General features: G+C 71.3%; 54 protein-coding genes (2 of these 54 only partly in view). 24 read left to right on the plus strand and 30 right to left on the minus strand.

The features are described 5' to 3' along the window. From Adu01nite_RS28130 to Adu01nite_RS28145, 4 genes are all read right to left on the minus strand, one after another. Positions 1 to 568 carry the 5' portion of a hypothetical protein gene (locus Adu01nite_RS28130; RefSeq protein ID WP_203730947.1) on the minus strand. The gene continues 158 nt to the left of window position 1, outside the view, so the window shows 568 of its 726 coding nt (coding positions 1–568); it begins with the start codon at positions 566 to 568; its stop codon lies off the left edge, out of view. Between the two features lie 854 nt (positions 569 to 1,422). Beyond that, the gene (locus tag Adu01nite_RS28135) at positions 1,423 to 2,613 is read right to left on the minus strand and encodes a serine hydrolase domain-containing protein (RefSeq protein WP_203730949.1); all 1,191 of its coding nucleotides are present in this window, start codon (positions 2,611 to 2,613) and stop codon (positions 1,423 to 1,425) included. Between the two features lie 4 nt (positions 2,614 to 2,617). Continuing rightward, on the minus strand, positions 2,618 to 3,505 hold the full coding sequence (locus tag Adu01nite_RS28140; RefSeq protein ID WP_203730951.1) for a hypothetical protein: 888 nt from the start codon (positions 3,503 to 3,505) through the stop codon (positions 2,618 to 2,620). A 119-nt stretch (positions 3,506 to 3,624) separates the two neighbouring features. Beyond that, entirely contained in the window at positions 3,625 to 3,852 is a 228-nt protein-coding gene (locus Adu01nite_RS28145; protein ID WP_203730953.1) for a hypothetical protein, read from the minus strand. A gap of 81 nt (positions 3,853 to 3,933) precedes the next feature. Between Adu01nite_RS28145 and Adu01nite_RS28150 the strand changes: the two genes are divergently transcribed. The 3 genes from Adu01nite_RS28150 (at position 3,934) to Adu01nite_RS28160 (ending at position 5,830) form a co-directional block, all read left to right on the plus strand. After that, a complete protein-coding gene (locus tag Adu01nite_RS28150; RefSeq protein ID WP_203730955.1) occupies positions 3,934 to 4,365 on the plus strand; it encodes a MarR family winged helix-turn-helix transcriptional regulator in 432 nt (143 codons plus the stop codon). 11 nt (positions 4,366 to 4,376) lie between these two features. Next, positions 4,377 to 5,489 carry an endonuclease/exonuclease/phosphatase family protein gene (locus Adu01nite_RS28155; RefSeq protein WP_203730956.1) on the plus strand — a complete coding sequence of 371 codons (1,113 nt, stop codon included), beginning with the start codon at positions 4,377 to 4,379 and terminating at the stop codon, positions 5,487 to 5,489. A gap of 83 nt (positions 5,490 to 5,572) precedes the next feature. Then, entirely contained in the window at positions 5,573 to 5,830 is a 258-nt protein-coding gene (locus Adu01nite_RS28160; protein WP_203730958.1) for a hypothetical protein, read from the plus strand. Here Adu01nite_RS28160 and Adu01nite_RS28165 read toward each other — a convergent pair. Next, entirely contained in the window at positions 5,815 to 6,954 is a 1,140-nt protein-coding gene (locus Adu01nite_RS28165) for a glycoside hydrolase family 53 protein (RefSeq protein WP_203730960.1), read from the minus strand. The genes Adu01nite_RS28160 and Adu01nite_RS28165 overlap by 16 nt on opposite strands. 108 nt (positions 6,955 to 7,062) lie before the next feature. Here Adu01nite_RS28165 and Adu01nite_RS28170 point away from each other — a divergent pair, with 108 nt between their 5' ends. Both Adu01nite_RS28170 and Adu01nite_RS28175 read left to right on the plus strand, forming a co-directional pair. Further along, complete coding sequence (locus Adu01nite_RS28170; RefSeq protein ID WP_203730962.1) at positions 7,063 to 8,118, plus strand: LacI family DNA-binding transcriptional regulator; 1,056 nt, start codon at positions 7,063 to 7,065, stop codon at positions 8,116 to 8,118. 151 nt (positions 8,119 to 8,269) lie between these two features. Next, a complete protein-coding gene (locus Adu01nite_RS28175) occupies positions 8,270 to 9,007 on the plus strand; it encodes a GNAT family N-acetyltransferase (protein ID WP_239132753.1) in 738 nt (245 codons plus the stop codon). A 102-nt stretch (positions 9,008 to 9,109) separates the two neighbouring features. Here Adu01nite_RS28175 and Adu01nite_RS28180 read toward each other — a convergent pair whose 3' ends face one another. The 4 genes from Adu01nite_RS28180 to Adu01nite_RS28195 form a co-directional block, all read right to left on the minus strand. Next, a complete protein-coding gene (locus tag Adu01nite_RS28180) occupies positions 9,110 to 9,670 on the minus strand; it encodes a DoxX family membrane protein (protein WP_203730965.1) in 561 nt (186 codons plus the stop codon). Positions 9,671 to 9,736: 66 nt separating this feature from the next. Beyond that, entirely contained in the window at positions 9,737 to 10,708 is a 972-nt protein-coding gene (locus tag Adu01nite_RS28185) for an Acg family FMN-binding oxidoreductase (RefSeq protein ID WP_203730967.1), read from the minus strand. Between the two features lie 2 nt (positions 10,709 to 10,710). Next, a complete protein-coding gene (locus tag Adu01nite_RS28190; RefSeq protein WP_203730968.1) occupies positions 10,711 to 11,661 on the minus strand; it encodes an Acg family FMN-binding oxidoreductase in 951 nt (316 codons plus the stop codon). Positions 11,662 to 11,713: 52 nt separating this feature from the next. Beyond that, the gene (locus tag Adu01nite_RS28195) at positions 11,714 to 13,402 is read right to left on the minus strand and encodes a GAF domain-containing sensor histidine kinase (protein ID WP_203730970.1); all 1,689 of its coding nucleotides are present in this window, start codon (positions 13,400 to 13,402) and stop codon (positions 11,714 to 11,716) included. A gap of 103 nt (positions 13,403 to 13,505) precedes the next feature. Between Adu01nite_RS28195 and Adu01nite_RS28200 the strand changes: the two genes are divergently transcribed. The 8 genes from Adu01nite_RS28200 (at position 13,506) to Adu01nite_RS28235 (ending at position 21,700) form a co-directional block, all read left to right on the plus strand. Further along, on the plus strand, positions 13,506 to 14,150 hold the full coding sequence (locus tag Adu01nite_RS28200; protein WP_203730972.1) for a response regulator: 645 nt from the start codon (positions 13,506 to 13,508) through the stop codon (positions 14,148 to 14,150). A gap of 75 nt (positions 14,151 to 14,225) precedes the next feature. Next, positions 14,226 to 15,620 (plus strand): cytochrome ubiquinol oxidase subunit I, encoded by a 1,395-nt coding sequence (locus tag Adu01nite_RS28205; protein WP_203730974.1) that lies wholly within the window; start codon positions 14,226 to 14,228, stop codon positions 15,618 to 15,620. 18 nt (positions 15,621 to 15,638) lie between these two features. After that, entirely contained in the window at positions 15,639 to 16,634 is a 996-nt protein-coding gene (gene cydB / locus Adu01nite_RS28210) for a cytochrome d ubiquinol oxidase subunit II (protein ID WP_203730976.1), read from the plus strand. Then, complete coding sequence (cydD, locus tag Adu01nite_RS28215; RefSeq protein WP_203730978.1) at positions 16,631 to 18,235, plus strand: thiol reductant ABC exporter subunit CydD; 1,605 nt, start codon at positions 16,631 to 16,633, stop codon at positions 18,233 to 18,235. The genes cydB and cydD overlap by 4 nt, the downstream gene beginning before the upstream one ends. After that, positions 18,232 to 19,896 (plus strand): thiol reductant ABC exporter subunit CydC, encoded by a 1,665-nt coding sequence (gene cydC / locus Adu01nite_RS28220; RefSeq protein WP_203730980.1) that lies wholly within the window; start codon positions 18,232 to 18,234, stop codon positions 19,894 to 19,896. The genes cydD and cydC overlap by 4 nt, the downstream gene beginning before the upstream one ends. Positions 19,897 to 19,946: 50 nt before the next feature. After that, positions 19,947 to 20,345 carry a hypothetical protein gene (locus Adu01nite_RS28225; protein WP_203730981.1) on the plus strand — a complete coding sequence of 133 codons (399 nt, stop codon included), beginning with the start codon at positions 19,947 to 19,949 and terminating at the stop codon, positions 20,343 to 20,345. Further along, entirely contained in the window at positions 20,338 to 20,703 is a 366-nt protein-coding gene (locus Adu01nite_RS28230; RefSeq protein ID WP_203730982.1) for a helix-turn-helix domain-containing protein, read from the plus strand. The genes Adu01nite_RS28225 and Adu01nite_RS28230 overlap by 8 nt, the downstream gene beginning before the upstream one ends. A gap of 43 nt (positions 20,704 to 20,746) precedes the next feature. After that, entirely contained in the window at positions 20,747 to 21,700 is a 954-nt protein-coding gene (locus tag Adu01nite_RS28235; RefSeq protein WP_239132754.1) for a nucleoside hydrolase, read from the plus strand. A 390-nt stretch (positions 21,701 to 22,090) separates the two neighbouring features. Here Adu01nite_RS28235 and Adu01nite_RS28240 read toward each other — a convergent pair whose 3' ends face one another. Further along, on the minus strand, positions 22,091 to 23,341 hold the full coding sequence (locus tag Adu01nite_RS28240) for a sensor domain-containing phosphodiesterase (RefSeq protein WP_203730983.1): 1,251 nt from the start codon (positions 23,339 to 23,341) through the stop codon (positions 22,091 to 22,093). Between the two features lie 39 nt (positions 23,342 to 23,380). On the opposite strand from Adu01nite_RS28240, the gene Adu01nite_RS28245 reads away from it, so the two are divergent. After that, positions 23,381 to 23,740 carry a hypothetical protein gene (locus Adu01nite_RS28245; protein WP_203730984.1) on the plus strand — a complete coding sequence of 120 codons (360 nt, stop codon included), beginning with the start codon at positions 23,381 to 23,383 and terminating at the stop codon, positions 23,738 to 23,740. A gap of 3 nt (positions 23,741 to 23,743) precedes the next feature. Here Adu01nite_RS28245 and Adu01nite_RS28250 read toward each other — a convergent pair whose 3' ends face one another. From Adu01nite_RS28250 to Adu01nite_RS28260, 3 genes are read right to left on the minus strand one after another with little or no spacing between them, the layout of a single operon-like run. Continuing rightward, the gene (locus Adu01nite_RS28250; RefSeq protein WP_203730985.1) at positions 23,744 to 24,478 is read right to left on the minus strand and encodes a dienelactone hydrolase family protein; all 735 of its coding nucleotides are present in this window, start codon (positions 24,476 to 24,478) and stop codon (positions 23,744 to 23,746) included. 10 nt (positions 24,479 to 24,488) lie between these two features. Then, entirely contained in the window at positions 24,489 to 25,058 is a 570-nt protein-coding gene (locus Adu01nite_RS28255; protein WP_203730987.1) for a hypothetical protein, read from the minus strand. 26 nt (positions 25,059 to 25,084) lie between these two features. Then, positions 25,085 to 26,719, minus strand: a complete 1,635-nt coding sequence (locus tag Adu01nite_RS28260) for a pyruvate formate lyase family protein (protein WP_203730989.1) — start codon at positions 26,717 to 26,719, stop codon at positions 25,085 to 25,087. A gap of 125 nt (positions 26,720 to 26,844) precedes the next feature. Between Adu01nite_RS28260 and Adu01nite_RS28265 the strand changes: the two genes are divergently transcribed. Both Adu01nite_RS28265 and Adu01nite_RS28270 read left to right on the plus strand, forming a co-directional pair. Then, positions 26,845 to 27,246, plus strand: coding sequence for a diguanylate cyclase domain-containing protein (locus tag Adu01nite_RS28265; RefSeq protein WP_203730991.1), 402 nt, complete (start codon positions 26,845 to 26,847; stop codon positions 27,244 to 27,246). Between the two features lie 99 nt (positions 27,247 to 27,345). Then, positions 27,346 to 28,293, plus strand: coding sequence for an NmrA/HSCARG family protein (locus tag Adu01nite_RS28270; protein WP_203730992.1), 948 nt, complete (start codon positions 27,346 to 27,348; stop codon positions 28,291 to 28,293). A 52-nt stretch (positions 28,294 to 28,345) separates the two neighbouring features. Here Adu01nite_RS28270 and Adu01nite_RS48735 read toward each other — a convergent pair whose 3' ends face one another. The 3 genes from Adu01nite_RS48735 to Adu01nite_RS28285 all read right to left on the minus strand — a co-directional run bounded on the left by Adu01nite_RS48735 (position 28,346) and on the right by Adu01nite_RS28285 (position 30,892). Further along, positions 28,346 to 29,503 carry a proprotein convertase P-domain-containing protein gene (locus Adu01nite_RS48735; protein ID WP_307836654.1) on the minus strand — a complete coding sequence of 386 codons (1,158 nt, stop codon included), beginning with the start codon at positions 29,501 to 29,503 and terminating at the stop codon, positions 28,346 to 28,348. Between the two features lie 97 nt (positions 29,504 to 29,600). After that, positions 29,601 to 30,251 (minus strand): hypothetical protein, encoded by a 651-nt coding sequence (locus Adu01nite_RS28280; protein ID WP_203730994.1) that lies wholly within the window; start codon positions 30,249 to 30,251, stop codon positions 29,601 to 29,603. Between the two features lie 92 nt (positions 30,252 to 30,343). Then, positions 30,344 to 30,892: a DUF4190 domain-containing protein gene (locus Adu01nite_RS28285; protein ID WP_203730996.1), complete on the minus strand. Its 549-nt coding sequence runs from the start codon at positions 30,890 to 30,892 to the stop codon at positions 30,344 to 30,346. Between the two features lie 157 nt (positions 30,893 to 31,049). On the opposite strand from Adu01nite_RS28285, the gene Adu01nite_RS28290 reads away from it, so the two are divergent. The 4 genes from Adu01nite_RS28290 (at position 31,050) to Adu01nite_RS28305 (ending at position 34,161) form a co-directional block, all read left to right on the plus strand. Then, a complete protein-coding gene (locus tag Adu01nite_RS28290; protein WP_203730998.1) occupies positions 31,050 to 31,505 on the plus strand; it encodes a YdeI/OmpD-associated family protein in 456 nt (151 codons plus the stop codon). 90 nt (positions 31,506 to 31,595) lie between these two features. Beyond that, positions 31,596 to 32,033, plus strand: coding sequence for a nitroreductase family deazaflavin-dependent oxidoreductase (locus Adu01nite_RS28295; RefSeq protein WP_203731000.1), 438 nt, complete (start codon positions 31,596 to 31,598; stop codon positions 32,031 to 32,033). 54 nt (positions 32,034 to 32,087) lie between these two features. After that, positions 32,088 to 33,827 carry an AbeC-like domain-containing protein gene (locus Adu01nite_RS28300; protein WP_203731002.1) on the plus strand — a complete coding sequence of 580 codons (1,740 nt, stop codon included), beginning with the start codon at positions 32,088 to 32,090 and terminating at the stop codon, positions 33,825 to 33,827. 1 nt (position 33,828) lies between these two features. After that, positions 33,829 to 34,161, plus strand: coding sequence for a hypothetical protein (locus Adu01nite_RS28305; RefSeq protein WP_203731004.1), 333 nt, complete (start codon positions 33,829 to 33,831; stop codon positions 34,159 to 34,161). Here the strand turns inward: Adu01nite_RS28305 and Adu01nite_RS28310 are convergent. From Adu01nite_RS28310 to Adu01nite_RS28330, 5 genes are all read right to left on the minus strand, one after another. Beyond that, the gene (locus tag Adu01nite_RS28310) at positions 34,158 to 34,964 is read right to left on the minus strand and encodes a hypothetical protein (protein ID WP_203731006.1); all 807 of its coding nucleotides are present in this window, start codon (positions 34,962 to 34,964) and stop codon (positions 34,158 to 34,160) included. The genes Adu01nite_RS28305 and Adu01nite_RS28310 overlap by 4 nt on opposite strands. 70 nt (positions 34,965 to 35,034) lie before the next feature. Beyond that, positions 35,035 to 35,607 (minus strand): GTP-binding protein, encoded by a 573-nt coding sequence (locus Adu01nite_RS28315; protein WP_203731008.1) that lies wholly within the window; start codon positions 35,605 to 35,607, stop codon positions 35,035 to 35,037. Then, entirely contained in the window at positions 35,591 to 35,956 is a 366-nt protein-coding gene (locus Adu01nite_RS28320; RefSeq protein ID WP_203731010.1) for a DUF742 domain-containing protein, read from the minus strand. Before Adu01nite_RS28320 ends, Adu01nite_RS28315 begins: the two co-directional genes overlap by 17 nt. After that, a complete protein-coding gene (locus tag Adu01nite_RS28325; protein ID WP_203731012.1) occupies positions 35,953 to 36,378 on the minus strand; it encodes a roadblock/LC7 domain-containing protein in 426 nt (141 codons plus the stop codon). Before Adu01nite_RS28325 ends, Adu01nite_RS28320 begins: the two co-directional genes overlap by 4 nt. Next, positions 36,375 to 38,606, minus strand: coding sequence for a sensor histidine kinase (locus Adu01nite_RS28330; protein WP_203731014.1), 2,232 nt, complete (start codon positions 38,604 to 38,606; stop codon positions 36,375 to 36,377). The genes Adu01nite_RS28325 and Adu01nite_RS28330 overlap by 4 nt, the downstream gene beginning before the upstream one ends. 426 nt (positions 38,607 to 39,032) lie before the next feature. Here Adu01nite_RS28330 and Adu01nite_RS28335 point away from each other — a divergent pair, with 426 nt between their 5' ends. Together Adu01nite_RS28335 and Adu01nite_RS28340 are read left to right on the plus strand one after the other, a co-directional pair. Then, positions 39,033 to 39,986, plus strand: a complete 954-nt coding sequence (locus Adu01nite_RS28335; RefSeq protein ID WP_203731016.1) for an NAD(P)/FAD-dependent oxidoreductase — start codon at positions 39,033 to 39,035, stop codon at positions 39,984 to 39,986. Positions 39,987 to 40,104: 118 nt separating this feature from the next. Then, the gene (locus Adu01nite_RS28340; protein WP_239132755.1) at positions 40,105 to 41,277 is read left to right on the plus strand and encodes a right-handed parallel beta-helix repeat-containing protein; all 1,173 of its coding nucleotides are present in this window, start codon (positions 40,105 to 40,107) and stop codon (positions 41,275 to 41,277) included. On the opposite strand, the gene Adu01nite_RS28345 is transcribed toward Adu01nite_RS28340, so the two are convergent. After that, positions 41,274 to 43,802, minus strand: coding sequence for an HAD-IC family P-type ATPase (locus Adu01nite_RS28345; RefSeq protein ID WP_203731018.1), 2,529 nt, complete (start codon positions 43,800 to 43,802; stop codon positions 41,274 to 41,276). The two genes, Adu01nite_RS28340 and Adu01nite_RS28345, sit on opposite strands and share 4 nt — an antisense overlap. Before the next feature lie 116 nt (positions 43,803 to 43,918). Between Adu01nite_RS28345 and Adu01nite_RS28350 the strand changes: the two genes are divergently transcribed. Further along, entirely contained in the window at positions 43,919 to 44,698 is a 780-nt protein-coding gene (locus Adu01nite_RS28350) for a phosphodiester glycosidase family protein (protein ID WP_203731020.1), read from the plus strand. A gap of 193 nt (positions 44,699 to 44,891) precedes the next feature. Next, a complete protein-coding gene (locus Adu01nite_RS28355; RefSeq protein ID WP_203731022.1) occupies positions 44,892 to 45,383 on the plus strand; it encodes a hypothetical protein in 492 nt (163 codons plus the stop codon). Between the two features lie 23 nt (positions 45,384 to 45,406). Here the strand turns inward: Adu01nite_RS28355 and Adu01nite_RS28360 are convergent, their stop codons facing one another. The 8 genes from Adu01nite_RS28360 to Adu01nite_RS28395 all read right to left on the minus strand — a co-directional run. Continuing rightward, positions 45,407 to 45,592 (minus strand): hypothetical protein, encoded by a 186-nt coding sequence (locus tag Adu01nite_RS28360; RefSeq protein ID WP_203731024.1) that lies wholly within the window; start codon positions 45,590 to 45,592, stop codon positions 45,407 to 45,409. Positions 45,593 to 45,789: 197 nt separating this feature from the next. Next, on the minus strand, positions 45,790 to 48,372 hold the full coding sequence (locus Adu01nite_RS28365; protein WP_203731026.1) for a toll/interleukin-1 receptor domain-containing protein: 2,583 nt from the start codon (positions 48,370 to 48,372) through the stop codon (positions 45,790 to 45,792). A gap of 56 nt (positions 48,373 to 48,428) precedes the next feature. Further along, on the minus strand, positions 48,429 to 49,415 hold the full coding sequence (locus Adu01nite_RS28370; RefSeq protein WP_203731028.1) for an alpha/beta fold hydrolase: 987 nt from the start codon (positions 49,413 to 49,415) through the stop codon (positions 48,429 to 48,431). 72 nt (positions 49,416 to 49,487) lie between these two features. Beyond that, positions 49,488 to 52,079, minus strand: a complete 2,592-nt coding sequence (locus Adu01nite_RS28375) for a family 78 glycoside hydrolase catalytic domain (protein WP_203731030.1) — start codon at positions 52,077 to 52,079, stop codon at positions 49,488 to 49,490. Then, positions 52,076 to 52,948, minus strand: a complete 873-nt coding sequence (locus Adu01nite_RS28380) for a flavodoxin family protein (RefSeq protein WP_203731031.1) — start codon at positions 52,946 to 52,948, stop codon at positions 52,076 to 52,078. The genes Adu01nite_RS28375 and Adu01nite_RS28380 overlap by 4 nt, the downstream gene beginning before the upstream one ends. Then, positions 52,945 to 53,364 (minus strand): VOC family protein, encoded by a 420-nt coding sequence (locus Adu01nite_RS28385; RefSeq protein WP_203731033.1) that lies wholly within the window; start codon positions 53,362 to 53,364, stop codon positions 52,945 to 52,947. Before Adu01nite_RS28385 ends, Adu01nite_RS28380 begins: the two co-directional genes overlap by 4 nt. Continuing rightward, positions 53,357 to 54,715 (minus strand): FAD-binding oxidoreductase, encoded by a 1,359-nt coding sequence (locus Adu01nite_RS28390; RefSeq protein ID WP_203731034.1) that lies wholly within the window; start codon positions 54,713 to 54,715, stop codon positions 53,357 to 53,359. The genes Adu01nite_RS28385 and Adu01nite_RS28390 overlap by 8 nt, the downstream gene beginning before the upstream one ends. Continuing rightward, positions 54,712 to 55,406: the 3' portion of an ATP-binding cassette domain-containing protein gene (locus Adu01nite_RS28395; RefSeq protein ID WP_203731036.1), read on the minus strand. 97 nt of this gene lie beyond the right edge of the window; the window shows 695 of its 792 coding nt (coding positions 98–792); the start codon falls outside the window, past its right edge; it ends in the stop codon at positions 54,712 to 54,714. The genes Adu01nite_RS28390 and Adu01nite_RS28395 overlap by 4 nt, the downstream gene beginning before the upstream one ends.

Consider the following 55,406-nt stretch of genomic DNA (forward strand, 5'->3'; position numbering starts at 1 on the left):
GCTTGGCCGTGAAGGTCAGGCCGGCGGCCGCGTCGCCGAGGCGGGGGACGCGCAGCGGGGCGATGTTCAGGCGGATCTGCTGGCCTGCGGTCGGCATGTTCACCAGGACCGTGGGGCAGCGGCGGGCGGCGGAGGCCACTCCGGTGACGATCTCGTGGGCGGCGCGCGGGCCGGTCCGGGCCAGGGACTCGAAGAGCATCGGGCCGCCGCCGGCCTTGGTGAACGCTACGCCTGCGGCCTCGGAGCTCTGGGCGCCGGCGCTGTGGGCGATCTTCTGGTCGCAGATGTCGGCGTCGGTGTTGATGTCGGCCATCATCGACAATCCGCCGCCGTCGGCCATCAGCTCATAGCCGCGCGGCAGGTCGTTCGGGGCGAGCAGGGCGGCCGTCAGTCGCTTCGGCCGGGGCGCGACGGCCACGGGTGCGAGCGCGGGCGTGGATGCCGACGCGGTCGCTCCGGCCGGGGCGGACGTGGCCGGCGATGCGAGGGCCGGCACGGGCGCCGCGAGCGCCACACAGGTGGTGGCGGCGACGGCAAGCCTGACTGATTTGTACCCAATGTTCCGCATTTCTGTACGGTATCGCGGGGCTGCGCTGCGATCGGGGAGATCGCCGCCGCCGCGAGACGGGTGGCCCCGAGCGGGTGACTGCGGGCTGACGATGGCGACTTGGCGTTTGCGGCCGGCGGGTCGGGCCGGCGGGTCGGGCCGGGGAGGGCCAGGGGCGGCGAGTGCGGGGCGAGTGCGGGGCGAGTGCGGGGCGAGTGCGGGGCGAGTGCGGGTGGGCGAGTGCGGGGCGAGTGCGGGTGGGCGAGTGCGGGGGGCGAGTGCGGGGGCGAGTGCGGGGGCGAGTGCGGGGGCGAGTGCGGGGGCCGGCGGGTGCGGGTCGGTGGGGCGAGGTCCGGTGTAGAGGTGATCGCCGGCCGGCCGCGAGGTTTGCCGGCCGGCGATCGGTCTCTGGCGAAGACGGTGAGTCTTCGGACGACCCACCCGCCTGCCGGATCTGGGCAAGCCGGCTGACGGGTGGGTCGGGCTTGACGGTCGCCCGGCGCTTCTGGGTGTCAGGCAGCGTTCGCTGTGTGTCAGGCAGCGCTCGGGTCATGCGCCGGGCGACCGGGTCTGGGTGGGCGCCGTCCCCCGCGCCGATCGCGCCGGGTGTCGCCGGTGAAGCTGGTGGGGTGGGGAGCGCCGGCCGGCCGGGTGGAGCGGGGGTGCTGGCCGGCCGGGTGGCGCTTGTGGGGGTTTTGGTGGCGACGGCAGCCCGCGCGGGGGGTCGGCGCTCGGGATGCCGTCGCCACGGTGGGGGTGGGCATTTCACCGCCGTGGTCCTGTTTGTCCACTCCTTCCTGGTGCAAAAGGGCACGGCGGAGCCAACGGTGGAATGCATGGGGTTCGGTTTCAGGGCCGCTCGGCGCGGCGTCGGGTCAGCGGGTGCAGGCGAAGTGGTCGGCTATGCGGCGCAGGGCGACGATGGTTTCGCGGTCGCGGCGCTCGTCGTCCTGGGTCGGCCAGGCACTGCACTTGACGATCACTACGTCGGCTGACGGGTCGATGTAGAGGTATTGGCCGTGGACGCCCAGTGCGGTGTAGGCGTCGAAGGCGGTGCTTCCCAGCGTCCACCACTGGTTGGCGTAGCCGTAGTGCGAGTAGCCGCTGGGGCCCAGGTTGCCGACCGCCAGCTGGGGGAGGTCGTTGCCGCGGCTGCGGCGGACCCAGTCCTTCGGTACCACCTGGCGACCGGCGACCACGCCGTCGTGGGCCATCAGCAGGCCCAGGCGGGCCACGTCGCGGGCGGTGGCGTTGAACGAGCCGGCCCCCAGGGCGGTGCGGGGGCGGGCCCGGGTCAGCCAGTAGTAGGCGTCCCGGTCGGCGCCCAGGTGGCGCCACAGCCGGTCGGCCGCGTAGGACGCCAGCGACTCGCCGGTCGCGGCCTCCAGGATCCAGCCGATGACCTGGGCGTCCAGGGTGGAGTAGTTGAATGCCGCGCCGGCCGGGGCCCGGCGGCGGGCCGACTTGACCACCTCGGCCAGGTCGCCGCCGCCCATCGCGGCCTGCTCGAAGCGCTTGATGTCGCTGTCGGGGACGTCCCAGGCCTCCAGGTCGCCGACGCCGCTGGTCATGGTGAGCAGCTCGGCGAGGGTGACCTCTTCGTAGGCCGAGCCCAGGAAGTCTTTGCGGTAGTCGACGACCCGGTCGTGGACGCCGTCGATGGCGCCCTCGGCGATGGCGATGCCGACGAGGAGTGAGGTGACCGACTTGGAGATCGAGAAGAGCTGCATCCGGACGCGCGGGCCGGCGAACGCGCCGGGGTAGTACTCGTGGATGACGCGGCCGTGGTGGAGCACCACGAACGCGGTGGTGTTGGTGTGCCGGTGCAGGTCGGCGAGGGTGTGGTCGCGGCCCTCGAAGCGGTAGGTCAGGTCGAGGCGGTGCGGGTCGAGAGGCAGGGGCCGGTGCACGATGCCGCGGGTGACCCGCTCGGTCGGCATCAGCCAGTTCATGTGGGTGAAGGTGAATTCGCTGAACGGCCGGCGCATCAGCAGGTCACCCTGTCGGTCCCACCACGAGGGCGGTTTGGCCGCGCGCGGTGCGGGCCTTTCCGTGGTGCTGGTCATCTAGTCACTCCCCGTGCTCGATCGGTTGCGTAGCGCCTTCGAACAGTTCACGAAGAGCGGGGCCATGTGGTTCATCGACCGGCTCGAGGTAGCTGTTCATCATGGCCAGGATCGCCATGCCGGCCAGGTTGTCGGTGGGCCCGTCGCCGAGCACGCCGGCACCGGGATCGCCGAGGTGCCGAATGGCGAACCCCTCGGTCATGGCAGCCAGGATGTTAGTGAACTGCTCAAGGGTGATGCCGTTGCGCAACCGGAAGCCGCGGGCGGCGATGGTCTGCTCGTAGACCTTCATCCAGGGCTCGAGAGCACCCGCGTAGTTGTTGGCGATCGCGTCGTGGATGCCGTCGTTGCGGTCGGCCGTCGCGCAGACGACCAGCTGCAGGCGGAACAGGGGCATCCGGCAGACCGCGAGGATCTCGTGGAAGGCGGCCCGGTGCACGGCGTCGACGAAGCTGTCGTCGGTCGCCAGCCAGTCGCCGCGCGTCTCGAGCTCGGCGCCGTACTGCGGGTCGTAGTTCATCGCGTGGAACAGGAACGCCAGCAGGTCGTTCAGATAGTCGTCGTGGCTCGCCCAGGTCGATCTGTACGGACCGGTGCCACGCTGGCGCAGGAACGGCGGCTCGAGCTCGGCCACCTCCCGGGACAACGCGCGCTCCGACAAGAAGTTCAGACCTGACCAGTACTCCTTGCGTCCGTCACTCCTCGGGGCGACCTCCTTGGGCGCACCGAGGTTTCGTTCGACGAGATTGGCCCCCGCCTTGAGGTAGGAAGCCACCTTGAGCGAGTTGACGAGCGCGGCGCGGGTGGACTCCCGGACACCCTTCACTCGGGTGACGATGCCGGAAAAGTCCTGGCTGTAAGGATAAGGCAGGTCTTTCTTGCCGTACGTCATGAGCTGATTGTTGTCCGAATCCCGGCCAACTCAAGTGCGCACGTGCGTAGTACTCGGAGGCTAGGACTCTGGACATTTAGGTATTCGAAAAAATAGCTATTAGTGAGCGTTCAATTACGCTACGAAATCGTACGCTCCTGACGGCGCCGTTCGCGCTGCTCCTGGGAGTATCGCTTGCGGGTCGCAAGATCACGCTTCCATTGTTCGCGCGCGCTCTCGTCGCAGCCTTGCACGGCACCCTGGGTCTGCGCAGGCCCGATCAGCGACCGGAAGAACCAGTTGTCAAAAGTGTCGTGGAACCACCGGCCGATCCGGCTGCGCTCGACGCCGCGGTTGTCCTTGACCATGCCCGCCTCCATAGTTTGTGCACCAACTGTTGGTGTACCAACTATCGGTAGGATGGGCTCGAACTGAAGGGGGACGGGCATTTGAGTGACCAGGATCCGCTCGCGCTGGAGGAACAGGTCTGCTTCGCGCTGTCCGTCGCCGCCCGCAGCGTCGTCGCCGTCTACCGCCCGCTGCTCGAGCCGATGGGCCTCACCCACCCGCAATACCTCGTGATGCTGGCCCTCTGGCAATACTCCCCGGTCTCCGTCCGCCGCCTCTCCGACCTGCTGCAACTCGACCCGGGCACGCTGTCGCCGCTGCTCAAACGGCTGGAGGCGATCGGCTACCTGCGGCGCGAGCGCAAGGCCGGCGACGAGCGCAGCCTGGCCATCACCCTCACCGAGACCGGCCGGGCCCTGCGGGCCGACGCCGAGAAGATCCCGCCGGCGGTGGTCGAGCGCCTGGACATGCCGATCGAGGATTTACGTACGCTCCATGCCGCGCTCACCCGGGTGATTGCCGCGGCCAAGTAGAACTGAGGGCGATGAGGATCGCCGCCTTCAACGTGGAAAACCTGTTCAACCGCGCCCGCGCGCTCGACCAGCGCACCTGGGCCGCCGGCCGGCCGATCCTCGAGGCCTACCAGCGGCTCTGCACCCACCTCGAAGAGGTCGCCTACACCGACGAGGTCAAGCGGGACATCCTTCGTGAGCTGGGCAAACTCGGGCTGCGCAACAGCGACCAGGCCCGGTTCGCCCGGCTGCGGCAGAACCGCGGGCGGCTGCTGCGCCGCTCCCGGGACGGGACGGTCACCGTGATCGCCGGTGGTCGCGCCGACTGGATCGGCTGGGCCGAGCTCACCACCGACCGCTGCGACGAACTGGCGCTCACCCACACCGCGCGGGTTCTCACCGATGTCGGCGCGGACATCGTCGGGGTTATCGAGGCGGAGAGCCGGTTCGCGCTCAAGCGGTTCGCCGACGCCGGGGTGGTGCTGGCCGGGCGGCCGCGCTATCCGCACGTGATGGTGGTGGACGGCAACGACGAGCGCGGCATCGACGTCGGGGTGCTGGCCGCGGCCGGGTTCCCGCTGGTCGGGCAGCGCAGCCACGTCGACGACGTGGACCAGGTGGGGCGGGTGTTCAGCCGGGACTGCGCCGAATACCACTTCCGCACCCCGGCCGGCCGGACGGTCGCGGTTCTGGTCAACCATTTCAAGAGCAAGGGGTACGGCGGGAAGCTCGCGTCGGACGCCATCCGGCGGCGCCAGGCGGTCCGGGTCGCCGACATCTACCGGGGCTTGATCGCCGAGGGGATCGAGAACGTGGCGATCGTCGGCGACCTCAACGACACCCCGGACAGCGAGCCGCTGCAGCCACTCACGGTGGAAAGCGACCTGCGGGACATATCCGAGCATCCGGCATTCGAGGACAACGGACGACCCGGAACGTACGGCTATTGCACCGCTCGCACCAAGCTCGACTACGTGTTGCTCTCGCCGGCGCTGTGGGCCGTCACCACCGGCGGCGGAATCTTCCGCCGCGGCGTGTGGGGCGGCCGCCGAGGCAAGCTGTGGCCGATCTACGAGACGATGACCAGCGCGGTCCACGCCGGCTCCGACCACGCCGCGATCTACGCGGACCTGGACCTCGACTGAGCGACGGCGAAACCGGCCGCGTCGCCGCAACCGCGACGACTGCGCTGCGCTGGCCGCTTCGCGCTGGCCGCCTCGTGTTGACCATGTTGATCGTGTTGACCATGTTGATCGCGTTGACCATGTTGATCGCGTTGATCGCGTTGATCGCGTTGATCGCGTTGATCGCGTTGATCGCGTTGATCGCGTTGATCGCGTTGATCGCGGCGGGCGCCTTTACGCCGCGCCGTTGGGGCTGGGGAGCGACGCCGGCGCGGCGTAAGGGGGGTCCGCCGCGCCGGCGTCTGCTCTCATGGCCGTCGGAAGGATCGCGGCCGTCGGAAGGCTCTTATGGCCTTCGGTAGGCCCGGATGGATGGCAGGGCCTGGCCGGTGAAGTCGAACTGGGTGAGGTTGTCGTTCGACGCCTCGGCTCCTGGCTGCCAGCCGACGCCGGGGATCCACTCCGGCTCCCAGGCCAGGAAGCCCAGGCCCCGGCCGTCCGGCACCTGCTTCAGGACGTCTCGGACGGCCTCGTAGAAGCCGGCCTGGCCGGCCGGCGTGGCCGGGAAGCGGTCGGCGTCGGGGAGGATCGTGTCGGGGCCGACGATGTTGCCTCGGCCGTCGCCGTCCTCGAAGGTCCATGGGTAGGACAGCTCGGCGATCAGCACCGGCTTGTCGTAGCGGGCCACCGAGTCGATCAGGTTGGCCTGCAGTTCGGCGAGGGAGCCGTGCCACATCGGGTAGTACGACTGGCCGATGATGTCGAACGGCACGCCGTACGTGGTGATGTTGTCGTAGAACCACCGGGTGTCGCCCATTTTTCCGCCGCGGTCGATGTGCAGCACGATCTTGGCGTTGGGCTGGCCCTCCCGCGCGCCCTTGATGCCGGCCTTGAGCAGGTCGGTGAAGGACTGCCACTGCTGGGTGCCGTCCGGCAGGTAGAGCTGGCCGACCGGCCACAGGATGCCGGCGGTGATCTCGTTGCCGATCTGGATCATGTCGACCGGGGTGCCCTGGCGGGCGAAGTCGCGCAGCAGGTCGCGGGTGTACGTGCGGATCTTGGTGAGCAGGCCGGGCAGGTCGGTCGGCCAGCTCGCCGGGATCGGCTGCTTTCCGGGGTCGGCCCAGAAGTCGGCGTAGTGCGGGTCGAGCAGGATCTTCAGGCCGGCCCGCTTGGCCCGTTTGGCCAGCGCGAGCGCGCGGGCCTTGTCGCTGTAGCCGTCCGGCGGGTCGACCCAGACGCGCAGCCGGATGTAGTTGGCGCCCTGCGCGGCGAAGATCTGCTCGGCCGGGCGGACCCGGCCGGCCAGGTCGCGGTAGCGGACCCCGGCCTCCTCCAGCTGGGGGAGGAAGGACAGGTCGGCGCCGCGCACCGACAGCGTGCTGCCGTGGTGGCCGGACGCCTGGGCGACGGACGGGAGAAGGGTGGCGAACGCGAGACCGCCGGCGCCGGCGAGCAGCGAACGGCGACTGAGAGTCGAGGACATATCGATGGACCTTCCAGTCCGGTGGAAGACTGTGAGCGCTCACGGTGCTCTGCCCACCATGGAATGTCAAGGGCGGTATCGTGCCCTGCAAGATCGGAGGTTGTAGTGATGCCGGACGATGCGCCCGTACACCCCAAATCGCGCGGTGCGGCCCGCCGCGCCCTTCGCCGCGGGCCGACCATGGAGGACGTGGCCGAGCTCGCGGGGGTCTCCCGCGGCACCGTGTCGCGGGTGCTCAACGGGGCGATGCACGTCAGCTCGGAGTCGCGGGCCGCGGTCCAGGAGGCCATGCGGCAGACCGGCTACGTGGTCAACCAGAACGCTCGCAGCCTGGTCACCCGCAGTTCGGGGGCGATCGCGTTCGTGCTGAGCGAGCCGCCCGACCGGCTCTTCGAGGACCCGGTGCTCGGCACCCTGCTGCGCTCCTGCACCCAGCTGCTGGGGGAGCAGGGGCGCGGGCTGATGCTGATGCTGGCCGGGACGGCCGAGGAACGCGAACGCGTCCTGCACTTCGCCCGGGGCGGGCACGTCGACGGGGTGCTGCTGGTGTCCATGCACGACGGCGATCCGCTCGCCGCCGAGTTGCCGGCGACCGGGGTGCCGGTGGTGGTCTGCGGGCGCGCGCCGGCGGACGGGCCGGCGATGCCCTATGTGGCCGCCGACGACCGGGGCGGCGCCCGGCTGATGACGCAGTACCTGCTGGATCGGGGCGCGCAGCGGCTGGCCACGGTGGCCGGGCCGCCGGACACGGCCGGTGGGGCGGAGCGGCTGGCCGGCTTCCGGGACGTGCTCGGGCGGCGGGTTCCGGCGCGCGCGATCGCCCGGGCCGAGGCCTACGGCATCGAGGAGGGGCGGGCCGCGATGAGTCAGCTCCTGCACGGTTATCCGGAGCTGGACGCGGTCTTCGTCGCCTCCGACCTGCTCGCGGTCGGTGCGCTGCAGGCGCTGCACGCGGCCGGGCGGAAGGTCCCGGAGGACGTGCTGGTCGGCGGGTTCGACGACTCGGCGATCGCGTCGGCGACGATGCCGCCGCTGACCACGGTCCGGCAGCCGCTGTCGCAGGTGGCGGGGGAGCTGGTCGAGGTGCTGCTGCAGCTGATCGGCGGGCGCCGGCCGTCGTCGCGGGTGCTGCCGACCTCGCTGGTGCGGCGCGAGTCGGCCTGACGGCTGTGAGCGCTCACGGCGCCTGGAGGCTTTTGTCGTGGTTTTGGAGCAGGCGGGTGGGGTCGCTGTGCGGTTGGGGACTCCGACGTCGTACTCGGAGAGGTTGACTGTGGTTGATCTTGATGGTCTTCGGGCCGCGTATGACGCGCAGATGCGCATGCCGACCCTGGCCGGCGTGATCCATGAGTTCGACGGGCCTCTCCGGCGGAGCGTCGGTGGGCATGTCGGGCGGATTCGGGCGCCGCGTGATCTTGGAGTCGGCGGTGCTGAGCTGGATCGGCTGATTGCTCGGCAGCGGGACTTCTTCCGGGACCGTGGCCAAGGCGTCGAGTGGAAGCGGGCGGGGCATGATCTTCCGCCGGAACTTCCGGAGCGACTCGTTGCCGCCGGGTTCGTGGCGGCGGAACCCTCGGCGGTGCTGCTCGGATTCGCCGCGGAGCTGGCGGCTTCACCGGTGCTGCCCGACGGAGTCACGCTGCGGCGGGTGAGTGCGGAAGAAGACCTGCGGCGGATCGCCGATCATCAGACCGCGGTGTGGGGGTTCGACTGCTCGTGGGTGGCGGATCTGCTCATCGGGCAGGTGGCGGCGGCTCCTGACCGGATCAGCATCCTGGTCGCCGAGGCTGATCGGCGGTTCGTCTGTACGGCCTGGTCGGGATACGAACCGGGGACCGAATTCGTCGCGCTGCTCGGTGGCACCACGGTGCCGGAGTGGCGGGGGCGCGGGATCTATCGGGCGATGATCGCGGCGCGGGCCCAGGAGGCGGTCGAGCGGGGGTTTCGGCTGCTGCACGTCGACGCCTCGCCGGACAGTGCGCCCATTCTGCGCCGGTGCGGCTTCCATCAGATCACCACCTCGACGCACTTCCACTGGACGCCGCCGCAATAGCGCGCCGGCCGGGGCGCGGGTGGTGGGGGTGGGGCGGATGGACGCCGCCGTAATGACGAAAATGCCCTGCCGGGGCAGCCGGCAGGGCACGTTGGGGGTGGGTCAGATGAGCCAGCGGTTCTTCTGCACGAAGGGGAGCTTCGCCCAGATCTTGCCGAGACCCCAGGTCTGGCCGGCGTAGGTCAGCGCGAAGAGCACCGCGGCCAGGGCGTAGACCACGTGGTAGTCGACGATCGGGTTGGAACTTCCGCTGGCCAGCGGCCACTCGGCGAGCCACATGAAGGCCATCATCAGGGCGCCGGCGCCGGCCGCGACCCGCAGGCCGATGCCGAGGATGAGCGCGAGGCCGATGCCGAGCATGCCGATCATGAACGCCCAGTTGGCGAAGTGGGTGCCGGCGATGCTGTGGAAGAAGCCCTTGAGCGGGCCGGCCTCGACGCTGGACAGGAAGCCCTTGGTGGGGGAACCGCCGTTGACCCAGGCCTTGGCGGACGGGGTCGCGTAGCCGAAGCCGAAGGTCTTGTCGAGGAACGCCCACAGGAAAACGAATCCGGTGGCGACCCGCAGGACGGCCAGAACCTTGGCGGCAGTCTTGGTGACCATGGAGCCAGGTGCTTCGACCTGCTCCAGGTGGGCCACGTTGCTCCGGCCGATGGTGGTCATTGCTTCCTCCTTCAATCAATTTCGCTGAGGCTGACTCTCCTCTCGGCGGGGGTGCGGCACCCGGGCCTAAGCTCCTCCGATGCCCGGGACCAAGGTCCCTAAGCCGGTCAGGACCTCGGACACGTCGCGGCGCGGGGCCGCGCTGGTCGGGGTGCCGTAACCGAAGCGGATCACGATCTGCGGGTGGCCGGGCCGGCCCAGCGAACGGCGCAGCTGCTCGCGGGCCGTCGGCACCTCGATCGGCTGACTGATCAGGGACGTGTCGATGCCGGCCGCGGTCGCGGTGAGCAGCACCTTCTGCATCGCCTGGCCGGCGTTGCTCTGGTCGGCGGCGCTGTCGCCGGGCACGCCGAGGATGCCGACCAGCGGTTCCGGCTCGTAGTCGTGGCCGGGCGCGCGGCGCCGCTCGTTGAAGAAGCGCTGCGGCAGGACGTCCTGCGGCTCGGCCATCGGGGCGCGGGCGGAGTCCGGGATCGCGTGCCGCCAGGCCTCCATCTCCGCCTGGTAGGCGGTGTCGCGCCGGAGCACCCGGTCGGCGCTCGTCGCGATCTCCGAGAAGCCGGCCACCGCGACCGTGCCGACCAGCAGGGCCAGCCAGCCGCTCTCGGTGCGGGCCGCGTCGAGCAGCCGGATCCGCACGTCGGTGGGCACCGGGTCGGGCCAGAACGGCTGCCGGTTGCTGTGCCGGTGCGGGATCGCCTCGAACAGCTCGGTCTCGGCGTACGTCGGCGGGCGCTCCCGGCCCGGGGTGAGCCGGGCGACCAGGCCCGGCTCCCGCGGGTCGGGGTGCAGCCGCACCTCGGCCGGGCGCCCGGCGGCGGCCAGCGCGAGGCGGGCGTTGTAGGTGGCGGCACCGCATGCGATGCGGGCCGCCCAGCCGGTCCGGTCCACCGTCGGCAACCGGCGGGCCGGATCGGCCAGAATCTCTATCGCCCCGCCGGCCAGGCGGAACAGCCACGGCTGGCTGTTGTGCAGGGAGGGCGCGCGGACGGCGGCCGCGGCCGCACGGTGCAGGTCGGCCTCGTTGTAGGCGTCCATGGCTACTCCACGATGGTGATCACGTCACGCGGGTCGCGGCGCGGAGCGCTGGGCAGCGGGACGTCGGCGGGCAGGAAACCGAGGCGGACCACCAGGTAGGGGTCGCCGAGACCGGCGAGAATGCCGCGCAGCAGGGTGCGCGGCCACTCGACCTCGATGGCGTCACTGATCGGTGCGGTGGCCAGGCCGTCCGCGGTGGCCCGCAGCAGCAGGGCGGAGAGTGCCTCGCCCCCGCGCAGCAGGGCGGCCGGTTCGTCGCTGGTGCCGAACAGCACCACGTAGGCGGCGCCGGCGTCGTGCGCGGGGCCGGCGGCCAGGCCGGCGTCGCCGCCGGGGGCGAAGAGGCGGACCGGCACCCGGCGCGGCTCGTCGCGCACCGCGGTGGCGGGCGGCACGCCGTCGCCGGTGAAGTCGGGCCGGGTGGTCCAGCGGTCGAGCTCGGCCCGGTAGGCCGGGTCGGCCTGCTCGGCGTGCGACGCCAGCTCGGCGGTCACGGCCAGTTCGGGCAGCTGCTCGGGCCGGACCACGTGCAGGTAGGCGCCCTCCGACTCGACCAGGCGGCGCAGGGCGGTCAGCTCCGTCTCGGGAACCGGTTTGTCGCCGAAGGCGCGCCGGTCGGTGCGGCGCCGGTAGATCGCGGCGGCGATCCGCTTCGTTTCGGCGTCGGGCTCAGTGGGAGCGCCCAGCGTCACCCTCGCCAGGAGGTCGGGCCGGGCCAGGCGTTCGACGATCGGCTGGTGGCCGGCCGCGGCCAGGGCGACCCGGGCGTGGTGCAGGGCGGCGCCGCAGCTCAGCAGCAGGAGCCGGCCGTCCCGGTCGACGGTGTCGAGCCGCCGGCTCGGGTCGGCGTACAGCTCCAGGCTGTCGCCGATGACCCGCCACGACCACGGCTGGGTGTTGAACACCGAGGGTGCGTGCTGGGCCGCGCCGGCGGCATCTTCCAGTGCTGTCATATGACCACACTGCCGCGCAGGAGGCCCCGCGGTTCAGGGCCGAAGGTCCCGATCAGCCGGATATGGGTGCACGCCAGACCACCACGGTGCCGTTGCCACCGGGGCCGGGCCCGATCTCGAACTCGCCGCCAAGATCACCCGCGCGGTCGATCATATTCACGATGCCGCCGCGGGCCTGGGCCGGGTCGGCGCCGACCCCGTCGTCCTCGATCCGCAGCGACACCTCGTCGCCGGTGGCGTGCACGGTGACCCGGACGCTGGTGGCCTGGGCGTGCCGGGCGACGTTGGACAGGGCCTCGCGGAGCACGGCCATCAGCTCCGGGACGATGTCGTCCGGGATGGCGCTGTCGACCGGGCCGACCGTGTCGAGGACCGGCCGGAAACCGAGCGTCGTCACCGCGGCGTCGACCGCCTCGCGCAGCTCGGTGCGCAGCGACGGGCCGGTCGGGGTGCGCAGCTCGAAGATCGAGCGGCGGATGTCCCGGATCGTCGCGTCCAGGTCGTCGACGGCCGCGTTGATCCGCCGGACCGCCTCCTGCCGGGCCGCGTGCGGCACCGCGCCCTGCAGCTGCATGCCGGTCGCGAACAGCCGCTGGATGACCACGTCGTGCAGGTCCCGGGCGATCCGCTCGCGGTCCTCGAGGACCACGAACTGCTCCCGCTCCTCCTGGGCGCGGGCCCGTTCGAGGGCGAGGGCGGCCTGCCCGGCGAACGTGGAGAGCAGCACCGCCTCCTCCTCGTCGGCGGCCCGGTCGTGCGGCTGGGTGACGATCAGCACGCCCCGCATGGCCTGCGCGACGGTGAGCGGGGCGGCCAGGGCCGGCCCGTCCGGCACCGCGGCCGGCCACTCGGCCACCGCGGCCAGGTTTTCCAGGAACCGGTATTTCTCCGAGCCGAGCTCGGTGGCGACCACCGAGTCGACCGGGATCGAGCGGCCGGCCAGGCCGTCCGCGCCGTCGGCCACCTCGATCGTGTAGCGGCTGTTCGCCTCGTCGTAGAGCAGCACCATGGCCAGCCCGGAGCCGGAGACCTCGCGGGCCCGGCGGGCGATCAGCCGGAGCGCGTCGTTGCTGTGCACCTCGCCGAGCAGCACCCCGGTGATCTCGGCGGCGGCCGCCAGCCACCGCTCCCGGCGCTGGGCGATCGCGTAGAGGCGGGCGTTGTCGATGGCGACGCCGGCCGCGGCGGCGAGCGCCACCACGATCTCCTCGTCGTCCTCGCTGAACTCGGCGGCGCCCTGCTTCTCGGCCAGGTAGAGGTTGCCGTAGACCTGCTCGCGGGTGCGCACCGGCACGCCGAGGAAACTGTGCATCGGCGGGTGGTTCGCCGGAAAACCGTACGAGCTGGGGTGCCGCGTGATATCAGGCAGCCGCACCGGGTGCGGGTCGGTGATGAGCAGGCCGAGCACGCCCCGGCCGTGCGGCAGGTCACCGATCATGGCGTGGGTGGCCGGGTCGATCCCGTGTGTGATGAAGTCGATCAGCTCGGTGCGGTCGCTGCCGATCACGCCGAGCGCGCCGTACTTCGCGCCGGCCAGGGCGCAGGCGGCCTCGACGATGCGCTGCAGGGTGCTCCGGAGGTCGAGGTCGCTGCCGATGCCGACCACCGCGTCGAGCAGGGCCCGAAGACGTTCGCGGCTGGCCATGACATCGCCGACCCGGTCGAGCATCTCGTGCAATAGTTCGTCAAGGCGAACCCGGGACAGCGGCCCGAGCCCCAGCGATGGTGGTTCCGACGACATGCCGCCTAGACTATCGAGCCGATCACCCCAGCCCGAGCACGGGCTCGGGACACAGGACCTTAGGCACTTGGACCCTTGGCCTCACTAACGGTAGGAAAGAACCATGATCCGCGTCTTTCTGCTCGACGACCATGAGGTGGTCCGCCGTGGTCTCGTCGACCTGCTTCAGGCCGACGGTGACATCGAGGTGGTGGGTGAGTCGGGCTCGGCCCAGGAGGCCTCCCGTCGCATCCCCGCACTACGCCCGGATGTGGCGGTGCTGGATGCTCGGCTGCCCGACGGTAACGGCATCGACGTGTGCCGTGACGTGCGGGCGATCGACTCGTCGATCAAGGGGCTGATCCTCACCTCCTACGAGGACGACGAGGCCCTGTTCGCCGCGATCATGGCCGGCGCGTCGGGTTACGTGCTCAAGCAGATCCGCGGCACCGATCTGGTCGACGCGGTCCGCCGGGTCGCCGAGGGCCAGTCGCTGCTCGACCCGGCGATCACTCAGCGGGTGCTCGAGCGCATCCGTAACGGGGTGGAGGCGCCGCGTGAGCTGGCCGGGCTGACCGAGCAGGAGCGCCGGATCCTCGAGTTCATCGCCGAGGGCCTCACCAACCGGGAGATCGCGTCCCGGATGTTCCTGGCCGAGAAGACGGTGAAGAATTACGTCTCCAGTCTGCTCGCGAAGCTCGGTCTCGAGCGACGCACACAGGCCGCAGTGCTCGCAACCCGTTTGCTCGGAGATCGCCGATCCGGCTGACAGGACTTTCGGCCCTGCCCACCGGGACGGATTGATCGAAAGGATCAGTTCCGAATCAGTGGAAAGGATCCGTCCGTGGACGCGCTAGATCTGGCCCGATGGCAGTTCGGGGTCATTACCGTCTACCACTTCCTGTTCGTGCCCATCACGATCGGGATGTCGGTTCTGGTCGCCGGTCTGCAAACCGCCTGGGTGCGGACCGGCAAGGAGCAATACCTGCGGGCCACGAAGTTCTGGGGCAAGTTGTTCCTGATCAACTTCGCGATCGGCGTGGTCACCGGCATCGTGCAGGAGTTCCAGTTCGGCATGAACTGGAGCGACTACTCGCGCTTTGTCGGTGACATCTTCGGTGCGCCGCTGGCCATCGAGGGCCTGCTCGCCTTCTTCCTCGAGTCGACATTCCTCGGCCTGTGGATCTTCGGCTGGGACAAATTGCCGAAGAAGATTCACCTCGCGACGATCTGGCTCGCGGCTCTGGGCACGTGGCTGTCGGCCTACTTCATTCTTGCCGCGAACTCGTGGATGCAGCACCCAGTGGGTTACGAATTCAACGAGGCGCGCGGCCGGGCCGAGCTCAAGAGCATCGGCGCGGTACTGACCAACTCGACCACCCTGGTCACCTTCCCGCACACCATCACCGCCTGCCTGCTCACCGGCGGCGCGGTGCTGGTCGCGGTCAGCGCCTGGCACCTCAAGCGGCGCAACCAGGAGGACGTCTTCCGGCCCAGCCTCAAGCTCGGCGCCTGGGTGGTGCTGATCGCCGGCGTCGGCGTGCTGATCACCGGTGACCTGCAGGCCCGCATCATGACCGAGCAGCAGCCGATGAAGATGGCCGCCGCCGAGGCGCTCTACAACACCGACAAGCCGGCCAGCTTCTCGATCTTCACGATCGGCTCGCTCAACGGCGACGAAGAGGTGGCCAGCGTCCGCATCCCGTCGCTGCTGTCCTTCATGGCGACCGGCAGCCCCAACGGCGAGGTCGAGGGGATCAACAACCTCCAGCAGGAGTACGAGCAGAAGTACGGCGCCGGGGACTACAAGCCCTACGTGCCGGTCACCTACTGGTCGTTCCGCCTGATGATCGGCTTCGGCGGGCTCGCCATGCTGGTCGCGCTGGCCGCACTCTGGTTCACCCGGGGCGGCCGGACGACCACCAACCGCTGGCTCTGGCTCGCCGGGATCTTCGCCATCGGGGCGCCGCTCGCGGCCAATTCGTTCGGCTGGATCTTCACCGAGATGGGCCGGCAGCCCTGGTCGGTGTTCGGCGTCCTGAAGACCGCCGACGGCGTCTCGCCGTCGGTCGGGGCCGGCACGGTCGCCACCTCGTTCATCGGGCTCACCCTGCTCTACGGCGTGCTGGCGGTGATCGAGGTCGGGCTGTTCGTCAAGTACGCCAAGGCCGGGGCGCCGGAGATCCCGCCCGAATCCGAGGCGGAACCCGAAGACCGCCCGCTGACATTCGCGTACTGACAAGGAGGTTTGCTGATCATGGAATTGACGACCGTGTGGTTCGCGCTCATCGCCATCCTCTGGGCCGGCTACTTCCTGCTCGATGGCTTCGACTTCGGCGTCGGCATCCTGCTGCCGATTCTCGGCCGCGACGACCGGGAGCGGCGCCTGCTGATCAATACGATCGGCCCGGTGTGGGACGGCAACGAGGTGTGGTTGCTCGTCGCCGGCGGCGCCACCTTCGCCGCCTTCCCGGAGTGGTACGCCACCCTGTTCTCCGGTTTCTACCTGCCGCTGCTGCTCATCCTGGTGGCGTTGATCATCCGCGGGGTCGCTTTCGAATACCGCGGCAAGCGCACCGGTGAGCAGTGGAAGCAGCGCTGGGACTGGTCGATCTTCGTGGGCAGCCTGCTGCCCGCCCTGCTCTGGGGCGTGGCCTTCGGCAACATCGTTCGAGGGGTACGCCTCGACGAGCACCACGAATACGTCGGCACCTTCTTCAACCTGCTCAACCCCTACTCGCTGCTCGGCGGCCTGACCACGCTCACCCTGTTCACGTTGCACGGTGCGGTGTTCCTGGCCCTCAAGACCGACGGCGACATGCGGCAGCGGGCCAACGCCCTGGCCGCGAAGATCGGCATCCCGGCCGTGGTGATCGCGGCCGCGTTCCTGCTCTGGACCGCGATCGCGCACTTCGACGGGGTCGGTGTGGTGCTGTTCGCGCTGGCCGCGGTCGCGCTCATCGCCGCGCTCGTGGCCAACCGGCTCGGCCGGGAGGGCTGGGCGTTCATCGCCACCGGCATCACCCTGGTGCTGGCGGTGTTCGGCCTTTTCGTGACGCTCTTCCCGAACGTCATGCCGTCGTCGATCGCCGACGCGAACAGCCTGAACGTGGACAACGCGTCGTCCACTCCGTACACGCTGAAGGTGATGACCTGGGTGGCGGTGTTCTTCACCCCGATCGTCCTGCTCTACCAAGGCTGGACGTACTGGGTGTTCCGCAAGCGGCTCACGGTGGAGAAGATCCCGGTATGAAACCGCTGGACCCGCGGCTTCTGAGGTATGCCCGCGCCAGCCGGGCCTACCTCGCCGCCACCGTCGCGCTCGGCGTGGCCCAGGCCGCCCTGATCGTCGGCCAGGCCACCCTGCTGGCGTACGGCATCGCCGCGGTGTTCCTCGACGGGCTCGACCTCGCCGGCCTCACCCCGACGCTGATCGCCCTCGCGGCGGTCATCGTCGGGCGGGCCGGGATCGGCTGGCTGCAGGAGGCCGCGGCGGTGCGCTCCTCCGCCGCGGTCAAGGACGAGCTGCGCGGGCGGCTGTTCGCGCAGGCCGCCGCGCTCGGGCCCGGGCAGGTTCGGACCGGCGAGATGATCGCGCTGGTCACCCGGGGGCTGGACGCGCTCGACGCGTACTTCGCCCGCTACCTGCCGCAACTCGTGCTGGCCGCGCTCATCCCGGCCGTCGTGCTGGCCCGGCTGCTGCCGGCCGACCTGGTCGCCACCGTCACCATCGTGCTGACCCTGCCGCTCATCCCGGTGTTCATGGCGCTGGTCGGGATGCACACCGAGGCCGCCAACCGGAGGCAGTTCCGGCTCCTCGCCCGCCTCGGCCACCACTTCCTCGACGTGATCGCCGGACTGTCCACCCTCAAGATCTTCGGGCGGGCGGCGGCGCAGGCCGGGAACATCCGCCGGGTCAGCGCGGAGCAGCGCCGGGTCACCATGCGTACGCTCCGGATCGCCTTCCTGTCCTCGCTCGTGCTCGAGTTGCTCGCCACCCTGTCGGTGGCGCTGGTCGCGGTCGGGATCGGGTTGCGGCTGGTCAACGGCGATCTCTCCCTTCAGACCGCCCTGCTGGTGCTGATCCTGGCCCCGGAGGCCTACCTGCCGCTGCGGCAGGTGGGAGCGCAGTATCACGCGGCGGCCGAAGGGGTGGCCGCGGCCGAGGAAGCGTTCGCGATCCTGGCGGCGCCGGTTGCTCCGGCCTTTGATTCTATTTCCGCCGGCACCATCGTTTTCGACGAAGCCGTGGTCCGTTATCGCGATCGAGAGGTCCTACGCCTCTCTGCGACGGTCGAGCCCGGGGAATTTATCGCTTTTGTCGGGCCGAGTGGCTGCGGTAAGTCGACTGCCTTGGGTGTTTTGCTGGGATTTGCGGCCCTCAGTGACGGTCGGGTCTCGGTGGGTGGCGTCGATTTGTCCGGAGTGAACCTTCGGGACAGCATCGCCTGGGTGCCGCAACGGCCGTACCTCTTCGCCGGCACCATCCGCGACAACATCGCCCTCGGCGCCCCCGCCGACGCCGACGTGAAAGCCGCCGCCCGCCTGGCCGGCGCCCACCACTTCATCGCCGACCTGCCGGCCGGCTACGAGACGATGCTCGGCGACGACGGTGCCGGGCTCTCGGCCGGCCAGCGGCAACGCCTCGCCCTGGCCCGCGCGTTCCTGCGCGACGCGCCGATCGTGCTGCTCGACGAGCCCACCGCCAACCTCGACGCGGCCACCGCCGAAGGCGTCATGGCGGCGATCCGGCGGCTCGCCCACGGCCGTACGGTCCTGATGGCCGCCCACCGCCCCGAGCTGATCGCGCTCGCGGGCCGCGTTCTTGACCTCACCCCGGTCGGTGCCCGATGAACTACCTCCGCCTCCTCCGTCCCGGCTTCTGGATCGCCGTGCTCGCCGGGGCCGCGGCCGCCGGCTGCGCGGTCGGCCTGATGGCCACCTCGGCCTGGCTGATCTCCCGGGCCGCCCTGCACCCGCCGGTCCTGCACCTGATGGTGGCGATCGTCGCGGTGCGGGCCTTCGGCGTCGGCCGCGGCGCGCTGCGCTACGTCGAACGCCTCACCGGCCACGACGCCGCCCTGCGCGCCCTCGGCAGCGTCCGGGTCCGCCTCTTCACCCACCTCGCCAAGGTCGCCCCGGCCGGCCTGGCCGGTTTCCGCCGCGCCGACCTGGCCCAGCGGCTCGCCGCCGACGTCGACGCCGTCCTCGACCTGCTCACCCGGGTCCTGCTGCCCTACGCGGTGGCGCTGGTGGTCGGCGCCGGGTCGGTAATGCTGATCGGCGCGCTGTCCCCGATCGCCGGCGTCACCCTCGCCGCCGGCATCCTGCTCGTCGGCCTCGGCGTGCCGATGCTGCAGGCCCGCGCGGCGCGGCGCGCCGACGGCCGTCTCGCGCCGCTGCGCGGCGAGCTCGCCACCCAGGCGGCCGATCTGCTGCACGGGCTTCCGGACCTCGTTGCGTACGGCGCGGCCGCCGACCGCCTCGACCGGCTCGCCGCCACCGGGGCCGCGCTGCGGGCCGCCGAGCGGAGGTCCAGCCTGATGGCCGGCATGGCGGCGGCGGTCACCGCCCTCGCGACCGGCTTCTCGGTGCTGGTCGGGCTGGCCGCGGGTGCGGTCGCGGTCCGCTCCGGCGACCTGCACGGCGAGCTGCTCGCGGTCATCGTCCTGACCCCCCTCGCCGTCTTCGAGACGGTCGGGACGCTGCCGGCGGCGGCCCAGCGGTTCGCGGCCTGCCGCGCATCGATGCGCCGCCTGGCCGAGGTGATGGCCACCGCGTCACCGGTGACCGAGCCGTTGTCCCCGGCCGCTTTGCCGGTCGGGCCGCACACGCTGCGGCTCACCGACGTCGGCGCGGCCTGGGTGCCCGGCCGGCCGGTGCTGCAGGACGTCAACCTGACCCTGGCGCCGGGGGACCGGGTGGCGCTGGTCGGGCCGAGCGGCTCCGGCAAGAGCACGATCGCCGCCCTGCTGGTGCGCTTCCTCGACCCGGCCGGCGGCCGGATCACCCTGGACGGCGTCGACCTGCGCGACATCCCGTCCGACCGGGTCCGGCAGATCGTCGGCTACCTGCCCGAGGACGCCTACCTGTTCGACACCACGATCGCCGCCAACCTGCGCATCGCGAAGCCCGGCGCGACCGACGACGAGCTGCGCGAGGCCCTGACCCAGGCCCGGCTGCGCGACTGGGTGGACGGCCTGCCGGCCGGCCTGGAGACCGCGGTGGGCGAGCACGGCATGGAGCTGTCCGGCGGCGAACGGCGCCGGCTGGCCCTGGCCCGAGCCCTGCTGGCCGGCTTCGAGGTCCTGATCCTCGACGAGCCCACCGAACACCTCGACGACGACACGGCCGCCGCCCTGACCCGAGACCTGCTGGCCGCAGCCGGCACCCGCACGGTCCTGCTGATCACCCACCGCCCAGGAATCGCCGCCGAGGTAGACCGGGTGGTAACCCTGGGCCAGGAGAAAGCCGCACCGGCGAGGGTGCCGGCCGGCGAGCCACTTCCGGCTTGAGCCGAGGTATCAGCACTCGCCGAATATGCTGTTGGTGCTATATTGGCTAGGTGCTGATCGACTGGTCCCGCGAGTTCGACGTCTGGCTGACCGAGCTTGAGCGTCGAGCGAATGCGGGGCACGCACGATCGCAGGAGCAACTTGACCTGGTCAACACTCAGCTGCTCTACCTGCAGGATCTCAAAGAGCCGCCGACCGAGGACACGCCGACATTGCGGCGCGTCCGGCAGTCCGGCAGATATCAGGTTTGGCGGATCTCGCACCCCTTCCGAAACGGCGTCGGCGTCCGCCTGATCGTTTGGTTCCCGCCCGATGCTCCGCCACTTATCGTTCTGTTCGGCAACAACAAGGCCCACATGGGCGACGTGTTCTACGACAGCGTCGCCAGCCGCGCCGACCAGGTGATCGCGGCATACCTGCGACTGAGCAATGGAGGCGGCGATGAGTAGCCAGCCCGATATCAACTTTGTCGGCACCGAGGCCGCGCAGGCGCGGATTGCGCGGCTGCGGGCGCGGCCGGGCGCTGCCGAGCGGGTCGACGCCATCCGTGAGGAGATGGCGGAGGCCGACCGCACCTATGCCGAGAACCTTGCGGCGGTGCGCCGGGCCGCGGAACTCACGCAGGTCGAGCTGGCCCGGGCGATGGGGGTGGCGCAGTCGGAGATCAGCCGCATCGAGAGCCGTCCCGACATGCTGCTGTCCACGCTTGCCGGCTATCTTGCCGCCGCCGGCGATCGGCCGCGCGTGGTGGTCACCGTCGCCGGGCACGACATCGAGATCGACCTGACTTCACTGATCAAGCGCTGAACGGGGTCCCGGCCGGGGGTGCCGGACCTCTATCGTCGTCGGGGTGACCGACTCCGCTGCTCTGCCGGTGATCATCGACTGTGACCCGGGGCATGACGATGCGCTGGCTCTGCTGCTGGCCGTGGGTGATCCGCGGCTGCGGCTGCTCGGGGTCACCACCGTGGCCGGCAACCAGACGCTCGACAAGACCACGGTGAACGCGCTGAAGGTGCTCGCGCTGGCCGGTGCCGCCGAGGTCCCGGTCGCGGCGGGCTGTGACAAACCGCTGGTCGGGGATCTCACCGTGGCCGATGACATCCATGGGGCGTCCGGGCTCGACGGGCCCGACCTCGACGTGCCGGTCGCCGAGGTCTCCGGTGAGCATGCGGTCGGGCTGATGCGGCGGCTCATCGTCGAACCCGCCGAGCCGGTCACGCTGATCGCCACCGGGCCGCTCACCAACGTGGCGTCGCTGCTGCACATTCACCCCGAGGTCACGTCCAACCTGGAGCGGATCGTCTTCATGGGTGGCTCGACCGACCGGGGCAACACGACGCCCTACGGCGAGTTCAACATCGTCACCGATCCGGAGGCGGCCGACATCGTGCTGCGCTGCGGTGTCCCGATCACCATGATCGGGCTGAACGTCACCCATCAGGCCCTGGCCACCACCGAGATCATCGCCGAGTTCGAGGGCATGGGCACCCGGCTCGGCACGGTCTGCGCGGAGCTGATGACGTTCTTCGCGAGCACCTACCTGCGCGAGTTCGGCTTCCAGCATCCGCCGGTGCACGACCCGATCGCGGTGGCCGCGGTCCTCGAACCGTCGCTGGTGCAGACCGTCATCGCCCCGGTCGCCGTCGAGCTGACCGGCACCCACACCCGCGGCGCGACCGTGGTGGACCTGCACCGCCGCACCCCGTACCGGCCGAACGCGGACGTCGCGGTCGGCCTGAACGTGGACGGCTTCTGGCGGCTGCTCATGTCCGCGGTGCGGCGCCTGAACAAGAGCGCCTGACCAGCCGGTGCGGATGGCTCGGAAGGAGAGGCTGGGTCTGCGCGGCGTGGGTCAAGACTTCGATTTTCTTGATGTCGGGGTCTTGGGCGTGCGACGAGACCCCGTTTTCCTGGATTTGGGGCTTTGGCTGGCGGGGCGAGGCCCAACTTCCGTGAAGTCGGTGGCTCGGGCGGTTGGTTGTGGGGGCGAGGCCCAACTTCCGTGAAGTCGGTGGCCCGGGCCCCGGCTGATCGTTGCGTAACTGTCTGACCTGCGGGGCGTTCGGCCGGAACCATGTGAACCGCTAGCCACGCGGATGACGCTGAGGTTCTCATGGCGCTCGCCGGGGAGTGACGCCGTCGTCGTGGCTTGGCGGGTCGGCGTGGCGGGCCGGTCGAGGGGATCGCGTCGTCAGGAGCGGGTCAGCAGCAGGTGGGTCGACGGGGCCGGGGCCAGGCGGGGGAGCAGGGCCCGGGCCGCCTCCAGGACCAGGGCCCGGTCGTGGGTCAGGGCGAAGTCGAAACGGCGGTCGCGGTCGGGGGCGTCGTCGGGCAGTTCCCGGGCCACCAGGGCGGCGGCCCGGTGCGGGCCGACCACGATCACGTTCCACTCGCCGTGCAGCGGGTCGGCGGCGCTGAAGCTCGCGCCGTGCACGCCGGGGGCGGGCTCGTCGCCCAGGTCGGTGCCGAGGGCGGCGACCAGCGGGCTGTTGGCCGCGATCCGGGTGAAGCGGGCCGCGGTGGCCGCGCTGAAGTGCCGGGCCTCCTGGAAACACGCCAGCAGGACCGGCGGCTCGGTGCCGTCGCCGGACAGGGCTTCCAGGTGCCGGCTCATCGGCATGAGCAGACTCTTTGTCGTACGGGTGACCGGCCGGCGGCGGCTGACGATCTCGAACGGCGTGCCGGTGCTCAGCGGGGGCGGCTCGATGAACGGCAGCTGCGCACCCGCCCGCGCGTGCTCCGGCAGCGGGCCCGGACGGCCGTAGTGCCAGCCCTGGCCGATCGTCGCGCCCATCGTGCGGGCGGCCATCGCCTGCCGGGCGGTCTCGATGCCCTCGGCCAGCACCGCCGCGCCGCTGGTCTCGGCGTACGCGCCGACGGCCGCCACCACCCGGGCCGTGCGGGGCTCGTCCGGCTCGCGCAGGAGCTGCATGTCCAGCTTGACGACGTCCGGGTGCAGGAACGGCATCAGGGCCAGCGAGCCGGGGTCGGCGCCGACGTCGTCGAGGGCGATCCCCCGGCCGCCGGCACGCAGGCCGGTGGTCACGGCCAGCAGGCCGGCCGGGTCGTGGCCGATGGACCGTTCGGTCACCTCGGTGACCACCCGCAGGTGCTCGGCGTCGGCGATCGTGCCGGCCAGGTCGGGCGGGCAGGGGATCCGGGCCGCCGCCGGTTCCATGTTGACGAACCAGGTCAGCGCCGGGTCGGGGCCGGCCGCCAGGATCGTGCGGAACGCCATCGCCCGGCAGACCCAGTCGAGCTCGGTCTCCCGGCCCGCCGCACGGGCCGCGCCGAACAGGGCGTCGGGGGTGTGCCACGGGGTGCCGGCCGGGCCACGGGTCAGCGCCTCGAAGCCGATCAGGGCGCCGCTGCTGAGATCGACCAGCGGCTGGAAGACGGTGGTCACGGCTCGCCGGTCGATCACCTCATGGATGTCACGCACACCGGAAGTATCGGCGACCCACTTACTAGGCTGAGGGTTGTGATCGAGGCCGGACACCGCAGGCGCACCCAGCCGGCACCCCCGCACGTCGTCTTCGACGATCTGATCGACCCGACCCGGGATCGGGTGCGGCCGTGGCTGCACCTGCTCGGCGACGAGCAGGTGCCGACCGTGCTGGAGGCCCGGAAGCCGCGGCTGGTCGTCTGGTCGTCGCTGTGGCCGCGCCGCCCGGAGGCCCTGATCCGGTTCCAGCTGACTTCCGACGGCGGGTTCGGCACGCTGCTCGCCTGGACGCTGCTGGTCGACGAGCCGATGCCGGACGACTCGGTGCGCGGGCACTTCCGGAAGCGCCTGAACGAGCTGATCAACCGGGACTACCGCGCCGCCATGGACCAATAGCGGTCAGCGGCCGCGAAGAAAAGAGGCGGCCGAGGCGTACGCGAGGTCGCTCAGCGCCGGATCGTGCCGCGCACCGATGTCGCGCATGAAGGCGTGCTCGCCGCCCTGGTAGAGGTGCAGCTCCACGTCGTCGAGGCCGGCCGCGTAGAGGCCGGCGATCACCTGCAGGCGGGCGCCGGCCGGCACGTGCGGGTCCTGCGAGCCGAACACGATCATCAGCCGGCCGTGGATGTCGGCGGCCCGTTCGAGGGAGCCCGCGTCGGCGTCGGCGCCGAGGGCACCGTTCTGCAGGCCGGTCGGGTAGAAGCAGACGGTGGCCGCCACCCGCTCGTCGAAGGCGGCCCGGAACGCCAGGTGACCGCCGATGCAGAAGCCGGCCGCGAACAGCGTCGTGACGTCGGCCCGGCCCTGCATGTGGTCGAGGACCGCGACCCGGTCGGAGTCGAACTGTGCCGTGGTCGTCGCGTGGGCGCCGTCGAGGCCGGCCTGCTTGCCGGCGTCGTCGAACTCGAGGGCCACCCCGGCCAGCGGGCCGCGCGGGTAGATCTCCGGCACCACCACGGTGAAGCCCTCGGCGGCGAGCCGCCGGGCCGAACGCAGCGACGACTCGGTCAGCTGGAAGATGTCGGTGTAGAGCAGCAGCCCGGGCCACGCGCCGTCGCCGGCCGGGCGGATCACCGCCGTCCGGATCTCGCAGTCCGGCGCCGGCACCGTGACGATGTCCTCGATCAGCTTCACATCGAGCACCCTACCCAGGGACGGTGAGCGCCCCGGGCGGCGCCACGCGGCGGAACCAACTCCCGGCCGGCTCGGTGAACAGCAGGATGATGGTCACCACGCTGAGCGTCAGCCCGATCATGGCCAGGCCGCTGACCATCGACGCCACGAAGTCCGAGAAGCCGACGCTGTACAGCTCTTCCAGCCGGAGCGAGAACGGGGTCGCGTCGGGGCTGCCGGCCGGACCGGCGGCGAGGAAGCCGACGCACACCAGCGGGACGAAGCCGATCGGCGAGGCGAGTGCGGCCACCGAGAGGCCGCGGGCCAGGCCGCTGCCGCGACGCACGCGAGGGGCCAGCACGGCGAGCCAGCCGGCGACGAGGACGGCCGGGATGGCGGTGGTCAGCGTGCTGTTCACGTTCCAGCTGCGCTGCTGGGCGACCTCGGCCGGGTCGGTGCCGGCGACGCTGCGGGCGGCCTCGTCGATCAGGCCGTCCATGTGGAAGGCGTCGGCGATCATCAGGCCGGCGCAGAGCAGCAGCGCGGCGGCGATGCCGAGTTGAAATCCGAAGGCGACGTTTACCTGGCTCGGTCGCGACACAGCCGTACCTTATATGGCTCTGTCAATCAGAGCGGCTCGCCCGCTCGCCGGCCGTCCGGGGTGTTTCCGGTGTGCCGGCCGCCGGGGGCGCCGGTGGTCAGGATCGACAGGGTCAGCTCGGCGCCGCGGTAGGTGGGCTGCCGGCGGATCTTCGCGGTGAACCGGTCGACCAGGTCGACGGCGATCGCGTCGGCCCGGTCGTCGTTGTCCCGGACGCTCGGGAAATCCCCGTCGACCTGGTAGTCGACGACCAGGCCGGACGAGTCACGCAGCGCCTTGACCTGTGCGTACCTGATCGCGGAGAGGCTGTCGACGGCCACCGACAGGCCGGCGATCCCGGTGGCCATGAAGCGGCGGAGCGGATGGTCGCGCAGGGCCATGCCGAGACGTTCGTACGCGTATCGGTCGTGCATGTAATTGATGACGTTGAGCGCGTCCACGTAGGTCTCGGCGAGCCGGCCGAGCATCGTGTCGTAGGCGGCGAGCACGGTGTCGTAGTCGAGCACGTCCACCTCGACCGGGCTCAACGAAGAAACCACCTGGTCACCGGTCATCTCGTCGCGGCCGCCGTTGATCGCGTACAGCAAAGCCTTGGCCAGGTTGGCGCAGCCACCGGAGGGTGAAACGCCGGACGAGGAGGCAAAACAGCGGCGGGACTGCGCCAACCGGTGCGAGGTGCGGGTCACCACGCCGCCCAGCTCGGCGTCCGCGAGGTCGGGCGCCGGGGCGTCCAGGAACCGGATGATCCGCAGCTTGATCACGAAGTCGTCGAGGAGCTCCTGCGCCGCCGTCTCGTCCAGCAACCCGGCCGCGATGTCCCGCTGCAGGTAGATGTCGACGAAGGCGGAGACCGGGCCGAGCGGCAGGGTCGCGCCGTCCTGCTCCTTGGCCGCACCCAGGAACGCGAAGTACAGCCACTGGATCGCCTCGCGCGCGCCGGTGGCCGGTCCGGCGATGTCGTAGCCGTAGCGGCAGGCCATGAACCGCAGGTCCTCCAGGGCGCGGATCTGCTCGGCCAGCTCCTCGCGGCCGCGCACGACGTCCTCGAACGAGCGCCGGGAGTCGAGCGAAGTCCGCTGCGCGGTGCGTTCCTCGATCAGCCGGTCGACGCCGTAGAGCGCGACCCGCCGGTAATCGCCGTCGACCCGGCCACGCCCGTACACCTCGGAAAGCCCGCTGAGCAGATGGGCGTCGGCGGCGGCCTTGACGTCGGCGGGGTAAGCGTCGAAGACGCCGTCGTGATGGGTTTTCCGGTACTGGGTGAAGATCGCGCGCACGGTCGTGTCGAGGCTGTAGCCGTGCGCGGCCAGCCCGGCCTGCACCGTCCGCAGGCCGCCGGCCGGCATGATCGCGCGGCGCAGCGGCGCGGAGGTCTGCAACCCGACGATGAGCTCGTGGTCGCGGTCGATCCAGCCGGGCGCGTGCGAGGTGATCGTCGAGGGCGTGTGCGCGTCGGCGTCGTAGATGCCGCGCTCCCGCTCGGCCACGATCATCCGCTGCAGGTGCCGCCAGATCCGGGTGGTGCGACCGGTCGCACCAGACAGGAACGCCGCATCCCCCGCGTAGGGCTCGACGTTGTCCCGGATGAAGCCGTCGACGTCGATGCGGTCCCGCCACTTCTCGCCCCGGAATCCACGCCAAGCATCCCGCGATGTGCCCATGCCGTCGCCTCCTTGCTCGCCAGCCTCGTGCGGCGCGTTGCCTGCGCCTAGGGCCGTTGGTCCTCTCATGTCAGGCCCTTGTCCTGCCGAAAGGACGGGCTCCACTGCACCCCGGGAAGGTTGGTATGGACGCGGTTCTGGCGATCGAGGTGACCGGTGACGGCGATGACGACCTGGTGCGATCCGCTTTCGCCGAGCTGCTGCGCGCTCGCGAACCCGGCCTTCCGGACCTGCCGGTCCGCCTCGGCGGCGGCGAGGTGACCATCGTCCTGCGTGATCTGGTTTCGGCTTCCTCGGCGTACGACGTGGCCGGCGCGATCGCTGCCGAAGCCGGCCCGCTCGTGGTGTCCGGCCGCCTGACCGGCATGACGGCCAGCATCGGCGTGGCCGTGTCCGACACGCTCCCGGCCGAGGAGCTGACCCGCCGCGCGACCGTGGCCATGCACGAGGCCCGCCGCTACGCCCCGCAGACCAGCTGGGCGATCTGGCGCGAGTCCTTCGATCTGCACCTGGCCGACGCGGCGTAGCGCCTGTCTCGCACGTCACTTCAAATTTGAAATAGATTGCCGTCTCTCCCGGTTGTGGCCCCTGCACGGTCACGAACCAGGCAACAGGGAGAGAAAGCCATGAGCGAGAAGAAGATCATCGCGGTCGTCGGCGCCACCGGTGCTCAGGGTGGCGGTCTGGTCAAGGCGATCCTCGCCGACCCGGACGGCGGCTACGCGGTGCGCGCCCTCACCCGGGATACCACCTCGCCCCGCGCGCAGGAGCTGGTCAAGCTCGGCGCCGAGGTGGTCCAGGCCGACAACTACGACCCGGAGAGCCTGACCGCGGCGTTCGCCGGCGCGTACGGCGCGTTCCTGGTCACCAACTTCTGGGCGCACATGTCCGCCGACCGGGAGCTCGAGGAGGCGACCAACCTGGCCGCCGCGGCCCGCGCGGCCGGCCTGAAGCACGTGGTCTGGTCGACCCTCGAGGACACCCGCGACCACATCCCGGCCCACGACGACCGGATGCCCACCCTGCAGGACAAGTACAAGGTGCCGCACTTCGACGCCAAGGCCGAGGCGGACGAGCTGTTCACCGCGGCGGGCGTGCCCACCACCTTCCTGCGCACCACGTTCTACTGGGAGAACCTGGCCACCGGCTGGGGCGCGACCCGGGACGAGAACGGCGTGCTCACCCTGGCGCTGCCGATGGGGGAGAGCCGGCTGGCCGGCATCGCGGTCGACGACATCGGGCGTACGGCGTACGGCATCCTCCAGGCCGGCGCTGCCTATGTCGGCCGGACCGTGCACATCGCCGGGGAGCACCTGACCGGCGCGCAGATCGCGGCCGGGCTGAGCCGGGCCGTCGGTGAGCCGGTCGTCTACCGGCCGCTCACCCACGACGCCTACCGGGCACTCGGGTTCCCGGGTGCCGACGAGGCGGGCAACATGCTGCAGTACTACACCGAGTTCGACGAGTACTTCACCGGCGTCCGTGACCTCGGCGAGGTGCGCCGGCTGAACCCGGAGCTGCAGACGTTCGACCAGTGGCTGGACCGCAACGGCCACACCATCCCCACCGCCTGACGATGGGTGCGGACAGCGCCGGCCGTGCGCCGGCCGGCGCTGTCGCCGTTTCTCAGACCGTCAGCGTCCAGGTGTTCAGGTAGCCGGTGTCGCCCGAGTAGGCGTCCTTGACGCTGAGCTTCCAGGCGCCGTTGGACGTCTCGCTCGACAGGTCGGCGGTGTAGGTGGTGTTGACGTTCGCGGTGCTGTCCGAGCTGCTCGCCGACTTGAGGATGTAGTAGGTGCCGTCCGGCGCGTACAGCCAGACCGAGACGTCACCCCGGAACGGGTGTACGACGTACACGTAAATGGTCGAGGTGCTGGACGCGGCGGTGTGGGCGCAGCCGGAGATGGTGATCGAGCTGGTCACCGCGGAACCCGCGTCCGGGATGGTGACGTCGGTGCCGTTGGTGCCGGTGCAGCTGCCGCCGCTGGTCGCGGTCGCGGTGGCCGTCGCCGTTGCGGTGGCCGTGGTTGTCGCGGTCGCGGTCGAACCGCTGCCGAGCACCACCTCGACGGTCACCGTGCTGTTGGTGCAGGCCGCCGCGTACGAGGCCAAGGATGATTTCTCGGCGGTGTCGACGCTCAGGCCCCAGCGGGTCTTGACCGCCGTCCACTCGGTGATGTAGCGGCAGTAGACGCTGGACAGCGACGGCATCCACTCGGCCGGGTCGGCGTCGCTCTTGCTCTGGTTGACGTTGTCGGTCACCGCGGCCAGGGGGCGGGCATCGCCGAGATCATTCGCGTACGACTCCCGCTGGGCCGCCGTCCAGTTCCGGGCGCCCGAGTCCCACGCCTCGGCCAGCGGCACCATGTGGTCGATGTCGATGTCGGACGGGTCCGTCCAGGTCGCGCCGTCGTAATAGGAGAGCCACTTCCCGCCGGTCAGGCTGCACCCCGAGCCGACCGTCGGCTTGGTGGTGGCCTCGTCGATCAGCACCTCGTAGCGGGTGTTGCAGCCGTCGCCGTCGGCGTCGATCCACAGGTTGAACAGGTCCCGGTCGTAGCCGGTGCGGACCTCGGTGGCGACCGGCAGGTTGGCGACCATCGTGCGCAGCGGCTGGGACACCGTGGCGGCCTGCGCCGGGCCGGCCGTCGCGACGGCGACCAGACCGCCGGCGAGCAGGGTGAGCGCGAGGGCGACCGCGCGGCGCCGGATCCGGCGGGTCGCGCGGGCCTCGGGCGGGGCGGGCGGGTCGATGGGGGCGGAAGCGCGGAGGGTGCGGCTCATCGCTGACTCCTGACGGCTGGGGTTTCGCCGATTCTCGACCGCCGCGCATTGAAATATGTCATTCCAGCTACGTAATAGCCGGACGCTTATGCCCCGGTCAGCTCCCGTACGTTTCGAACTCTGCCACCCGTGGCGTGCCGGTCGCGGCGAGAATGTCGAAGTCGATCTTCCGGATCGTGGCGGGGGCGAAGGTGATGTTCCGGGCGGTGGTCCCGGTGGCCAGGACCGTGCCGGTGTCGTGGTCGCGCAGCCGCCAGGACTGGATCGTGCCGCCACCGGCGGCCTCGCGGATGATCACCCGGGCCACGGTGAACGGGGTGTCCCGCTTGATCGAGATCTCGCCGGTCTCGCCTTCCGGGGACCAGAAGGTGGTGCGGTCGCCGTCGCGAACGTTGCCGAAGCTGGTGCCCTCGGCCTTGCTGGTGCCGTCCGACTGGGCGCCGATGCTGAGGTTGGGTCCGAGCGTCGCCGCCTGGGTCGGGCGCGTGGTGGTCGGGGCCGGCGGCGTCTTGGTTGTCGGCGTTGCGCTTGTCTGGGCTGTGCTGACCCTCTTTGAGGGCGCCGGCGCGATGGTTGCCGGGACGGCACTCGGCGGCTCCCACGGTCCGGGCAGTGACACCGCCGGCGTTACCGGATCCGCGCCCATCTCGTGGCGCAGGAACAGCACCGTGGCCGTCAGGAGCACGGCACTACCGGCCGCCGCGATGGCGAGCGTCCAGCGCGATCCGCGCGAACTGGCATTCAGCACCGGCGCAGCGTATCGACATTCGTACCCGCCGTGTAAAGAGAAAACGGGCGGCACCGGCCGAAGCCGATGCCGCCCGCCCGATCGGTCCGGACTTACTTGCCGTCACCGATCGTGCAGAGCTTGTCGAACGCCGCGGCGTCCGTGTTGATCTTCGCCTCGAGGTCGGCCGGGGCTTCGCCGCCCTGCAGCGCCTTCAGCAGCGACTTGTAGTCCTCGGCCAGGGCGAGGTTGGCCGCCTTGACGTCGTCGTGCTTGGCCTTGCCGGCCGCCGCGGTCAGGCCGTCGATGCTCGCCTGCACCGTGGTGGCGTCGACGGTGGTCGAGCTCAGGAAGATCGCGTCCTTGCCGGAGGTGCAGCCCGGGTCGAGGACGGTGGAGTTGGCCGCCGCCACGATCACCGCGACGCTGCCGCCGATGATCAGCACCGAGATGATGAGGCCGGCGATGGCCAGGCCACGGCCCTTGGCCTTACCGGCGCCGGTCTTGAAGATCGCGATCAGGCTGAGGATGAAGCCGATCGGCGCGATGAAGATCGCGAGGATGAGGCCGGCGATGGCCAGGCCGCTGGTGCCCTTCTGCTCCGGGGCGGGCGGCTGGGCCGGGTAGCCGGGAGGCGGGGGCAGCTGCGAGTCGAGCGACACTTTATGCGTCCAATCAGGTTCTTCTCAGGTTAGGTTCAGCGACGGTACTTGTTCGTCCGCCGAATCGCTGCCCCGTATTGCAATCGTTATCTCGGCGAACAGTGGCGTTCTTTTTCAAGATCATTTGGGTCATCGCGCGATCATTTACCGTGACCTCATGGCTGACGAAACGACCCTGCCCCTCGAGTCGCGCGGCCCGGCCGGTGCGTTCGTGCTCTCGGACGAGCAGGCGGCCGCCGTCGGCGGCGGCCGCAAGGCGTTCCCGGTGCAGGTCACGGTCAACGGGGTGACCCTCGCGCTGCGCCTGGCCCGGATGGGCGGCGAGAACCTGATCGGCCTCGCCCGCGCGGCCCGCGACCAGGCCGGCGTGACCGTCGGCGAGACCTACGCGATCACCCTGAGTGCCGACGAGGCCCCGCGCGTGGTCGAGGTCCCGGACGATCTCGCCGCCGCCCTGGCCGTCGACGCACCGGCCGCCGCCGCGTTCGAGGCCCTGGCGTACTCGCATCGCAAGGAGTTCGTCCGCTGGATCACCGAGGCCAAGCGCGAGGCGACCCGGGCCCAGCGGGTCACGAAGACCATCGAGATGCTGCGTTCCGGTGAGCGCCGCTGAGAAACGAGAGCACTGCTCTTGACTCTGGCCGGGTGCTGGCGGTTTACTGTTCTCAAGCGAGAGCACTGCTCTCTAATTGAGGAGGAAGCCATGCGCTACCTGGCCCCGAAGCGTTCCGAGATGGCGTTCAACAAGGTCGCCCAGTGGCTCACCGCCCGCGGCGTCAGCCTGATGGGCAGCCGCGTCCTGGCCGTGCGCGGCCGGCGCAGCGGCGAGGTGCGCACCACCGTGGTCAACCTCTTCAGCCACGAGGGCGAGCGTTACCTGCTCGCGCCGCGCGGCAACACCCAGTGGGTGCGCAACCTGCGCGCGGCCGGCGAGGGCGAGCTCCGGCTCGGCCGCCGGGCCAAGCACTTCACCTCGGTCGAGATCGCCGACGCCGACAAGCCCCGGCTGATCCGCCTCTACCTGCGCAAGTGGGCGTGGGAGACGGGCGCGTTCTTCGACGGGCTGAAGGCCGACTCACCCGAGTCGGAGATCGCGGCGGCCGCCCCCGGCTTTCCGGTCTTCCGCATTGTGGAGGGCTGAAAAGGCCCTTAAGTAGGGTGTCGTCACAACGACCGGCGCCAATAAGGTCGGCACGTGGCAGATCCCGGGACGACGACGATCACCATGCCGGTCTACACCGCTGCCGAGCAGTTCAGCGACGTCACCCGCGGCCTCTGCAGCGGCCCCTACGTCGACGTCACCTTCGCCAACGACGTGATCGCCGAGGTGGTGGAGTCGGAACGCAAGGCCGTGCCGCCGTCGTTCGGCTTCGACCTCGACCCCGTGGTGCGGCATTGCCTGCGGGCCCGGCGCCTGCTGATCATTCGGTACGCGGTGGTCACCGCGCTCCTGCTGGCCGGGTTCATCCTCTCCGGCTGGCTGACCGTCTGGTGGCTGGTCCTGTGTGTGCTGATCGAGATGCTCCGGGCCCGGCGCGGCGCCCGTGCCCGGGTCCTGCGCACCGGCGTGCTCACCCTCGTCGTCCTCGGCACCACCGCCCTCGTCCTCACCGTGGTCGTGGTGCTGCTGCTGGCCAAGTTCACCCCCGACTGGCTGAGCGAGCGCCTCGGCACGCTGGCCGTGGAGGCGTCCACGTCGGACCTGGCCGAGTCGTTCGTCGGGGCGGTCTGGGGATTCGCGGCGCTGTTCACCCTGCTGCCGATCATCGGGATGGTGGCCACGCTGTTCCTGTCCCGCTGGCACGCGTACAGCATTCTGTTCAGTGAGCTGGCGCCGAAAGGCCGGGCGTTCGCGCCGCCCGCCACCAACCCCCGGGTCAAGCGCCGGCTGGAGACGGTGGCGCGGATGCAGCGCGGCAACATCGCCGTGCACGACCTCGACCCGTTCGCCGGCTCGGGTGAGCTCAAGCACGGCTGGTCGTTCGCGGTCACGCTGCGGCCGCGCGCCGCCGAGCAGAACGGCGCCCGGGTCACGATCGACCCGCAAGAGCTGAACAAGCGGGTCAACGACGCGATCCTGGCACTGCGCGACACCAAGCTGAGCGCGGGCGAGCGGATCCCGAACGTCTACACCGTGCCGTATGTCGCCGCCGACGGTTACCGGCGCAGCGACGACCCGCTGATCGACCCGGAGACGCACACGCCGCGCACGATGGCCACCGGGGAGACGATCGCCGCGATCGAGTCGTGCCCGCAGGGCGGCCTGCGGCACTACCTGCGGGTGGTGGTGCCGGCCAACGGCAAGGAGATCAAGACGCCGGACGGGAAGCTGATCCTGCCGGCCCAGGACTCCGGCGTCTCGGTCACCGCGTTCGTGCACCTCGCGGTCGAGGGCGGCCTGCTGTACGCGGAGTTCGCGGCCCTGGTCCTGCCGCCGCTGCGGGCCGACTTCCGGATCGCCGACACGCTGCGCCCCGACCGGATCGTCGGCCGGGCCTGGAGCGACACCCTCCGGGCGTACGTGCACGACAACCTCTACGGCCCGCGCTACCTGCTGCGGGTCGGCTGGGACGCGCTCCGGCTGAACGGCCGGATGGCACGCTCCGCGGCCGACGCCGACGAGCTGCTGTTCTACGACTACGGCGCCCGGTTCAGCGTGCGCGACCTCGCCGGCCGGGAGACCGGCAAGTTCATGCAGAAGCTGGACGGTGCGAAGTACATCAAGCTGGTCGACCGGACCGTCACCGAGGCGGCCATCGGCTACCTGCGCGAGCACGGCGTGGACACGTCCGAGTTCGAGAGCCAGGTGTCCGTCAACACGTTCAGCGGCCTGGTGTTCCACGGTGGTGTGCAGAATTTCGGCGGCACCAACACCGTCCAGCAGACCAACAACGCGGCGCCGCCGCCGCGGCCGACCCCGACGAGCGGAGCCTGACATGACCGAGCCGCGGATGAGCTTCGACAACCTGAACTTCCAGGGCGGGATCCAGAACTTCGGCGGGCAGAACACCAACACCCAGCAGAACAACTACTTCCAGCTGAGCCCGCGCGAGCAGGTGGACGCCCAGATCGCCGCCCTGCGCGCGGCGATCGGCGAGGAGCCGGACATCGCCGTCGTCGAGCAGGGCCTGGCCCAGCCGACCCCGGCCAACCGGGAACAGATCGACCGGGCCCTGGAGCGGCTGAGCACCAACGCCGGCAACGCGAGCAAGGCGGCCGAGGCGATCGCCGCCATCGGCGCCCTGATCGCCGCGCACTGGCCTTTCTAGAACTTGTCGGTGGTCCGCTCCGCGAAGCCGAGCGGGCCGGCCACCGGGTTCCACACCGCGACGAACTGCTTCTTGGCCGCCTGCGCCTGCTTGGAGGCCGCCTGGCCCTTGTCCCACGCGGCGCCGCGGGCGGCGGTGTCACCGCAGCTGCCGGCCGCGGCCGGCGTCGCCCAGGCGACGAAGGCCTGGTCGGCGGCGAGCGCGAAGCCCAGCGCCGCCTTGAGCCGGGACTGGATCGCCGCGCCGTTGTCGAGGCCGGACACGTCGAGCGCCTCGGTGGCGGCGATCTGCGCGGTGCGCTCCGCGCCGACCGCCTTCATGTCGCCGAGGGCGGCCGCCGCGCCGCTGCACTGCCGGACCTTGTCGATCGCGGCGTTCAGCTTGGCCCGGCTCGCCACGCTCTGGTCGAGCAGGTCGTCGACCTTCGCGGCCTGGTCACGTGGCGAGGCCGCGGGGCCGGCCGTGGTCGGATCGGGTGCGGCGGTGGTCGTCGTCGGCAGCACGGTACTGACGTTGGCCGGCGGCTTCGCCACCGGATCGCGCCCGGGGTCGTTGCGGTTGCGCACGAGCATGACCACGACCGCGGTCATCCCGAGCAGCGCGACCGTCCCCAGCGCGAGCAGCACGAGCAGCACCCGGTTGCCCGTCCCCTGTCGCGGGGGAGGAGGGCCCGGCTGAGCGTACGTGGGCTGTTGCTGCGGCGGCGGGTAGCCGGGCGGGGGTGCGGCCGAGAGCGTCGCGTTGCAGCGGGCGCACCAGCCCGCCGACGGATCGTTGTCGAGTCCGCACGATGGACAAAGCATGCGGCAAGGTTATCGATGGAGGGCAACGGTGTGCTCCCCCATAAGTGCGAACGGTGATCAGCCCAAGTGATCAGCCCAGCCGCCGGACCAGTACCTCCTCGGTCAGGGCGACCAGGACATCCTTGACCGATTCGCGGTGCCGGGCGTCGCACTCCATGATCGGCACCCGCTGGTGGACGCCCAGCGCGTCGCGCACCTCGGCCAGGTCGAAGTGCATGCCACCGTCGAACTTGTTGATCCCGATGATGAACGGGATGCCGTTCTCCTCGAAGTAGTCGATCGAGGGGAACGAGTCCTCCACCCGGCGGGTGTCCACCAGCACGATCGCGCCGAGGGCGCCGTCGACCAGGTCGTCCCAGAGGAACGCGAACCGGTCCTGCCCGGGCGTGCCGAACAGATAGAGCAGCAGCGCGTCGTCGAGGGTGATCCGGCCGAAGTCGAGCGCGACCGTGGTGGTGGTCTTGCCGGACACGGCCGAGGTGTCGTCCACGCCGATCGAGTGTTCGGTCAGCTCGGCCTCGGTGACCAGCGGCTCGATCTCGGAGATGGCCCCGACGAAGGTCGTCTTGCCCACCCCGAAACCGCCACTGATCACGATTTTGACGGCGATCGGTGGCGCCACCGTGTCAGAGCGCACGGACACGATCCCGGATCCTTTCGATAAGGCCGACGGAGAACTCGTCCGGCTGTTCCTCGATCCGCAGGTAGCCGTCGGTGATCAGGTCACCGACGATCACCCGGACCACGCCGAGCGGTGCGGACAGGGCCGCGGAGAGGTCGGCCAGCGACTGCGACCGCTGGCACAGCTCGACGATCCGGCGGGACTCGAAGCGCAGCGGCGCGGACAGCGCGGCCGGCGCGGCCCGCAGCTGGGTCTCGATCCGCAGCCCGTCGTGCACCGGCTGGGTGCGCCCGCCGGTGAGCATGAACGGCCGCACCACCGGATCCTCGTCGAAGACCGGCGGCCGCCCCGCCCGCGGCTCGTCGCTCATCGCGGCAGGTGCTGCCGGGACTCGGCGATCAGGGCCGGGGTGAGCAGCGTGCCGAACCGCTCGGCCAGGGTGGAGATCTCGTAGCCGACCAGGCCCAGATCGCACTCACTGCCGGCCACCACGCCGAGAACGCTCCCACCGGAGATCTGCGAAACCAGCAGGAAGCCCCGGCGCATCTCGATCATGATGAGCTTGAGGCCGTCGAAGTCGTACCGGCGGGATGCGCTGCGGGCCAGGCTGGCGAGGCTGGACACGATCGCGGCCAGCTGGTCGGCCTCGGCCCGGTTCAGCCCGTCGGAGCCGGCGATCAGCAGGCCGTCGGAGGAGACCGCCACCGCGTCGCGGACACCGTCGGTCTGGTGGACGAAGTTGCCGAGCAGCCAGTTGAACTGGTGCCGGTCGGCCGACGCGTCGACGCTCATGCGTTTTCTCCTGTAGTCGGGCCGGTCATGGCCGCCCGCAGCGCACCCTCCCGGAACGCGGTGAGCCGCGCCCGGGTCGCCGCCGGCGTGTCGTCGACCGGGGGCGAGGGCTCGGCCACCGGCTCGGCGACGGCGGGGGCCGGGTTGCGCCGGGCCCGCGGAGCGCGCCGGCGCAGGCCGTTCGGGGTGCGGGACGCCTCGGCCTCGACATGCCGCACGGGGGAGTCGGCCACCACGACGTACTCGATGGTGTTGGAGCGCAACGGCCGGTCCTCGCGCGGGGCCGGGGCAATCCGCCGGGCCGGCGCTGCTGGGGCGGCAGTTACCGCCTTGGGTTCGACCAGCACCGCGGCCGGCAGGGACAGCCGGGCCGTCACCCCGGTCACCGGGGACGGGGTGAGCTGCACCCCGATGCCGGTCTCGGCGGCGAGCCGGCCCACCACGAAGTGACCGAGGAAGCGGGCCGGCGCGGTGATGAAGTCGCCCTCGCCGCGCAACCGCTGGTTGGCCAGGTCCATCTCGGCCGGGGTCATGCCGATGCCCTGGTCGCTGACCGCGATGAGGTAGCCGTCGCCGATCACCCGGCCGAAGATCTCCACGTCCACGTCGGGCGGGGAGAAGGCCAGGCCGTTCTCGATCAGCTCGGCGAGCATGTGCGCGATGCCGGTGACCATCGAGCCGGCCACCAGGATGTCGTCGACCCGGCGCAGGGTGACCCGGCGGTACTCCTCGACCTCGCTGATCGCGGCCCGGATCACGTCGGTGATCGGCAGCGGGTCGGCCCACTGCCGCGGGCTGGCCGCGCCGACCAGCACCAGCAGGCTCTCCGCGTTCCGGCGCATGCGGGTGGCCAGGTGGTCGAGCTCGAAGAGGTTGGCCAGGCCGGTCGGGTTGGCCTCCTCGCGCTCCAGCTTGGTGATGAAGCCGAGCTGGCGGCGCAGCAGGTTCTGGTTGCGGCGGCCGAGGTTGGCGAGCGACTCGGCGGTGGCGCGGCGCAGCCGGGCCTGCTCGGCGGCCAGGGCGTACGCGGTGTTCTGCATCCGCTCGAAGGCGTCGGCGACCAGCCGCACCTCGTCGCTGGCGTCCCGGGTCACCGGCACCGGTGGCAGCGGCGTGTCGGCGTTGCCGGCGGCGGCCCGGTGCACCGCCAGCGGCAGCTGCTCGGCGGCCAGCCGGTGCGCCTCGCCGGCCAGCGCGGTGAGCGGGCGGGCCAGCGCGCGGGACGCCACCAGCGCCAGGTAGACCGAGCCGACCAGGCACAGCAGCACCGCCGCGCCCAGCACGCCGAGCCGCAGACCGGCCCGGCTCTTGAGCTCCTCGGCGTTCTGCTGCGCGGTCGTGCCGATGTCGCGGCCGACGTTGAGCAGGTCGTTGAGGACGGTGCCGGACGCCGCCCACCAGACCTTCGGGTCGACGTCGAGCGTGCGGCCGTCGGCGGCGCCCAGGGCGGCCAGCTCGAGGGCGCCGGTGGTGCGGCCGTCGGCGGTGGTCAGCACCCGGTTCTTGGTGTCCAGGGCGGCCGGGTTGCCGTACTGGTTGAAGGCCACCAGCGCGGTGTCGCGCGAGGACCGGGTCGAGACGAACTGGACGAACTCGCCGGCCTTGAAGGAGCCGGCCGAGAAGACGCTGTTGAGCAGCATCCGCTCCTGCGACGCCGATTCCTTGGCCACGCTGAGCATGCTGAGGGTGGCGTAGTTGCGGCGCAGCTCGGTGTCGTCGACCGCGCTGAGCCCGAAGTCCACGTTGAGCAGCCGGGCGATCAGGGCGGTGTAGAAGGCGGCGGTGGCGACCCGGGCGCCGGCCCCGGTGTCGGTGGCGGCGCGCACCCCGCCGAGGCCGTCGAGCTGGCCGAGCACGGCCGCGACCCGGTCCTCCACCTCACCGCCGTCGCCGGTCAGGGCCTCGACCGCGGCGCGCTGCCGGTCGACGGCCTGCCGGGCCGGGGCGAGCTGGGCGCGGAAGTCGGTGTTGCCGTCGAGCAGCCCGTCCGCGAGGCCGCGCTCCGACTGCAGGCCCTGCACCAGCTCGAGCACGGCGAGGTCGAGGGTGACGGCGCGGTCGGTCTGCGCGGCGGTGCGGTAGTTGTCGACCTCGCCGACCGCGATCACCCCGAGCAGCACCAGCACGGCCGCGACCGGCAGCGCCAGGGTCCGTGCGATGCGACTGCGGATGGTGCCACCCGGACGGCGGCGTAACGGCGACGCGGCGGCCTCGTCATGGACGGGCACGCGATCAGCTCCTCTATCGGGGGGCGGCGCTGCGTGAACGATGTGGGAGCGTGCACACAGGCTTTCTGTCGGCCCCTGGGCGGAGGGCTTGGCCGGGCATGTGGATCGGGCAGGGATCGGGCCGGGAAAGGATCACTCTCGGTGTCCCGCCGCAACAGGATCTGTCGATCGGACTGTCATGGTCAATAGTTCGGTGGCAGAAATTTACCTTCGTTCAATCGCCGCCGACCAGGGCGCAGATGATCTCTCGCCGACCGATTCCCGACACCGGAACGCGCGGGGATGCCCTATTTCCGACGATGCCTCGCATTTTCGGAAAGGCTGGCAAGAGGCGGTTGATCAAATAAACCGATCTTTTGCCGGGTTGGCAACGTTGCTTGCCACTTCGCGGCCTACCGGGGCACCGTCGACGGCGGAGGTGATCGCATGTCTGAACAGGTCAAAGATGCGTACGAGGTGGTAGTCGTCGGCGGCGGGGCGGCCGGCCTGAACGGCGCCCTGATGCTGGCCCGCTCGCGGCGCTCGGTGCTGGTGGTGGACGCGGGCCAACCGCGCAACGCCCCCGCCGACGGCGTGCACGGCCTGCTCGGCCGGGAGGGGATGCCGCCGCTCGAGCTGGTCGAGCGCGGCCGGCAGGAGGTGCGCGGCTACGGCGGCGAGATCGTGACCGCCGAGGTGGCCGATCTCACCCGCGACGGCGACGGTTTCGTGGTCGTCCTCGGCGACGGCCGGCGCGTGCGGGCCCGGCGCCTGCTGGTGACCACCGGCCTGGTCGACGAGCTGCCCGAGGTGCCCGGCCTGCGCGAGCGCTGGGGCCGCGACGTGGTGCACTGCCCGTACTGCCACGGCTGGGAGGTCCGCGACGAGCCGATCGGCGTGATCGCGACCGGCCCGATGTCGGTGCACCACGCCCTGCTCTTCCGGCAGCTGACCGCCGACCTGATGTTCTTCCGGCACGAGCAGCCGGACCTCCCCGAGGAGCAGGCCGAGCAGCTGGCCGCGCGCGGCATCACGGTGGTGACCGGGAAGATCGCCGAGGTCGAGGTGGCCGGCGACGCGATCACCGCGATCCGCCTCGAGTCCGGCTCGGTGATCCCGCGGCGGGTGGTCGCGGTCGCCACCCGGATGGTGGCCCGGGCCGGTTTCCTGGCCGGCCTCGGCCTCAAGCCGGTGCCGCACCCGTCCGGCATGGGCGAGCACATCCCGGCCGATCCGACCGGCCGCACCGAGGTGCCGGGCGTCTGGGCGGCCGGCAACGTGACCGACCTGTCGGCCCAGGTCGGCACGGCCGCCGCGGCCGGCGCGTTCGCCGGCGCGCAGATCAACTTCGACCTGGTGGCCGAGGAGACGAGACTCGCGGTCGAGGCACGCATGCATTGACGTACGCCGATGAGCGACGTAGTTTTCCCTGAGGAAAGCGCATTCCTGTAGGTCGGACCGCCGTGCCCTCGGCCAAGGGCACGGCGGTGCCGTCGTCCCCCCGCACAGGAGGTTTTCCGTGAAGATCGCGCTCGCCCTGGCCGCTGCCGTGCTCGGCATGCCCGCCCCGGCCGCCGCTGCCGCCGCCACCACCACCTACTACGTCGCGCCGACCGGCAGCGACAGCAACGCCGGCACCCTCGACGCGCCGTTCGCCACCATTCAGAAGGCGGTCGCCACGGTCACCGCGGGCGGCACGATCGCGCTGCGCGGCGGCACCTACAAGCTCGACTCGACCGTGACGATCGCCAAGAGCGGCACCGCGAGCGCGCCCATCACGCTCACCGCCTACCTGGCCGAGCGCCCGATCATCGAGGCCGAGGCGCTGCCCTACACGCCCGGCGCGGTCGGCTCGACCATCCCGGCCGCGCAGCGCGGCGCCATCCACATGGAGGCGTCCTACTGGAAGATCAGCGGCCTGGAGATCGTGCACGGGCCCTACGCGATCTATTGCAACAACTGCAACAACAACACCTTCGAGCGCTTGAGTACGCACGACAACTACGAGACCGGCTTCCAGTTGCAGGGCACCTCGGCCAACAACCTCATCGTCAACCTGGACAGCTACAACAACCGCGACCCGCGCAAGAACGGGGAGAGCGCCGACGGTCTCGGCATCAAGGAGGGCAGCGGCACCGGCAACGTGGTGCGCGGCGCCCGGCTCTGGAACAACATCGACGACGGCTTCGACGCCTGGTCGTTCACCTCGCCGATCACGATCCAGGGCAGCATCACCTACGGCAACGGCTACAACCGGTGGAGCATCCCCAACTTCTCCGGCGACGGCAACGGCTTCAAGCTCGGCGGCAGCAGCGGCACCGGCCCGGCCGCCAACCACGCGGTCGGCAACAGCATGTCGTTCGGCAACGCGGCGCACGGCTTCACCGACAACGGCAACACCGGCACCATCACGATCAGCCGCAGCACCGCCTACCAGAACACCAAGACCGGCTTCGACGTCGACGGCGGCTCCACCTCGAAACTGACCGCGAACCTGGCCGTCGGCAACGCCACCGCGGTCGCGCTCGGCTCGTCGACGGCGTCCGGCAACTCGTGGAACATCGGCGGCACCTGGACCCTGCTCAGCACCGACCCGGCCACGATCACCGGCGCCCGCAACACCGACGGCTCGATCCGCACCTCCAACTTCCTGGTCCCGGCGAACGGGTCCGCGGTCGGCGCGAAGATTTAAGGCCTGGTCCAGTCCGGCACGCGGAGGTGGTCGAGGCCGAGGACCTTGTCCAGCAGGCGTAGCCGGAAGGCGAGGCTGAGCACCGCGAACCAGAACGTCAGCATCACCAGTACCAGCGCGAACATCGTCCGGGCCGGAGCGGTCAGGCCGAAGTACGTGTAGAGCGCCGGTACGAACAGGATCGCGCCGAACGCCGCGATCAGGCCGCAGACCAGGTAGGTCGGCCGCCGGTCCGGCGTCGGCGCGGTCCACGCCGCGAAGAACTTGTTCGGCGGGGCGAGGAAGAGGATCAGGATGAAGGACGCCAGGCAGAAGAACGTGGACAGGCCGGTCTGGGCCGCGATGGTGGCGGCGGCCGCGGTGAAATCGGTGTCGCTGCCGTAGTTCAGGCCGGTGTACCGCTCGAATTCGTTGATCACCTCGGCCGGCGTGCGCCCGGAGCTGAACCCGATCGTGATCGCCTCGTAGATGGCGGCGTAGAGCGCGGCCCCGAAGGTCGCCGTGATCACCGACGCCGGGATCACGAACCGGGCCAGCCCGCTGAGCATGTGCCGGTCCGGCGGGATCGGCTTGGCCCACATGGTCAGGAAGAAGGTGGGCACACCCACCGTGAGCAGGGTCAGCCCGACCTGGGTGGGGGAATAGGGGAAGCCCAGCCCGAGCATGGTGACGGTGAGGATGACCAGGCCCTGGGTGGCGACCCGGGTGAGGAAGACGTAGAGCGAAATCCCGATGCCGCTGATGATCCGGCGGCCCTCCTGCTGGGCCGGCGGCAGCGCCGCGAACGAGTCGTCCACCAGCACGATGTCGGCGACGTCCCGGGTGACCGCGCTGCCGCTGCGCATCGCCACCCCGACCTGCGCGCCCTTGAGCGCGCGGGCGTCGTTCACCCCGTCGCCGATCATCGCGACGTAGTGGTGCTGGCGGCGCAGCGACCGGACGATCCGTTCCTTGTGCTCCGGGGCGACCCGGCCGAAGACCGCGGTCCCGGCCACCACCCGATCCAGCGCCGCGTCGTCGAGCCCGTCGATGAGCGCCCCCGCGATCGGCTCCCCGGCCTCCAGGCCGGCCCGCGCGGCGATCGCCGCCACCGTCCGCGGGTCGTCGCCGGAGAGGACCTTCAGCTGCACCCCGTCCCGCTGGAACCGCCGGACCGTGTCGACCACCTCGGGCCGCAACTCGTCGGCGAGCGCCACCATCCCGATCGGTTCCAGCGCCGGCAGGGCGGGGCGCCCCTCGGCGTCGCGCAGTCCGGCCGCCGGATCCACCGCCTTCGCCAGCACGAGTACGCGCAGACCGCGCTCGGTGCACCGCGCGACGGTGTCCTCCGGCGCGGGTGGGTTCAGCCGGGCGGCCAGCGCGTCCGGTGCGCCCAGGACGTACGTACCCTCCTCAGCAACAACCCCCGACCAGCGCAGGGAAGACGCGAAGAGGATCTCGTCGCGGAGCCGCCAGGCGGCGCCCGGCAGGGCCGCCGCGAGCGCCTGCGACGTCAGGTTGGGCGAGGTGGCGCTCCGCGCCAGCGAGCCGAGCAGCCGTTCCACCTCGGCCCGGTCGTGCCCGCCGATCGGCGCGATCTCGTCGACGGTGAGCTTGCCGGTGGTGAGCGTGCCGGTCTTGTCGGTGCAGACCACGTCGACGTTGCTGACCGACTCGACCGCGTTGACCTGCTGCACCAGCGCCCCCGACCGGGCGATGGTGGCGGCCCCCGCGGTGTAGGCGACGGCGATCAGGAAGAACAAACCATAGGGAACGAGACCGGAGAGTACGGCGGTGGTCTGCACGACCCGCAGCAGCGTGAATCCCTCGATCGCGGCCTGGCCGAGGATCGCCCCGCTCATCAGCGCGACCAGCAACATGACCAGGCGCACCAGGAAGTCGACCCGCTTCTGCAGCGGCGTCTTGTCGGTGCTGGCCCGGCGCGCCTCGGCGGTGAGCCGCCCCGCGTAGCTGTGCGCCCCGACGTCGCGGGCCAGCTGATGCCCGTCGCCGGCGACGCAGAGGCTGCCCGACCGCAGGTCGTCGCCCGGACGCTTGACCACCGGGTCGGACTCACCGGTCAGCAGCGACTCGTCGGCCTCGAACCGGTCGCCGTCGAGCACCGGCCCGTCCACCACGATCTGGTCGCCGGCCCGCACCCGCAGCACGTCCCCGCGCACCACCTGGTCCGGGTCGACGCTGAACTCCTGCCCGTCGCGCACCACGACCACCTGGGTGCGGTCGAGCAGCTGCAGCCGGTCCAGCTTGCGCTTGGCCCGGATCTCCTGCACCGCACTGATCATCGCGTTGATCAGACCGAGGCCGACGCTGATCAGGGCGTCGCTGTACCGCCCCATGGACAGCAGCATCGCGCCGATCACGAACAGAATGATGTTGAAGAACGAGAAGACGTTGGTCCGCAGGATGTCGGCGTAGCTGCGGGACCCGCCCTTGACCGCGGTGTTCGCATCGCCGTGCCGGCGCCGGTATTCGGCCTGGGCGCTGGTGAGGCCCTCCCCGGCGGTATCCAACAGCTGCTGGTCCATCCCGGCTCCCCTCGCCCGGGATCACGCTACCTCCCGGTTGAGCCGCTTTCTGGCGGTTTCGCCGTTGTCATCGGCCGTTGGCGGCCCGGCCAGTTCGGTCGCGTCGGCTATCGACCATGATTGATCAGCTGGTCGCGGTCCTCCTGCTGACCGCGACGCCGGCCCCGGCGACGCCGGCCCTGCCGCTCGGCGACGCCGGCCTGCCCGAGACCCGGACGGTGACCACGGTCGCCCCCGGCGTCACCCGCACGTCGATCGTCCGCGGCACCGATCCGGCGCCGCCCGGCGAGATCAACACCACCACCGAGGGCCCATGGCGGATCCAGGTCCTGACGATCGATCCCCGCCGGGCGCGGGGACAGCTGCGGGTGGTCCTCGACCGCCGCGGCTGCGTCGTCCGCACCGCGGCCGTGCGCGGCACCGTTCTCACCGCCGGCCAGCTCGCGCTGCAGGCAACGGGCTCGCAGGAGGCCGTGCTCGTCGGCGTGGCCACCGGTTGCGTGCGGATCACCTCCGAGCTGCGCGACGCCGACGGTGACCGGGTGGCGGTCCGCCCCGGCGTGTACGCCGTGAACGGCCGCTACCGCCTCACCGAGAACGGCGCCGTCGTGGTCCCGCCCGGCTCCGGCAGCTTCTTCGACCGCAACCCGCGCACCATCGCCGGCACCACCCGCACCGGCGAGATCGTCCTCGCCACCATCGACGGCCGCCGGACCACGAGCGTGGGAACGACGATGGACGAGACCGCCGCGGTCGCCCACGTCCTGGGCCTGCGCGACGCGATAAACCTGGACGGCGGCGGCTCGACGACGATGTCGGTCCGCGGCACCCTGGTCAACCAGCCGAGCGGCGGCTCCCAGCGCCCGGTCGGCGACGCCCTGATCTGGACCAACTGACCCGGTCGTCCGTGCCCGGCGTGTCGCCGGGCGCGGGCTCGGGGGCCGGCCGGACGCGGCAGCCGATCGGCCGAGAGTTCGGGCAGGGGATGGCCGGGAAGACGGTTGGATCAGCCCGTTCGCGCGGGTCGGCGCCGGGCGGTCGTCGTCCACTATGGTCACTGGATCGTCCGCCGGCGAAAGGGAATCCAGGGTGTCCGTGCCTGTCGGAAGAGCAGCGGGTGAGCTGGTGACGGTGGCCGTCCGGGTCGCGGACGTGGCGGGCCTGCGATGGCCGGAGCGGGCTCTGGTCGGGGCCGGCGAGGTGCGGCCGGTGGTGATTCCGGTGTCGTACTCGCGGCTGTCGCGTGCGGTGCTCACCGTGCCGCTCGGTGATGAGGGCAGGGCCCGTGCCGACCGCGTGCGGCACCTGCGCCGGGTGGTTCCGCGGATGGGCCTTCCGCCGGCCATGCTGATCCTCGGCGCGGCGTGGTGGAGCCTGTTCGCCGGCCGCGAGGGCTGGTGGGCGTTCCTGAACTCGGCGGCGGTCGTCTTCGTTTTCGGATACTGCCTCATCGCGCCGCTGGTGGCGGTGACCAGCCGGGCACCGCGGGTGGCCGGCAGCTGGCTGCTGCTGCCGGACGCGCACCCGGACGTCGCCGACGAGCTGGTGGAGCTGAACCCGGGCCGGGCCCATATCCGCTAGCCGCGTTGTCGCGGTGGAGCCGGTCAGTCGCTCAGCTCCGCCGTGCCGAGGGCGATCGGGCCGGCCGCGGCGTCGTGGATGATCCGGCTGTCGTCCGACTTCTGGGTGCCGTCGGCGTCGACGTCCGGGTGGGTCGTCCGCAGGTGCGCGGCCATCTCGTCGTCGGGCACGTCGCGGCTGCCGGGTGGGCACAGGTTGCAGGTCGCCATGGTGGTCATTGTCGCCGAGACGCCCTGGCTCCGCGGCCGAAGCGCGGCGCCCCACCTCCGTGGCCGAAGCGCGGCGCCCTGCCTTTCACTTCCGGCAGCGCGGAGCTCTGCCTTCCGCGGCCGAGGCGCGGCGGCCGCCGGGCGTGCATGTCGCCGGGGAGTTGATGTGGCTGCAGTCGGGGTCCGGCTGGGATCTGCTAATCGGTGCGGCGGCCGGTGATTCCCCAGATCAGGTTGTCCAGTGGGGTCTTCTCGTGGATGTCCGTGGTGAAGCGGACGTGGTGCAGGCCCTGCAGGAAGACGAGCTCGGCGGGGATCTTCTCGGCGCCGGGCAGCAGCACCGGGATGACCGGCACGCCGTTCTCGATGCACCGGTGCAGGAACGCGTTGATCTCGGCGGCCTGCCACCGGCCGAGGCCGGAGGGCCCGATGCAGATGGTGGCCGTCTTCGATTGGAGGATGCCGGACTGGATGGCGTCCTGGAACCACTGGCCGGGCCGGATCCGCTCGACGTCGATCCACGGGTTGAGGCCACGGCTGAGCAGCTGCCGGTGCAACTCGTGGACGGCGGGCTTGTCGTCGCTGTGGTGGGCCAGGAACACGTCGAACGACTCGGCCGGCTCGGTGCTCGCGGACGGCGTCGTGGCGGTCAGGGCGGCCAGCAACGGGTCCGCGGCCGGCGGGAGATGCCGGCGCAGCGACGCCAGCTCGTCGGCGGAGATCGACGAGGGGTCGGTGGGCAGCACGGCGGCCAGCTCGGCCGGGTCCATCGCCGCACTCAGCTCGTCGGTGAGCTTTCCGGCCAGGCGCCACCGCTGCGCGTCCCGGCGGGCCCGCGGCAGGAGCTCGTGCGCCTCGCGGGCGGTGGCGACGACCTTGGCCAGCTGATCGCCGGCGTGCGCGGGTGGGGCCGGCGGCCTGAGGTGGGCGGCCTCGGCCGGGCTCAGTGCGGTCTCGACGGGGACCAGCACCGGATCGCGTTCGTGCGGGAAGCGGAGCCCGGCGATCGCCCGGTCGTACTCCTCCAGGGCCTCGGCCAGCCGGGGGACGGTGGCCAGGTCGGCCTGCTCCACGGTCACGGTGTCGTCGCCGGGGAACGCCCGGGACCGGGCGGCGGCGGTCAGGTCGGCGTGCAGCGATGCGAGGAGGGGCCGGAGGCCGTCGTCCTCGCCGGTGGCCACCGGCAGGCGCCCCACCTCGGTCCGCAGGGCGTCGCGGACCCGGTCGCGGTGGTGCAGGTGGGCTTCCGCCGACGGCGCCGGGTCGACGCGGTCCGGCGGCAGCGCGGCCGACAGCCGGGGTGAGCTCGCGACGAAGGCCTTGAACGTGTCCGGGTCGCTCGCGCCGCCGAGCGGGAGGAAGTCGCGGATCTCCAGGCCGAACAGCCAACGCGGCGCGGTCGCGGCCAGGCGGCGGAGGCCGGTGGTCAGGCTCTCCCGGTGCGCGGCGGTGGCCGCGGTCCACGCCGGCGAATCGGCCGGCGTCTCGTACAGCGCGGCCAGCGCGGCGAAGACGGCGGTCGCCGCGTCGTCGTCGCCCAGCCGGCCGCGCCCGATCGCCTCCTGGAAGGTCGCGAACTCGAGCCGGAGCCGATCGCGGTGGCGTGACTCGGCGAGGACGGTGGTGGACTCGTCCCATGGCCAGGTGAGACGCTGCCGGCGGTACGCGGCCTTGGACAGCACCGACTGCGCCGTGGTCCGCCACCACTGGAAGAGCTGAGTGCGCGGCGGGATGAGCCGTGGCTGTTCGGTCAGCTCCGCCAGGGCCTCGCGGACCAGCGCCCGGAACTGCGGGGAGAGGTCCACCGACCGGGCCTGGTCGAGGACGCGCAGGGCGGAGCGGATCTTCTCCGGCTGGGTTTGCCGGCCGAGGTCGTCGAGCTGCTCCGCCAGGGCGGCCCGCGCCGCGCGCCGAGCCCGCGCGGCCGAGATGTCCTGCAGGCGGGAGCGCACCTGCCACGGCACGTGGTAGTCGGCGGCGATGATCGACAGCTCGCGGAGGCCGGCTTCCGGGTCGGTGTCCAGGGTCGTCCGGGCGGCGAGGATCCGCCGCAGGTTGCGCCAGGCCTCCAGGCGGCCGTTGTTCCAGGTGCGGACGGTGTGCAGGGCTTGCTCCGACCGCCCCACCAGCCGTTCGATGTCCTCCTCGACCGACCACCAGCGGGCCAGGGCGGCGCGGTTCTCCGCGTAGAAATCGTCGATCCAGCCCCGGAGATGGTCGTAGACCTGGTCGGCGGTGCGCCCGGCGAACGGCAGCACGCGCATGGAGAGCGAGCCGACGTCGGTGAACACGAGGACGCAGGGCACATGCCGGCCGATGCCGAGCCGCTGCGCGAACCGGAGCGCTTCCCCGGCCCCGGGCATCGCGGTGTTCTGGTCGCACTGCCGATCGACGTGCTGCCTGATGGCCGAGATGTCGATCAGCGGGTGAAGTGCCGCAGGGCGAAGGACGCGCCAGGGGTCGCGCTCGAAGTCGGTGGCGATGACCTTCTCCAGCACCGACCCGAGCAACGTGGCCCTCGGTCCTGCGCGTGCCGCGTCGAAGGCCATCCGCTCGAACCGACCCTCGGGCAGGTCGGAGAAGAAGACGAAGCGGACCCGGTCGGCGGTGCGGACGCACAGGTCGGCGCAGTATCGGGCGAGGAACTCGCGGCAGACGGCGGAGTTGTCGTTGACGACCAGGATGCTCCAGCCGAACCGGTCGACCAGGCCGCGGTCGGGCCGGTCCAGGCGGAAGGCGTACCGGTAGACGTCGTCCGCCGACGGCGCATGGAAGCCCATACGGCAGGGTAGACCGGCCGTCCCACCGAGCACGAAGGACGACCGGTCGCGGGACGTCAGTTGCCGCTGAGCGTCTCGATCGTGCCGGCGGTGAGCAGGCCCTGGTAGTAGGTGCCGCCGGGGTAACAGGTCGCGGTGGTCGTGTGGTCGACCTCGTCGAGGGTCCAGTTGACGGCCAGGGTCTGCAGGGCCGTCACGTTCGCCGCCTGGGACGTGCCCGCGGTCAGGGTGCACAGCACGTTCGTGCTGCTGCCCTCGGCGTCGCAATGGGAACCGCTTGTCAGGCGTACCCCAAGGAAGTTGCTGTTGATCGTGCTGGTCAGCTCGACCGTGCCGCTCGCATTGCTGTTGGCCAGGTAGGGCGGTGAGGAGATGGTGCGGATCGGCAGTGCGGTGGTTTTCAGGCCGGTCAGGCCGATCGCCATGTTGGTGCCGGCCGGGGATTTCACCGGATCGAGGAGTTGCAGATATTCGAGGTTGGCGAACGCCGCCGGATACGTGGTGCGCAGGACGTTCGCGATGTAGGTGACGGCCTCGCCGCCGGCCGAGTGACCGGCCAGGACCAATTTCGTGGGCAGGGTGGAGCCGGTGCGGCCGGCGGTCTTGGCGGCCGCCGCGTAACTCTTGGCCAGCGCGCCGGTCGGCGACGACGACTGGCCGATCCAGGCGGCCACGCTGGTGAGGAAGACCGTGTTGTTGCCGGTGTTGTTGACCGTGCAGCCGTAGAGGTCGATCGACGGCAGGGTCGGGGCGAAGACCAGGAAGCCGGCCGCCTGATATCTACGGGCCAGGTCGGCCAGGTTGGCGCCGGAGCGGGAGAAGCCGTGCTGCAGGTAGACCAGGGCCTTCGGGGTGGTGGTGGCGGGGAAATACCAGTCGGCGTCCTGGGTGTAGCTGTAGATCCAGCAGGGGACACTGATGTCGCCGTCGACCTCGGTCGCGGCGGCTTGGGCCGCGGCCGGGGTGGTGACGAGGGTGGCAACAGAGAGGGTGGCAACAGACAGGGTGGCGGCGGCCAGGAAACGCCGGAGGGACAGGGACACGGGACCTCCAAGGGGTCAGCCGTAACACTCTCCGAAACAGTGTTTCCATTAGCGTGTGTCGAATGTGAACTGTCAAGATGCTGTTACGTGATGCTCTCCGGGCGCGAGGTGGTGCACGGTCCCGTCGGGGAGGACCGCCTCGCAGGTCGTTCCGGGCGGCACCGACACCGACAGATCGAAGCCGGCGTTCTGCGACCAGCGGACCTCGATCCGGCCGTACGGGCCGTCGTGGGTGGCGTGCGCCCAGGTCAGACCGCCGCCGGGGCGAGGCTGCACGCGGAACGTCCGGTAGGCGGGGCCGGTGGCCGACAGTCCCGCGACGTAGCGGTGCAGGAACGAGACGACCGCGCCCTTCGCGTAGTGGTTGAGCGACTCGTGCGGCACGCCGTCGTCGTCGATGCCGTCCCAGCGCTCCCACATCGTCGTCGCGCCCCGGTCGATCATCGCGAGCCAGGACGGCCGGGTGTCCTGCCCGAGAAGCGCGTAGGCGGCGTCGAGGTGACCGGCGTCGGCGAGCGCGGGCAGCAGGCCCGGCGTGGCCAGGAAACCGGTGGTCAGGTGGTTGTCCGCTTCCTTGACCAGGGCGGCGAGCCGTTCGCCGGTCTGCTCGCGCAGCGCGGCCGGCACCAGATCGAAGGCGAGCGCCCGCACGTGGTTGGCCTGGGTGTCCGGCGTCAGCCGGCCGTCGGGGCCGACGAATTCGCGCTGCCAGGCGTCCCGCGCGGCCGCGGACAGGGTGTTGTACCCAACGGGATCGACACCGATGACCGCCGCGATCCGGGCCATCAGGCCGGCCGAATACGCCAGGTAGGCGGTCGCCACGTCGCTCTTGTCGGCGGCCACGAAGGACGGGAAATCCCCGGGCTCCTCGCCGGGCGCGAGCCACTCACCCCAGTGAAAACCCGAGTCCCAGAGGTACGCCTCGTGCGGCGCGGCCACCGGTCGCCGCGCGACCCGGTCGGGATGCCGCCTGGTCCGGGCCATCGTCGCGGCCCGCCCGATCCACGACTCCATCACCGGCCACATCTCGGCGAGGATCCGCTCGTCGCCGTACGCCTGGTAGAGGTGCCACGGCACGATGATCGCGGCGTCGCCCCAGCCGGCCGACCCGTTCAGCATGGCCATCTTGGAGCCTTCGCCCTCGGCCGGCGGGCACGGGCTCATGTTCGCGATCGTGCCGTCCGGCCACTGGTCGGCGGCCACGTCGCGCAGCCACTTCGTGCTGAAGCCGGCCACGTCGTAGAGGAACGCTGCGGTCGGCACGAACACCTGCCAGTCGCCGGTCCAGCCGGCCCGTTCCCGTTGCGGGCAGTCGGTCGGGATGTCGCAGGCGTTGTCGCGCAGGCTCCACACCGCGGCCTCGTGCAGCCGGTTGATCCGGTCGTCGCTGCACGCGAACCAGCCGGTGCGGCGCATGTCGGTGTGCACGACCACGCCGCGTACGTCCGCGGGGTCGATCTTCTGCCCCTCGATCCGCACGTAGCGGAAACCGTGCGTGGTGCGGCGCGGCTCGAACGTCTCGCCGGCGGCGCCGGCCGGCACGACGACGTCGACCATGCCGGCCGGCAGCGGCGCCGGCAGAAACGGAAAATCCGGGCGGAGATGATCGGTGGTCACGTCGCCGCCGGCTCCGAGCGACTCGGCGTGGGTGAGAGTTACGGGTACGCCGTGGGCACCGAGCCGACCGAGTCTGATCCACCCGTTGATGTTCTGACCGAGGTCGGCGACGTAGCGGTCCGGCCCCAGCTCGGTGACCGCGATCGGCGTGATCTCCTCGACCCGGCGCACCGGCGGGGCCGGCGAGTCGGTGAGCGCCGCATATCCCGCGTCCACCTCGGCCACCGGCGCCCAGCCGCTGTCGTCGAAGCCCGATGTGGTCCAGCCTTGCGGTAGAAGCCGCAGGTCCCAGGTCTCGCCGGCGATCAGATCGGCGCCGGTGACGTGGCCGGTCGACGAGCGCCAGCCGGGCCCGGTGCCGACGGTCCGCGCGGTGCCGTCGGCGAACCACAGCCGCAGCTGGGCGAGCAGGGCGGTCTCGGTGCCCCACTGGTCGGTGGCGTGCAGGGCGCCGGTCTGGCCCCGGAACCAGCCGTCGGCGAGGATCGCCCCGATCGCGTTCTGTCCGCTGACGATCATGTCGGTGACGTCGTAGGTCTGCACCTGGACGCGGCTGCGGTACTGGGTGAACCCGGGCGTCAGTTCGAGGTCCCCGACCCGGACGCCGTTGAGGAACGCCTCGTAGAGACCGTGCGCGGTGATGTGCAACCGGGCCCGGACCACCGCTTGATTCGTTTCAAAGCCGGACCGCAACAGATGCCCGGGCCGCCCCTCGGCGCCGGCCGGCGCGATCCACCCGGCCGTCCAGTCGTCCGCCGACAGCAGGCCCATCTCGAACCAGGCGGGCGCCGACCAGTCGTGTTCGCCCTGCTCGGTCCAGACCTTGACCTGCCAGGTGACCCGCTGCTCGGCCGCGAGGGCCGGCCCGTCGTAGGGGACGAGGATGCTGCGGCCGCCCTCGACCCGGCCGGTGTCCCAGCCGTTGTCGGCGCGCAGCCGGTATCCGAGCTGCCGCCCGGCCGCGAGCTGCCACGACAGGCGCGGCCGGGCGGTGTGGATGCCGAGCGCCTCGGCCAGGTGCTCGACCCGCAGGCGGTGCGCGGTCATCGCGGCGACACCGGCGTCAGCAGCGTGACCTTCGCCCTGGCCGCCTCCAACTCGGCGGCGAGCGAGCGGTGCCGGGTGGCGGTCTCCTGGATCTCCACCGCGTGCGCCCGCTTCTCGGCCATGCTGATCACCGAGGTGGTCAGGTCGGTCCACTCGATCGCGCCGCCGTCGTGCAGCGTGCCGCGGCTGCCGCAGGTGGCGCAGGCGACCGCGGTGCCGTCCAGCTCGACCACGCTGAGGTGGCACATCGGGCAGAGGCCCGGCTCGCCCAGGTAGTCGACGTCGTCGAACGCCTTGCCGAGCTGGCCGGCGACGTTGCGGCCGAGCTGCGCCGAGCGTTCCAGGGCGGCGTCGTCGAGCAGGATCGAGTGCGGGGTGCCGGCGCCGCCGAAGACGACCTGGTCGGCGACGGCGATGTGCATGGAGAACGTGACCGTGTGCAGCAGCGGCAGGGCGAGCGTCTTCCACTGCGGGGTGAGCGATCCGCCGACCGCGAGGAAACCGGCCACCCGCGGCTTGAGCACCCGCTCGTCGACCCGGAACGGCACCACCGGTTCGCTGCCCGAGCGGCGCACCGCGACCAGCTGCTCGATGATGGCGGCGTCGGCGTTCGGGCCGAGCAGCCGGTCGACCAGCAGCTTCAGCGAGGCGGCCATGGTCCGCGACATGATCGAGGTGCTGACGATCAGGCCGTCGCACTCGACCAGCTTCTCCCACAGCCAGTCCAGGTCGCCCTGGTCGGTCAGGTCGAGGTCGGCGAGCCGGACGAATTCCACGTCGGCGCCGGTCACCGCGGCGAGGGCGGTGCACAGCACGATCTCCGAGCTTCCGCCCGCGTTGCCGGCGGACAGGCCGAGTACCCGGCTCACGATGGCCTCCTCTGCATCAGTTCGACGAGGTTCCCCTCGGGGTCGGCCACGAAGGCCATCCGGACCCCCGGCTCGGGGGAGGGCTGCGGCGGCATCACGGCCCGCGCGCCCAGCCCGACCGCCCGTTCGAAGGCGGCGTCGAGGTCGGGCACGTCGAACGCGATGTGCCCGAACGCCTCGGACAGTGCCGCCTCGGCCGGGTTGGCCGGCCGGAGCCCGGCCACCGAACCGGGCCGGTGCAACAGCTCCAGACGATCGCCGTGCCCGGGGTGCAGCAGCATGACGATGTCCAGGTCGATCGGCTCGACCCGCAGGACCATCTCGCGCCGGTAACCGAACGCGGCGCAGTACCACTCGGCCGCCGCGTCCAGGTCGTGCACGGACAGTCCGACGTGGTCGAGCCGCGGTTCAGCCATGGACGTTGAGCCGTCCGGGGTCGGCCGCCAGGTACGACGCGAACCGCCGCTGCGGGTCCCGCCGGTCGCGGATCTCCTCCAGGCGCGCGTAGTTGGCGTCGGAGAGGAACCGGTCCTGCCGGCCGGTGAAGTCGGTGTCACCGAGGTAGACGCCGACCCCGCCCTCGGCCGCGATCGCCGCGGTCCGCTCGTGCACCCAGGTCCGGTACTTCTCGTCGTCGGCCGGGTCGGTGTAGATGACGTAGGTCGCGATGTAGACGTTGCCCTCGACCGAGAACGCCATGTCCGGCAGCGGCCGGTTCGGCGCCCAGCCGTACCAGATCGAGAACGAGTGCTCGGTGTCCAGCTCGCGCCACAACCGCAGCAGCGGCCCGGCGAGCCGGTCGGCGGGCGCGTCGGTCCAGGTGCAGTCGACCGCGTAGCGGTGGCCTTCCGGGCTCTGTTCGTCCTGGGCGGCGCTCTCCTCGGCGAGGCTGGTCTCGCCGCGCACGTGCCCGAGGACCGGGAGCGGGCAGCTGTCGAAGATCCGGAACAGGTCCTCGGCCTCCTGCGGCGAGGACACCATCGCGGTGGTGTGCAGCAGCAGGACCGTGCCCGGATGGGGGACGCCCTCGTCGAGCGGCACGTTCGGCAGCCGGGTGGCGGCGATGACCGGCTCGACCCGGCGGTCCAGCTTCGGCAGCAGGTCATGCATCCAGGACAGCAGCTGTTCGCCGTCGTCGGGGGAGAACGACCAGGTGTCGTGGAACAGGTGCGGGTACGCCTCGTACGTCTGCAGGTGGAACGCGGTGACGATGGCCGGGAAGCCCGGGCCGGCGCCGCGGGCCGCCCAGTAGAGGTCGCTGTTCTCGGTGGCGTCGCAGTGCAGCCGGGAACCGTCGGCGGTCACCACGTCGACGGCGACCACGCTCTCGCAGGCCCAGCCCTTCGACCGGCTGTTCCAGCCCTGCCCGCCCTGGAGCAGGAAGCCGCCGATGCCGACGGTCGGGCAGTGGCCACCGGGGAACGCCCGGCCCCGTTCGGTCAGGAACGGCGCGAGCTCGCGGCCACCACGGACGGCCGGCCCGGCGACGGCGATGCCGGACTCCTCGTCGTACGCGATCGCATCGAGCCCTTCGAGGTCGATGAGCAGGGCGTCGTCGCGGACGCTCCAGGCCGCCCAGGAGTGGCCGCCGGAGCGCACGCTGACCGTCCAGCCGCGCTGGTTCGCCATCCGCACGCCCTCGGCGACGTCCTCGGCGGACTCGGCGAGCAGCACGGCGGCCGGGTAGCGGTCGGGCCGGCGCTGGTTGAAGACGCGGCCGACCCGCGCCTCCTCGTAGCCCGCGAATCCGCGCTGGAAGAGCCTCATGCGGCTTCCTCCGAGGCGAACATCGACGGGCGGGCGCCGGTGATCCAGCCGACCAGGTGGTCGTTCTCGGTCTCGGCGGCCGGGATGTCGGCGACCTTGCGGCCCCGGTTGAGCACCGTGATCCGGTCGCAGACCGCCATCGCCAGCGGCAGGTTGTGGGTGACCAGCACGCACGCCACGCCCTGGTCGGCGAGGCGCCGGACGAGTGCCTGCACCTGCTGGGTCTGCTCGTAGCCGAGCGCCGCGGTCGGCTCGTCGAGCAGCAGGATGCCGTTGCGCTCGTCGTTGAAGACCCGGGTGGCGCCGCGGGCCAGGGCCACCACCTGCCGCTGGCCGCCGGAGAGCATCTCCACCGGCCGGGTCATCGCGGCCGTGCGGACCCCGAGCTTCTCCATCTCCTCGGTGGACCGGCGGCGCTGCGCCTTGTGGTCGACGAAGCCGAGCCAGCCGAGCAGGCCCTTGCGCAGGATCTCCCGGCCGAGGCTGAGGTTGGTGGCGATGTCCTGCGCGTCGACCAGGGCGAGGTCCTGGTAGACCATCTGGATGCCGGCGTGGGTGGCGTCGGCGGGGGAGCCGAACGTCTTCTCCGCGCCGTGCACCCGGATCTCGCCGTTGGTCGGCTGGTGCGCGCCGGACATCACCTTGAGCAGGGTGGACTTGCCGGCGCCGTTGTCGCCGAGCAGGCCGAGCA

Origin of the sequence: Paractinoplanes durhamensis, from assembly GCF_016862175.1 — a bacterium.
Classification (GTDB): domain Bacteria; phylum Actinomycetota; class Actinomycetes; order Mycobacteriales; family Micromonosporaceae; genus Actinoplanes; species Actinoplanes durhamensis.

Bases quoted from the DNA above. Each gene is read 5' to 3' on its own strand.
- Adu01nite_RS28135 (WP_203730949.1), bottom strand. From the start codon at position 2,613: ATGACCAGCACCACGGAAAGGCCCGCACCGCGCGCGGCCAAACCGCCC.
- Adu01nite_RS28140 (WP_203730951.1), bottom strand. From the start codon at position 3,505: ATGACGTACGGCAAGAAAGACCTGCCTTATCCTTACAGCCAGGACTTT.
- Adu01nite_RS28145 (WP_203730953.1), bottom strand. From the start codon at position 3,852: ATGGTCAAGGACAACCGCGGCGTCGAGCGCAGCCGGATCGGCCGGTGG.
- Adu01nite_RS28155 (WP_203730956.1), top strand. From the start codon at position 4,377: ATGAGGATCGCCGCCTTCAACGTGGAAAACCTGTTCAACCGCGCCCGC.
- Adu01nite_RS28160 (WP_203730958.1), top strand. From the start codon at position 5,573: ATGTTGATCGTGTTGACCATGTTGATCGCGTTGACCATGTTGATCGCG.
- Adu01nite_RS28165 (WP_203730960.1), bottom strand. From the start codon at position 6,954: ATGTCCTCGACTCTCAGTCGCCGTTCGCTGCTCGCCGGCGCCGGCGGT.
- Adu01nite_RS28170 (WP_203730962.1), top strand. From the start codon at position 7,063: ATGCCGGACGATGCGCCCGTACACCCCAAATCGCGCGGTGCGGCCCGC.
- Adu01nite_RS28175 (WP_239132753.1), top strand. From the start codon at position 8,270: ATGCGCATGCCGACCCTGGCCGGCGTGATCCATGAGTTCGACGGGCCT.
- Adu01nite_RS28180 (WP_203730965.1), bottom strand. From the start codon at position 9,670: ATGACCACCATCGGCCGGAGCAACGTGGCCCACCTGGAGCAGGTCGAA.
- Adu01nite_RS28185 (WP_203730967.1), bottom strand. From the start codon at position 10,708: ATGGACGCCTACAACGAGGCCGACCTGCACCGTGCGGCCGCGGCCGCC.
- Adu01nite_RS28190 (WP_203730968.1), bottom strand. From the start codon at position 11,661: ATGACAGCACTGGAAGATGCCGCCGGCGCGGCCCAGCACGCACCCTCG.
- Adu01nite_RS28195 (WP_203730970.1), bottom strand. From the start codon at position 13,402: ATGTCGTCGGAACCACCATCGCTGGGGCTCGGGCCGCTGTCCCGGGTT.
- Adu01nite_RS28200 (WP_203730972.1), top strand. From the start codon at position 13,506: ATGATCCGCGTCTTTCTGCTCGACGACCATGAGGTGGTCCGCCGTGGT.
- cydB (WP_203730976.1), top strand. From the start codon at position 15,639: ATGGAATTGACGACCGTGTGGTTCGCGCTCATCGCCATCCTCTGGGCC.
- cydD (WP_203730978.1), top strand. From the start codon at position 16,631: ATGAAACCGCTGGACCCGCGGCTTCTGAGGTATGCCCGCGCCAGCCGG.
- cydC (WP_203730980.1), top strand. From the start codon at position 18,232: ATGAACTACCTCCGCCTCCTCCGTCCCGGCTTCTGGATCGCCGTGCTC.
- Adu01nite_RS28230 (WP_203730982.1), top strand. From the start codon at position 20,338: ATGAGTAGCCAGCCCGATATCAACTTTGTCGGCACCGAGGCCGCGCAG.
- Adu01nite_RS28260 (WP_203730989.1), bottom strand. From the start codon at position 26,719: ATGGGCACATCGCGGGATGCTTGGCGTGGATTCCGGGGCGAGAAGTGG.
- Adu01nite_RS28265 (WP_203730991.1), top strand. From the start codon at position 26,845: ATGGACGCGGTTCTGGCGATCGAGGTGACCGGTGACGGCGATGACGAC.
- Adu01nite_RS28270 (WP_203730992.1), top strand. From the start codon at position 27,346: ATGAGCGAGAAGAAGATCATCGCGGTCGTCGGCGCCACCGGTGCTCAG.
- Adu01nite_RS48735 (WP_307836654.1), bottom strand. From the start codon at position 29,503: ATGAGCCGCACCCTCCGCGCTTCCGCCCCCATCGACCCGCCCGCCCCG.
- Adu01nite_RS28290 (WP_203730998.1), top strand. From the start codon at position 31,050: ATGGCTGACGAAACGACCCTGCCCCTCGAGTCGCGCGGCCCGGCCGGT.
- Adu01nite_RS28295 (WP_203731000.1), top strand. From the start codon at position 31,596: ATGCGCTACCTGGCCCCGAAGCGTTCCGAGATGGCGTTCAACAAGGTC.
- Adu01nite_RS28305 (WP_203731004.1), top strand. From the start codon at position 33,829: ATGACCGAGCCGCGGATGAGCTTCGACAACCTGAACTTCCAGGGCGGG.
- Adu01nite_RS28310 (WP_203731006.1), bottom strand. From the start codon at position 34,964: ATGCTTTGTCCATCGTGCGGACTCGACAACGATCCGTCGGCGGGCTGG.
- Adu01nite_RS28320 (WP_203731010.1), bottom strand. From the start codon at position 35,956: ATGAGCGACGAGCCGCGGGCGGGGCGGCCGCCGGTCTTCGACGAGGAT.
- Adu01nite_RS28325 (WP_203731012.1), bottom strand. From the start codon at position 36,378: ATGAGCGTCGACGCGTCGGCCGACCGGCACCAGTTCAACTGGCTGCTC.
- Adu01nite_RS28335 (WP_203731016.1), top strand. From the start codon at position 39,033: ATGTCTGAACAGGTCAAAGATGCGTACGAGGTGGTAGTCGTCGGCGGC.
- Adu01nite_RS28345 (WP_203731018.1), bottom strand. From the start codon at position 43,802: ATGGACCAGCAGCTGTTGGATACCGCCGGGGAGGGCCTCACCAGCGCC.
- Adu01nite_RS28350 (WP_203731020.1), top strand. From the start codon at position 43,919: ATGATTGATCAGCTGGTCGCGGTCCTCCTGCTGACCGCGACGCCGGCC.
- Adu01nite_RS28360 (WP_203731024.1), bottom strand. From the start codon at position 45,592: ATGGCGACCTGCAACCTGTGCCCACCCGGCAGCCGCGACGTGCCCGAC.
- Adu01nite_RS28365 (WP_203731026.1), bottom strand. From the start codon at position 48,372: ATGGGCTTCCATGCGCCGTCGGCGGACGACGTCTACCGGTACGCCTTC.
- Adu01nite_RS28375 (WP_203731030.1), bottom strand. From the start codon at position 52,079: ATGACCGCGCACCGCCTGCGGGTCGAGCACCTGGCCGAGGCGCTCGGC.
- Adu01nite_RS28385 (WP_203731033.1), bottom strand. From the start codon at position 53,364: ATGGCTGAACCGCGGCTCGACCACGTCGGACTGTCCGTGCACGACCTG.
- Adu01nite_RS28390 (WP_203731034.1), bottom strand. From the start codon at position 54,715: ATGAGGCTCTTCCAGCGCGGATTCGCGGGCTACGAGGAGGCGCGGGTC.